The 57,671-nt window shown below is 45.7% G+C and carries 54 protein-coding genes, 2 pseudogenes and 1 riboswitch (1 of these 57 running past the window's edge); of the genes and pseudogenes, 18 read left to right on the forward strand and 38 right to left on the reverse strand.

Going from position 1 to position 57,671, the window contains the following annotated elements; all coding sequences use genetic code 11:
- A pseudogene (locus tag AACU59_RS01275) lies at window positions 1-506 on the reverse strand (hypothetical protein); the annotation flags it as partial.
- A gap of 351 nt (window positions 507-857) precedes the next feature.
- Here AACU59_RS01275 and AACU59_RS01280 point away from each other — a divergent pair.
- Window positions 858-980: pseudogene (locus AACU59_RS01280) on the forward strand (integrase); the annotation flags it as partial.
- A 16-nt stretch (window positions 981-996) separates the two neighbouring features.
- Here AACU59_RS01280 and AACU59_RS01285 read toward each other — a convergent pair.
- From AACU59_RS01285 to AACU59_RS01295, 3 genes are all read right to left on the reverse strand, one after another.
- Entirely contained in the window at window positions 997-1,554 is a 558-nt protein-coding gene (locus tag AACU59_RS01285) for a hypothetical protein (RefSeq protein ID WP_013857463.1), read from the reverse strand.
- Window positions 1,555-1,842: 288 nt separating this feature from the next.
- Window positions 1,843-1,995 (reverse strand): hypothetical protein, encoded by a 153-nt coding sequence (locus tag AACU59_RS01290; protein ID WP_013857464.1) that lies wholly within the window; start codon window positions 1,993-1,995, stop codon window positions 1,843-1,845.
- A 99-nt stretch (window positions 1,996-2,094) separates the two neighbouring features.
- Entirely contained in the window at window positions 2,095-2,490 is a 396-nt protein-coding gene (locus tag AACU59_RS01295; protein WP_170899430.1) for an ACT domain-containing protein, read from the reverse strand.
- 251 nt (window positions 2,491-2,741) lie between these two features.
- On the opposite strand from AACU59_RS01295, the gene AACU59_RS01300 reads away from it, so the two are divergent.
- The 11 genes from AACU59_RS01300 to AACU59_RS01350 all read left to right on the forward strand — a co-directional run bounded on the left by AACU59_RS01300 (window position 2,742) and on the right by AACU59_RS01350 (window position 14,086).
- Entirely contained in the window at window positions 2,742-3,329 is a 588-nt protein-coding gene (locus tag AACU59_RS01300) for a class I SAM-dependent methyltransferase (RefSeq protein WP_047688972.1), read from the forward strand.
- Entirely contained in the window at window positions 3,326-6,253 is a 2,928-nt protein-coding gene (locus AACU59_RS01305; protein WP_094144574.1) for a DEAD/DEAH box helicase family protein, read from the forward strand. The genes AACU59_RS01300 and AACU59_RS01305 overlap by 4 nt, the downstream gene beginning before the upstream one ends.
- A 294-nt stretch (window positions 6,254-6,547) precedes the next feature.
- On the forward strand, window positions 6,548-6,910 hold the full coding sequence (locus AACU59_RS01310; RefSeq protein ID WP_228209387.1) for a transcriptional regulator: 363 nt from the start codon (window positions 6,548-6,550) through the stop codon (window positions 6,908-6,910).
- Entirely contained in the window at window positions 6,901-7,269 is a 369-nt protein-coding gene (locus tag AACU59_RS01315) for an SFCGS family glycine-rich protein (protein WP_019281179.1), read from the forward strand. Before AACU59_RS01310 ends, AACU59_RS01315 begins: the two co-directional genes overlap by 10 nt.
- The gene (locus AACU59_RS01320; RefSeq protein ID WP_010320376.1) at window positions 7,266-7,559 is read left to right on the forward strand and encodes a DUF4312 family protein; all 294 of its coding nucleotides are present in this window, start codon (window positions 7,266-7,268) and stop codon (window positions 7,557-7,559) included. The genes AACU59_RS01315 and AACU59_RS01320 overlap by 4 nt, the downstream gene beginning before the upstream one ends.
- A gap of 24 nt (window positions 7,560-7,583) precedes the next feature.
- Window positions 7,584-8,360 (forward strand): DUF4311 domain-containing protein, encoded by a 777-nt coding sequence (locus tag AACU59_RS01325; RefSeq protein ID WP_017045612.1) that lies wholly within the window; start codon window positions 7,584-7,586, stop codon window positions 8,358-8,360.
- A gap of 10 nt (window positions 8,361-8,370) precedes the next feature.
- The gene (locus tag AACU59_RS01330; RefSeq protein WP_064624573.1) at window positions 8,371-9,018 is read left to right on the forward strand and encodes a DUF4310 family protein; all 648 of its coding nucleotides are present in this window, start codon (window positions 8,371-8,373) and stop codon (window positions 9,016-9,018) included.
- A 45-nt stretch (window positions 9,019-9,063) separates the two neighbouring features.
- A complete protein-coding gene (locus AACU59_RS01335; RefSeq protein ID WP_094144573.1) occupies window positions 9,064-10,227 on the forward strand; it encodes an amidohydrolase/deacetylase family metallohydrolase in 1,164 nt (387 codons plus the stop codon).
- Window positions 10,211-11,335, forward strand: coding sequence for a DgaE family pyridoxal phosphate-dependent ammonia lyase (locus AACU59_RS01340; RefSeq protein ID WP_017049433.1), 1,125 nt, complete (start codon window positions 10,211-10,213; stop codon window positions 11,333-11,335). Before AACU59_RS01335 ends, AACU59_RS01340 begins: the two co-directional genes overlap by 17 nt.
- The gene (gene dagF, locus AACU59_RS01345; protein ID WP_094144572.1) at window positions 11,326-12,072 is read left to right on the forward strand and encodes a 2-dehydro-3-deoxy-phosphogluconate aldolase; all 747 of its coding nucleotides are present in this window, start codon (window positions 11,326-11,328) and stop codon (window positions 12,070-12,072) included. The genes AACU59_RS01340 and dagF overlap by 10 nt, the downstream gene beginning before the upstream one ends.
- 88 nt (window positions 12,073-12,160) lie before the next feature.
- Window positions 12,161-14,086, forward strand: coding sequence for a BglG family transcription antiterminator (locus tag AACU59_RS01350; RefSeq protein WP_237666587.1), 1,926 nt, complete (start codon window positions 12,161-12,163; stop codon window positions 14,084-14,086).
- Between the two features lie 194 nt (window positions 14,087-14,280).
- On the opposite strand, the gene katG is transcribed toward AACU59_RS01350, so the two are convergent.
- Both katG and AACU59_RS01360 read right to left on the reverse strand, forming a co-directional pair.
- A complete protein-coding gene (katG, locus tag AACU59_RS01355; protein ID WP_094144570.1) occupies window positions 14,281-16,455 on the reverse strand; it encodes a catalase/peroxidase HPI in 2,175 nt (724 codons plus the stop codon).
- A 305-nt stretch (window positions 16,456-16,760) separates the two neighbouring features.
- Complete coding sequence (locus tag AACU59_RS01360) at window positions 16,761-17,081, reverse strand: DOPA 4,5-dioxygenase family protein (RefSeq protein WP_094144569.1); 321 nt, start codon at window positions 17,079-17,081, stop codon at window positions 16,761-16,763.
- 215 nt (window positions 17,082-17,296) lie between these two features.
- Between AACU59_RS01360 and AACU59_RS01365 the strand changes: the two genes are divergently transcribed.
- On the forward strand, window positions 17,297-17,902 hold the full coding sequence (locus AACU59_RS01365; protein ID WP_094144568.1) for a DedA family protein: 606 nt from the start codon (window positions 17,297-17,299) through the stop codon (window positions 17,900-17,902).
- Between the two features lie 20 nt (window positions 17,903-17,922).
- Here the strand turns inward: AACU59_RS01365 and AACU59_RS01370 are convergent, their stop codons facing one another.
- Window positions 17,923-18,900 carry an ion channel gene (locus AACU59_RS01370; protein ID WP_094128320.1) on the reverse strand — a complete coding sequence of 326 codons (978 nt, stop codon included), beginning with the start codon at window positions 18,898-18,900 and terminating at the stop codon, window positions 17,923-17,925.
- 155 nt (window positions 18,901-19,055) lie between these two features.
- On the opposite strand from AACU59_RS01370, the gene AACU59_RS01375 reads away from it, so the two are divergent.
- Both AACU59_RS01375 and AACU59_RS01380 read left to right on the forward strand, forming a co-directional pair.
- On the forward strand, window positions 19,056-20,315 hold the full coding sequence (locus AACU59_RS01375) for a D-amino acid dehydrogenase (RefSeq protein WP_094144567.1): 1,260 nt from the start codon (window positions 19,056-19,058) through the stop codon (window positions 20,313-20,315).
- Window positions 20,316-20,613: 298 nt separating this feature from the next.
- A complete protein-coding gene (locus AACU59_RS01380; RefSeq protein ID WP_017043180.1) occupies window positions 20,614-22,158 on the forward strand; it encodes an alanine/glycine:cation symporter family protein in 1,545 nt (514 codons plus the stop codon).
- A gap of 86 nt (window positions 22,159-22,244) precedes the next feature.
- On the opposite strand, the gene AACU59_RS01385 is transcribed toward AACU59_RS01380, so the two are convergent.
- The 5 genes from AACU59_RS01385 to guaB form a co-directional block, all read right to left on the reverse strand.
- Window positions 22,245-22,853 (reverse strand): acetate uptake transporter, encoded by a 609-nt coding sequence (locus AACU59_RS01385; protein WP_094144566.1) that lies wholly within the window; start codon window positions 22,851-22,853, stop codon window positions 22,245-22,247.
- A gap of 179 nt (window positions 22,854-23,032) precedes the next feature.
- Window positions 23,033-24,721, reverse strand: a complete 1,689-nt coding sequence (locus AACU59_RS01390; RefSeq protein ID WP_094144565.1) for a chitinase — start codon at window positions 24,719-24,721, stop codon at window positions 23,033-23,035.
- 280 nt (window positions 24,722-25,001) lie between these two features.
- Window positions 25,002-25,859, reverse strand: coding sequence for a bifunctional hydroxymethylpyrimidine kinase/phosphomethylpyrimidine kinase (gene thiD / locus AACU59_RS01395; protein ID WP_094125635.1), 858 nt, complete (start codon window positions 25,857-25,859; stop codon window positions 25,002-25,004).
- A gap of 100 nt (window positions 25,860-25,959) precedes the next feature.
- Window positions 25,960-26,070: riboswitch (TPP riboswitch) on the reverse strand.
- 49 nt (window positions 26,071-26,119) lie between these two features.
- The gene (guaA, locus tag AACU59_RS01400) at window positions 26,120-27,673 is read right to left on the reverse strand and encodes a glutamine-hydrolyzing GMP synthase (protein WP_094125634.1); all 1,554 of its coding nucleotides are present in this window, start codon (window positions 27,671-27,673) and stop codon (window positions 26,120-26,122) included.
- Window positions 27,674-27,754: 81 nt separating this feature from the next.
- The gene (guaB, locus tag AACU59_RS01405) at window positions 27,755-29,218 is read right to left on the reverse strand and encodes an IMP dehydrogenase (protein WP_026028100.1); all 1,464 of its coding nucleotides are present in this window, start codon (window positions 29,216-29,218) and stop codon (window positions 27,755-27,757) included.
- A 230-nt stretch (window positions 29,219-29,448) separates the two neighbouring features.
- On the opposite strand from guaB, the gene xseA reads away from it, so the two are divergent.
- Entirely contained in the window at window positions 29,449-30,780 is a 1,332-nt protein-coding gene (gene xseA, locus AACU59_RS01410; protein ID WP_094144564.1) for an exodeoxyribonuclease VII large subunit, read from the forward strand.
- 4 nt (window positions 30,781-30,784) lie between these two features.
- Here xseA and AACU59_RS01415 read toward each other — a convergent pair whose 3' ends face one another.
- The 19 genes from AACU59_RS01415 to trmJ form a co-directional block, all read right to left on the reverse strand.
- Complete coding sequence (locus tag AACU59_RS01415) at window positions 30,785-31,009, reverse strand: zinc ribbon domain-containing protein (RefSeq protein ID WP_199871416.1); 225 nt, start codon at window positions 31,007-31,009, stop codon at window positions 30,785-30,787.
- Window positions 31,010-31,630: 621 nt separating this feature from the next.
- Window positions 31,631-33,118, reverse strand: a complete 1,488-nt coding sequence (gene der / locus AACU59_RS01420) for a ribosome biogenesis GTPase Der (protein ID WP_029388206.1) — start codon at window positions 33,116-33,118, stop codon at window positions 31,631-31,633.
- Window positions 33,119-33,267: 149 nt separating this feature from the next.
- Window positions 33,268-34,428 carry an outer membrane protein assembly factor BamB gene (gene bamB / locus AACU59_RS01425; protein WP_094145056.1) on the reverse strand — a complete coding sequence of 387 codons (1,161 nt, stop codon included), beginning with the start codon at window positions 34,426-34,428 and terminating at the stop codon, window positions 33,268-33,270.
- Between the two features lie 12 nt (window positions 34,429-34,440).
- Complete coding sequence (locus AACU59_RS01430; protein WP_094128338.1) at window positions 34,441-35,055, reverse strand: YfgM family protein; 615 nt, start codon at window positions 35,053-35,055, stop codon at window positions 34,441-34,443.
- A gap of 38 nt (window positions 35,056-35,093) precedes the next feature.
- Window positions 35,094-36,362 carry a histidine--tRNA ligase gene (hisS, locus tag AACU59_RS01435; RefSeq protein WP_019282105.1) on the reverse strand — a complete coding sequence of 423 codons (1,269 nt, stop codon included), beginning with the start codon at window positions 36,360-36,362 and terminating at the stop codon, window positions 35,094-35,096.
- A gap of 25 nt (window positions 36,363-36,387) precedes the next feature.
- Window positions 36,388-37,512 (reverse strand): flavodoxin-dependent (E)-4-hydroxy-3-methylbut-2-enyl-diphosphate synthase, encoded by a 1,125-nt coding sequence (gene ispG / locus AACU59_RS01440; RefSeq protein WP_010320399.1) that lies wholly within the window; start codon window positions 37,510-37,512, stop codon window positions 36,388-36,390.
- An 8-nt stretch (window positions 37,513-37,520) separates the two neighbouring features.
- Entirely contained in the window at window positions 37,521-38,465 is a 945-nt protein-coding gene (rodZ, locus tag AACU59_RS01445; protein ID WP_094132401.1) for a cytoskeleton protein RodZ, read from the reverse strand.
- A gap of 301 nt (window positions 38,466-38,766) precedes the next feature.
- Window positions 38,767-39,888 (reverse strand): bifunctional tRNA (adenosine(37)-C2)-methyltransferase TrmG/ribosomal RNA large subunit methyltransferase RlmN, encoded by a 1,122-nt coding sequence (locus AACU59_RS01450; RefSeq protein ID WP_026028096.1) that lies wholly within the window; start codon window positions 39,886-39,888, stop codon window positions 38,767-38,769.
- A gap of 209 nt (window positions 39,889-40,097) precedes the next feature.
- The gene (gene ndk, locus AACU59_RS01455) at window positions 40,098-40,523 is read right to left on the reverse strand and encodes a nucleoside-diphosphate kinase (RefSeq protein WP_013857494.1); all 426 of its coding nucleotides are present in this window, start codon (window positions 40,521-40,523) and stop codon (window positions 40,098-40,100) included.
- Between the two features lie 72 nt (window positions 40,524-40,595).
- Window positions 40,596-41,891, reverse strand: a complete 1,296-nt coding sequence (pepB, locus tag AACU59_RS01460; protein WP_026028095.1) for an aminopeptidase PepB — start codon at window positions 41,889-41,891, stop codon at window positions 40,596-40,598.
- A gap of 184 nt (window positions 41,892-42,075) precedes the next feature.
- Entirely contained in the window at window positions 42,076-42,270 is a 195-nt protein-coding gene (iscX, locus tag AACU59_RS01465; RefSeq protein ID WP_010320404.1) for a Fe-S cluster assembly protein IscX, read from the reverse strand.
- A 50-nt stretch (window positions 42,271-42,320) separates the two neighbouring features.
- On the reverse strand, window positions 42,321-42,659 hold the full coding sequence (gene fdx, locus AACU59_RS01470; protein ID WP_010320405.1) for an ISC system 2Fe-2S type ferredoxin: 339 nt from the start codon (window positions 42,657-42,659) through the stop codon (window positions 42,321-42,323).
- An 11-nt stretch (window positions 42,660-42,670) separates the two neighbouring features.
- Window positions 42,671-44,524 (reverse strand): Fe-S protein assembly chaperone HscA, encoded by a 1,854-nt coding sequence (hscA, locus tag AACU59_RS01475; RefSeq protein ID WP_094145057.1) that lies wholly within the window; start codon window positions 44,522-44,524, stop codon window positions 42,671-42,673.
- A 21-nt stretch (window positions 44,525-44,545) separates the two neighbouring features.
- A complete protein-coding gene (hscB, locus tag AACU59_RS01480) occupies window positions 44,546-45,061 on the reverse strand; it encodes a co-chaperone HscB (RefSeq protein WP_026028094.1) in 516 nt (171 codons plus the stop codon).
- 66 nt (window positions 45,062-45,127) lie between these two features.
- Window positions 45,128-45,451: an iron-sulfur cluster assembly protein IscA gene (gene iscA, locus AACU59_RS01485; protein WP_010320408.1), complete on the reverse strand. Its 324-nt coding sequence runs from the start codon at window positions 45,449-45,451 to the stop codon at window positions 45,128-45,130.
- A 62-nt stretch (window positions 45,452-45,513) separates the two neighbouring features.
- The gene (iscU, locus tag AACU59_RS01490; RefSeq protein ID WP_010320409.1) at window positions 45,514-45,897 is read right to left on the reverse strand and encodes a Fe-S cluster assembly scaffold IscU; all 384 of its coding nucleotides are present in this window, start codon (window positions 45,895-45,897) and stop codon (window positions 45,514-45,516) included.
- A 56-nt stretch (window positions 45,898-45,953) separates the two neighbouring features.
- A complete protein-coding gene (locus AACU59_RS01495; protein ID WP_013857499.1) occupies window positions 45,954-47,168 on the reverse strand; it encodes an IscS subfamily cysteine desulfurase in 1,215 nt (404 codons plus the stop codon).
- 26 nt (window positions 47,169-47,194) lie between these two features.
- Window positions 47,195-47,716, reverse strand: coding sequence for a Fe-S cluster assembly transcriptional regulator IscR (iscR, locus tag AACU59_RS01500; RefSeq protein ID WP_026027698.1), 522 nt, complete (start codon window positions 47,714-47,716; stop codon window positions 47,195-47,197).
- Between the two features lie 115 nt (window positions 47,717-47,831).
- On the reverse strand, window positions 47,832-48,560 hold the full coding sequence (gene trmJ, locus AACU59_RS01505) for a tRNA (cytosine(32)/uridine(32)-2'-O)-methyltransferase TrmJ (RefSeq protein ID WP_094145058.1): 729 nt from the start codon (window positions 48,558-48,560) through the stop codon (window positions 47,832-47,834).
- Between the two features lie 177 nt (window positions 48,561-48,737).
- Between trmJ and suhB the strand changes: the two genes are divergently transcribed.
- Complete coding sequence (gene suhB, locus AACU59_RS01510) at window positions 48,738-49,541, forward strand: inositol-1-monophosphatase (RefSeq protein WP_013857502.1); 804 nt, start codon at window positions 48,738-48,740, stop codon at window positions 49,539-49,541.
- A gap of 177 nt (window positions 49,542-49,718) precedes the next feature.
- Here the strand turns inward: suhB and secF are convergent, their stop codons facing one another.
- From secF to queA, 5 genes are all read right to left on the reverse strand, one after another.
- Entirely contained in the window at window positions 49,719-50,666 is a 948-nt protein-coding gene (secF, locus tag AACU59_RS01515) for a protein translocase subunit SecF (RefSeq protein ID WP_013857503.1), read from the reverse strand.
- 14 nt (window positions 50,667-50,680) lie between these two features.
- On the reverse strand, window positions 50,681-52,537 hold the full coding sequence (gene secD, locus AACU59_RS01520) for a protein translocase subunit SecD (RefSeq protein ID WP_017044259.1): 1,857 nt from the start codon (window positions 52,535-52,537) through the stop codon (window positions 50,681-50,683).
- Between the two features lie 19 nt (window positions 52,538-52,556).
- Entirely contained in the window at window positions 52,557-52,889 is a 333-nt protein-coding gene (gene yajC, locus AACU59_RS01525) for a preprotein translocase subunit YajC (protein WP_013857505.1), read from the reverse strand.
- A gap of 107 nt (window positions 52,890-52,996) precedes the next feature.
- Window positions 52,997-54,127 (reverse strand): tRNA guanosine(34) transglycosylase Tgt, encoded by a 1,131-nt coding sequence (gene tgt / locus AACU59_RS01530; RefSeq protein WP_026027700.1) that lies wholly within the window; start codon window positions 54,125-54,127, stop codon window positions 52,997-52,999.
- A gap of 128 nt (window positions 54,128-54,255) precedes the next feature.
- Window positions 54,256-55,308, reverse strand: coding sequence for a tRNA preQ1(34) S-adenosylmethionine ribosyltransferase-isomerase QueA (gene queA, locus AACU59_RS01535; protein WP_026027701.1), 1,053 nt, complete (start codon window positions 55,306-55,308; stop codon window positions 54,256-54,258).
- 228 nt (window positions 55,309-55,536) lie between these two features.
- Between queA and AACU59_RS01540 the strand changes: the two genes are divergently transcribed.
- Window positions 55,537-55,983: a CBS domain-containing protein gene (locus AACU59_RS01540; protein WP_038171482.1), complete on the forward strand. Its 447-nt coding sequence runs from the start codon at window positions 55,537-55,539 to the stop codon at window positions 55,981-55,983.
- Window positions 55,984-56,076: 93 nt separating this feature from the next.
- Here AACU59_RS01540 and aceA read toward each other — a convergent pair whose 3' ends face one another.
- Both aceA and aceB read right to left on the reverse strand, forming a co-directional pair.
- Entirely contained in the window at window positions 56,077-57,387 is a 1,311-nt protein-coding gene (gene aceA, locus AACU59_RS01545; protein WP_013857509.1) for an isocitrate lyase, read from the reverse strand.
- Between the two features lie 149 nt (window positions 57,388-57,536).
- A protein-coding gene (gene aceB / locus AACU59_RS01550) for a malate synthase A (protein ID WP_094145059.1) crosses the window boundary here: on the reverse strand, window positions 57,537-57,671 show its 3' portion. It continues 1,500 nt past the right edge of the window; the window shows 135 of its 1,635 coding nt (coding positions 1,501-1,635); the start codon falls outside the window, past its right edge — the gene reads right to left on this strand; it ends in the stop codon at window positions 57,537-57,539.

Genomic DNA, 57,671 nt, shown 5'->3' on the forward strand with positions numbered 1-57,671 from the left:
GAGCAGATCAACTCACAAAACAATAACTTATTTAGACGATGCTTATGAGTAATTCTATTACCAGAATGAGTCTTGTAGTCTCTAACTTCAAAGCTTGCTAATTTATAGATATAGCTGAGTTGCTTATGTGGGTCGTTTAACTTTTGTTCCATAAATGGTCTAGCGCACCTGTTTTTCTTTATATTCTTAGGATGCAGCTTATGCATACAGCTTTTTAGCTTGCTGATAGCGTCTTCATTGCCTGTTTTACGAATTAGAAGATGGTAATGCGGCAACCACCTTTGAGGTTGTTCATGAAAATCGAGCTCAAAAGATCCAACTACAGGACCGGAAATTCCACACCTTGACAAAACTTGTCGAACACGGTCTTTATCCTTCGGTACATCATAGTTAACGAACTCATACGCGCTCACACAATGAGAATACTGCAATATGGTGTAGATACCATATTCAAATTCAAACCCATGTTCCTGTTCTAGCTTCATCGCAGAGACGATATCGTTCACTCTTTCGATCTTGAATTTGCGATTGCACTTCTTACATGCCAAGCTTTTGCACTCAATGATCTCCTCGTTACACGCTTCTAGTTTGTCCGCCAACTCATGTAAATCTCCGGTCGAATAACGTCTTCCTCTGTTTAGATACACTTCATCAGCCAACTCGCGTAACAATGCGATCCGATAATCATTCTCTTCATACGCGTCATGTTCACTGGATAATCGCTATTGATAGATGGTGAGTAAAATGTTCAGTATCAGCGCTCTTGCTTTAGATTGAATTGCTATAACAAGCTAGTATTTTTAAATGATTTAGGAATACATGGACGCGGGTTCAGTTCCTTTTGAAGCAGGAAATTGATGATTTTACCAAGTAGCTCTAAATAATGGCAGCTCAATGACTATCGCTTAATAAATAGAAGGCGCGCCAATCTCAACTTAGGACGCCACCCTGATGTTTCTCTTGTACAAATGCGGAGGTCAGTTTACACACCCGCAGTTATGCATTCGTTTGTTGCTGATGGGTAGCGACTGTCGTGAGTTTATCGGCGCGGAAAAGCTTGTAAGCCATAATGCCAATAACCAACGCTTTGATAATCATCATTTGTGGGTTACCGAAATAGGCAGCCATACCAACAAACCCCGATAAGAACATAAGCAAACGGAACCTTTTCAGGTCAGTCATATACAGTGCCAACAAAATTAACGCGAGATCGCCAAACTGCAAGGCTTCGGCAAGTGTGGGGTTATTGATAAAGCTGCTTACGGCCACATAAGCAATATAAAGAATACCGCTCGCCATCAAAGCCGCAGCAGAATTGATCACCATTTTGCTGGTGTTAGTAAAATCTTTCACATATCGATATGCGTTAATGGCACCAACCGACAGGTTAAGGATGACTTTAGGCCACCAGCCCATCAAAATTGACCAAGCAATGTCATTCGCAGCCGAAGCAAATGCAGCATAGCGAGTAAACTTCATCGAATTAAAAATAGTGAGTGATATATAGAATGCGACAGATGTCCATCCTAATACTTCGCGTAATATATCAAGCAAAATATGGTCTCTTTTTACATAGAATCATCATCCACAACAATGAAACTATCTGCTACTAATAAGGCCAGTAGTGGTTTATAAACCCACCACCTAGCCGTTGGGCGCAGGATAATATCACGGCATTCGGTATAAATCCTAGAAAAGACTCTTATCAATACACGCTTATTCTCGAAAATATGTTTCTCAATTTTGGAAACAAAACTGCAAACTCAACAAACGCATCACCACTCCCCTTTTGACACATTCAATCATCCCTGAATGAAAATTAACTGACGTACGCTAACTCATTCAGCGAGGAGAACGAACCGCAACCACTTTCGTCTCAATCAACTGGTAACGAATCCCAGCTTGGTCAAACGACTGGCGCAGCGCCGTTAAATTCCGGTGATAGGTCACTTGCCGACCAGATGCCGTCTTCACTTTCATTACCATATTACTCATACACTTATCCTCTACACTTAACCGATTGGTTGCATCAAACTATGCTATTTTGAATATTTATAACCAAACAACTTGGAGTTGCAGGTAGCAAGGAAATCATTATTGTGCGAACTCTTTGAGTGCTGCCATCGCCTTTTCTGCCTTCTCTTGTTGCACAAAAATATGGTCATGATAATAACCCGCCATCACATTAGCGCTGATGCCATACGAAGCTAGCTTAGTTGCAAAAGCGGCCGTTAAACCCACCGCCTCTAAACTTGAATGAACCGTCAGCGTAATTAAGCTGAATACCGATTCAAAATCGAGCTGCGCCGCAATGGCCTTTTGCTGCTCAACGACCAAGGTCAGCCCTTCACGCTCTTGAAATGTCGCCACGGGTTCTAAATGCAAATAATCGGCTAATGCCCCTTGCACAGTACAAAACACATAACTTCCGCCCACCAACTCGGGTGACATGGATTGCAGTAAAACCTCTAAATCAGTAATCGCTGTCATATTTTTCTTTCTCATTCAAATTGAAGCCGAAGTGCAGAGTAAAGCCCTCTGTGGAATAAGTGAAATTAATAACATTAATGGTTAATTAGTCATTCTTATTGAATAGAACATCACTTGAGTTCTATGGCGATTTTAGGCTAGCTGTCTGCGCACGAAAAACTTAAAACAACTCAGTTGATCACACTTGTACTGCAATCAATTGAGCCTTTGGTATTAGATAGTTAGAATAGCGTTCACTTTGAGGAGCGATTATGTCTATCGAGTTCTACAACCAAAATGCCCAACTGTTTTTTGCATCAACCAAAGAAGTAGATACCCATTCGCTGATGGAACACTTTACGCCCCATATTCCAAAAGGGGGCATCATCCTTGATGCTGGTTGTGGTTCTGGCAGAGATGCAAAAAGTTTCATTGAGCAGGGTTATAAAGTGGTGGCATTTGACGCCAGTGAAGAATTAGCAAGCTTAGCATCTCAACTGCTTCAAATTCCGGTCACCGTTTCAACCTTTGCTGATTTTCAAAGTGATCAATCTTTTGATGGTATTTGGGCTTGCGCATCGTTACTGCATGTTGGTGAGTTGGATCTTCCAGATACCTTTACTCATTTAGCTTCTCAGCTAAAACCATTAGCCCCTCTATATTGTTCTTTTAAATATGGGACAGGGGAAGTGGAACGTGATGGCCGTCGATTTACCAACGGTGATGAACAACGTTTAGCACAATGGATCGCTCATGCCCCATTGAATATGGCAAAAATCTGGATAACCAATGATTTAAGAGCGGATCGCCAAAACGAACAGTGGTTGAATGCTATTTTAATAAAAAGTGAAGAGCGATGAGCGCTCATAGAAACAAGGGTCTAGCCACTTTATATAGCGGTCCAAAATTAAGTGCGGGAGGGAAACAAGACCCGCTACTTCCTAAGTTAATCCAAGCCATTAACCACGCTAGTGAAATAGAGATCTCGGTTTCTTTCGTTCAACCTTCCGGATTGGATTTACTATTTGACCCTATTCTTGACGCTCTAAAAAGTGGAGCCTCACTCAAATTACTGACTTCGGACTATCTAGCAATAACCCACCCAGTCGCATTACGACGCCTTATGATATTGGCGGAACGTGGAGCGCAATGCCGTATTTTTACTTGTGAAAGTCAACATAGCTTTCATATGAAATCCTACATTTTTGTTAAAACAGAACAAGGGATCATCAGTGAAGGGTGTGCTTGGATCGGTTCAAATAACATCAGTAAAACAGCATTACTACAAAGCTATGAGTGGGCTTTACGCCACGATTTTGAGCAACCAGCCACTTCACCCGCAGCGCAAGAATTTGAATATATTCGTGAGCAGTTTTCAGCTATTTTTTCTCATGAACAGAGTATGGCTCTCTCCCATCACTGGATAGACGACTACTTACTGCGCTACAAAAAACTGTCAATGCAACGTTCATTAACACTGTTGGATGGAGCCGATGAAGCACCGGAGATACCTACCCCAAACTCAATGCAAGTGTTGGCTTTATCAGCGCTAAACCAGAGCCGTGAGCAAGGCTATGTACGTGGCTTGGTTGTCTTAGCGACTGGAATGGGAAAAACATGGTTAGCCGCTTTTGATGCTCAACAGATGCAAGCAAAACGCGTCTTGTTTGTGGCCCATCGAGAAGAGATTCTGACTCAAGCTGAAAGCACATTTAGTAAATTAATACCTAACGCTAAAACTGGCTTATACAACGGAGCTGAAAAAACAGAGGAAGCTGATTATCTTTTTGCTTCAGTCGCCACCTTAGGTAAAAAAGCGCAGTTAGCGCGCTTCAAAGCCGATGATTTTGACTATATTGTTGTCGATGAATTTCATCACGCGAGTGCGCGTAGTTACCGAGATTTACTCGCTTATTTCCAACCAGTGTTTCTTTTAGGCTTAACCGCAACACCCGAGCGCTCTGATCAAGCCGATATATTATCGCTTTGCGACAACAATTTAGTGTTTGAGCGTAACTTGGTGCATGGCATTGATGAAAAAATTTTAGTGCCATTTCATTACTACGGTATTTACGATCAATTCGTCGATTATCAAGAAATCCCTTGGCGCAATGGCAAATTTGACCCCACAGCTTTGGACAGTGCATTTGCAACCAAGCAGCGTGCCGAACATATTTATCAACATTGGTTTGACAGAAAACAACAGCGCACATTAGCTTTCTGTATTTCTAAACGTCATGCCGATTACATGGCGAAATACTTTTCCAAACAAGGCATTCGCGCTATCGCCGTCTATAGTGACTCTCAAATACGTCGAAACGACGCCTTAAAACAGTTGAATGAAGGAAGTATCGACATTCTTTTTTCTGTCGACCTGTTCAATGAAGGAACCGATCTACCAGCGATTGATACCATTTTGATGATTCGTCCCACCGAATCAAAAATACTCTTTTTACAGCAATTAGGCCGCGGTTTGCGCCAATCTCCGAGTACAGGTAAACAGCAATTAATGGTGTTAGATTTTATCGGTAATCACTCTTCATTTTTAAATCGGCCCGCAACCCTACTCAATGTGGGTTCACTGAAAGAAATAGTCAAAACGACCAACCAAACCACTTCGTTAGCGGCTGGTTGCTATGTCAACTTTGATCCACAACTGCTGCAATTTTGGCAAACCTTAGCAAAACAGATACGTTCAACTGCGGCTGAAGATTACCAAGATCTCAAGCATCAGCTCGCACACCGACCAAGTGCCGCCGAATTTTTCCACCATGGCTATGATCTCAGTAAAGTACGCCGCTCGATGAAAAGTTGGTTTAGGTTCGTGGCAGACCAAGAAAGTGACTTAGCACTGACTCAACGACTGACGAAATATGACGAGTTTTTGCTCAAAGCAGTCGAAATCACAGCGATGAGCAAATGCTTTAAAGCCGTTTTACTTGAAGTACTATTAGAGCTTGATGGTTTGCGAAAGCCCCCAACATTGAATGAGCTAGCGATTCAAAGTCATAAAGTGCTATCACGTAGACCTGATTTAATGCGACGAGATCTCACCGAACAAGCCAAGCAATTTAGCGCAACAGGATCCGAATGGCTAAATTACTGGAATCGAAACCCAGTCAAAGCATTTACAAGCCCAGACTCTTCTGGCCATGCATGGTTTAAGGTGGATAATCATCGCTTTTTACCCACTTTTGCTGTAGACAATGCCGATTTGCCACAGCTTCATGATCTTATTCAAGAACTTGTCGATTTGCGTTTTGCCGAATACATACAGCGAGTCAGTAAGCAAGAAGCACATTCAAACTCGAAGCCAATCCAAACTTCGGCCAAGATCCTTCCGTTACCAAGCCAAGCAAGCGAAAAAGGTACCTATTTGCCCCTCTACCCCGATCTAAAAATTGCTTGCGGTCATTTCAAGCAAGGTACTCATGATACTCAAGATCAATATTTAGTCGCCGATGGTTACGGTAAGCTTGACCCAACAAGACATTTCATTGCCCCCGCTTCAGGTAATTCAATGAATGGAGGTAAAAACCCGATTCAAGATGGTGATTTACTACTACTTGAATGGGTCACACCAAAGAGCGCAGGTTCAATTTCTAATCTGGTCATGGCGATTGAAACTCAAGATGAAACGGGTGATAACCACTACTTGCTACGCGTAGTACGCAAAATAGGACCAAACCATTATCAACTTGAGGCACAAAACGCTGACTACGCTCCCATGCTCGCAACCGACAGCATGCGTACTTTTGCTCGGCTCAAAGCTATCCTCCGTTAATATTGCGTGCTTCCTGACGCTCGATTGGGAAAATAAACATAAAACCAAAATAACCACCAGTTGTTTTGTGACATGCAGCAAATAAAGAGACGATAAATTTGCGCTTGAAATAGCGATTCAAATCACCTTTTCAGCGCATTTATTCCCATAAATCTTATTCACACATCACATAAAACCGCGCGAATGTTACTGGCCACGGTTTATTTCCATTTGGAAGTGGAAATAGGGCTTATCCACCCTTGCTCCCTTTTACGCTATTTTCTTCTCCAAGCTAAACATTTGGAGAATCCCACGGTGCAAAACTCTCAACCCATTAGCATGGATGATGCACAGATTATAGAGCTTGGCTTGTCGCTCACCGAACGAGCCATTGCCTTGCTTAATTCACACGCTATCTACCCCGATTCGCTACAGAAAAAAATGCTCGAAACACACATCAAAGCGATGGTTTGGCGCTCATTTAGCGGTGAATCGTTACCTGAACTCGATATGGAGATGTTTGATGAAATCTCTCCTATTTGTTTCACCTTGGCCGAGCAAGTGTGTCGTTGGATGGAGAACCTCGCTTATGAAGAAGCGCATCTGCTTTCGGTCCATTTTGAAGTAGCTAAAGAAAACGAATTAAACCCAACAGCAGGAGAAACAACATGTCAGTAATCAAAGTCGTTATTGGTGATCGCATGGGCAAAGGTCAGAAAGTAGGAGCCGGTGCTCAAGCGGCAGGCGCTGAAGTGACGGTTATTCCCGGCATGGCCGCAGACATGAAGTTAGGTGATGTCATGCAACAGCAGCAAGCCGATTTAGGGATCTCTTTTTGCGGCAGCGGCGGCGCAGGTGCTATCACAGCGCAAACAAAATATGGCTATCAATGCCGTTATGGAATGCGCTCTGTTGAGGAAGGGATAACCGCGATCAATGAAGGCTGTGTGGTTTTGGGTTTCGGCTTTATGGATAAAGAAGAGCTGGGCGAAAAACTGGTGAAGGCGTTTGTGGCTAAGCATGGCGTCAAAGCATGAAAGAGCAGTTAACCACTAAGGTAACCGTGAGTGGCAAGGGCGAAACAAAGCAGCAGGCTTTTGCTGCGGCTTTAAGCCAAGTACAACCCACGTTACTTAAGAATAACGCAAAAGTCCTCCTCCGGATTGAGCCGTTAGACGTCAACGTTTTGCAAGCAGAAGAGAAAGTAAAGCGAGAGAAATTCCTTTTCTTCTTTCTTGCAAGAGATCGACGCCAATACAGCGTCAAGCTAGAGGTTACGGTCAGCCTGACCCACATCGATGTGGAACAGGTCGATTTCAAACGTTAACAGGTCACTATAAGGATCCCTGACATGTTTCTTATCATTCTCTTTAAGTCCATCATCATTGGTGGCTTAGTCGGTATCGGCGTTGGAGTAGGCGCGGCAAGGATGTTCCATGCTCCAACTATCCAAGGTATGGGTGCATTTCGTACTCTGGGAGAGTTGAACTCGTGTGAAGGCGACCCTGCCTCTCACTTCTCTTTTGGGCTTGGATTCTTCTTTAATGCTTGGGCCTCAACGGTTGCGGCAGGGGCATTCACTCAAGATGTTGACCACCGCATCATCCCGAACTGGGGCGCGGCGGCGCTGATGATAAAAAACCGCGACCTTGCCACTACCTTGCATGATCCAAAACGAATGGGCATTGCTTGCGCCATTATCGGTGCGATTGTGGTTGCGTTTCTTAACTCAACGGCGGCGGCCGTTCCTGCGGCGCTGCAAGTCACGGCGGTAAAGGTATTAGTACCTGCGGCAAACTTACTGGTGAATACCGTCATGCCGGTTATTTTCTGGCTAGCGGCAATTGAAGCGGGTAAAAAATCGGGCTTTTGGGCCACTATCTTTGGTGGTTTAGCTCAGATGATTATGGGCAACGCCGTTCCTGGTTTGGTGCTGGGTATTTTGATTGGTAAAGGTGTTGAAGAGAGTGGTTGGAACAAAGTAACCCAGATCATGATGGCGGCGATTATTGCACTGTTTGCGTTAAGTGCTTTCTTCCGCGGGTTCGACATGAAATTTATCGAAGCTTTCCATATGCAAGTTCCTTTGTGGCTTGAAAATATCCATCTCATGATCAGTGGCAAATAAGGAGTTGACCATGGACGAAAAAATGAAAAACAACTTTTGGTATGCCGACTGGTCTTTCCCGATTTTCGTGGGCTTGCTTTCAGCCGGGGTTTTTGCCGGAACGCACATGTACTACTTATACGGTGTCGGTGCTTTTAACGAGGTGGCGTTTGTGTCCATGCTGCGAGCAGGGATGGATACAGGCGCGTACGGTGCGGTGGCCGCTTTTGGTGCAAGCTTTCTGTTTGCACGCATCATTGAAGGTTCGCTCGTGGGCATTTTGGATATCGGTGGCGCGGTGCAAACGGGTGTGGGTTTAGGGATTCCAGCTTTATTACTGGGTGCTGGCATTGTTTATCCTCTTGAAAATTTCACCGCTTCGTTAATCACAGGCATGCTCGCTGGTTTGGCGATTGGTGGCTTAATTGTGCTGGCACGTAAATTCACCATTAACCAAAGCGATTCAACCTACGGGGCTGATGTGATGATGGGAGCAGGTAATAGCTCCGGCCGTTTTCTTGGACCATTGATCATTTTATCTGCGATGGCCGCTTCTATCCCAATTGGAATCGGCTCTCTAGGTGGCGCATTGATTTTCTATGTGTGGGGTAAACCGATTACGGGTGGTGCCATTCTCGGAGCGATGGCGTTAGGAGCTCTTTTTCCTATCGCACTGTAAAACAAGCTGGGGTTTAAATTCTACTGAGAATCGCTCTTCGCGCCGATGAGCGAAGAGCGTGAGATGCAAATTATGTATGACATCCTGATCAAAAATGCCCAACAAGCGGGTGGGTGTAGTATCGATATCGCCCTTCAGGGCAACAAAATAGCGGCGGTGGGCGATCTTGCTGGTTCATTGGCAAAACAGACCATCGATTTAGATCATGACGTTTTTGTCAGTGCTGGTTGGATTGACGGCCACACTCACTGCTATCCGAACTCGCCGATTTATAACGACCACCCCGATAACGTTGGGGTGTCCGGTGGCGTGACGACTGTCATTGATGCGGGCAGCACAGGCGCAAACGATGTGGATGATTTTGCGCAGCTTGCAGCGCAATGCACAACCCATGTGCACGCACTACTTAACATCTCGAAAATTGGCTTGTTGCGCCAAAATGAACTGGCCGATGCTAACGACATTGATCTAGATAGCGCAAAGCAAGCACTGCTTCGTCATCCCGAATTTATTGTCGGCTTAAAAGCACGCATGAGCGGTAGTGTTGTCGGCCACAATGGCTTAATGCCACTTCATGCAGCCAAAGCATTACAGCAGCAATGCGGCTGCGTTCCATTGATGGTGCACGTCGGTAATGCGCCGCCAGATTTGGATGAGATTGTCGCTCTGCTGGGCAAAGGCGATATTCTCACTCACTGCTTTAATGGCAAGCCTAACCGCATTCTTGATTGTCATGGGGAAATAAAAAGCAGCGTTCAGCAGGCCAGAGCTCGAGGCATGAAACTTGATATCGGCCACGGCAGTGCCAGTTTCAGTTTTGAGGTGGCTGAGCAGGCCATCGCACAAGGGATTTTGCCCGATACGATCAGTTCTGACATTTACTGTAAGAACCGGCTCAATGGCCCGGTTTACGGTCTTGCCCACCTGATGTCGATGTTTTTTACGCTCGGATTATCCCATGAGCAGATCATTGAGCGCGTGACGAGTCAAGCAGCGCAAGCACTTCGCCTAGCGAAAAAGGGGCACTTAATTGCAGGCTATGATGCCGATTTAACGCTCTACACAATCAATAAAGCGTCGGTTAACTACACCGATACTCATCACCAACATCGAACTGGACAACAGAGATTTACGCCTCTTGCTGCCATTATTGACGGCAAGCTTGTATTGACTGAACAAGGACAACAGCATTATGTCTTCCATTCTTGAAAAATATCACTTGAAACAAGTGATCAACGCATCTGGCCGTATGACAGCTCTTGGTGTTTCTACTCCGCAACCCGAAGTGGAACAGACTGTCTGTTTTGGGATGAACAACTACTTTGAAATGAGCGACTTGGTGAACAAAACTGGCCAATATATTGCTCGTTTGCTGCAAGTTGAAAATGCAGTCGTGGTCTCATGCGCTTCAGCGGGAATTGCCCAGAGTGTCGCGGCAGTCATTGTGCGTGGTAACCCTTATCTGCTTGAGCATCTGCATGCAAAAACGCACCCGATCGCAACGGATATTGTGATCCCCAAAGGGCATAACGTCAATTATGGTGCCCCGGTTGGCAGCATGGTAAATCTTGGCGGCGGTAACCTGATTGAGGCCGGTTGGGCTAATGAATGCAGCGCAGAACAATTAGCCGCGGCAATCACCCCCAATACCGCCGCCATTCTCTACATTAAATCGCACCATTGCGTGCAAAAAAGCATGTTAACCGTGGCACAAGCGGCCAAAGTGGCTCAAGACCACCAGCTTCCGTTGATTGTTGATGCAGCAGCAGAAGAGGATCTACAACTCTATTATCAGCAAGGGGCTGATCTGGTGATCTACAGTGGTGCGAAAGCGATTGAAGGCCCAACCAGCGGTTTAGTGATTGGGAAACATCAATATGTGGAATGGGTTAAGCAGCAATCTGCAGGTATTGGCCGTGCCATGAAAGTCGGTAAAGAAGGCATTTTAGGCCTAACGCATGCCATTGAGTTGTACTTAAGCCGCCAACAAGAAACCGGCCAACAAATGGTGGATAAAATGACGCCATTTATCGAGGGGTTAAACCGTATTGAAGGGATAAGCGCGCGCGTGGTTTGGGACAGTGCAGGCCGAGATATCGCACGTGCAGAAGTGAGTTTTGATGCCAAACAATTTGGTATCAGCGCTAATGAAGCCGTCACACGCCTCCAAAATGGTAACCCAGCGATTTACTGCCGCGCTTACAAATCCAATGAAGGTTCTGTGGAATTTGATGTCCGCAGTGTTTCATCTCATCAACTTGAACTTATTCTTAGCGCCATGAACCAACTGAATCAGGAGTCATTAGAATGTCTTTAAGCCCTAATTTTTACGCTGACCGTGTATGTCTCAATGTGCTGGCGGGCTCTCATCATAATGCGATTGAAGTCTACCAAGCCGCAGAAGGCCATGTGTTGGTCGGTATGCTCTCGAAAGATTACCCAGATACCGCAAGCGCTGCGGCTGATATGAAAGCGTGCGCTGAAAAAATCGAGAATGCTTTATCGATTGGCCTTGGCGCAGGGGATCCAAAACAATCGGATATGGTGACGGCTTTAGCCGGAATACTACAACCTCAGCATGTCAATCAAGTCTTTACTGGTGTGGGGGCTACGCGTCAAGCTCTAGGTCAAAATCACACCATCGTGAATGGTTTGATTTCACCATCAGGCACTGTTGGCTTGGTTAAAATCTCAACTGGCCCGAAAAGTTCAGGTATGGAAGAAGCGGTTGTTCCCGTTGATACGGCGATTGCCATGTTGCAAGATATGGGCTGCAGCTCAGTCAAATTCTTCCCAATGCAGGGGCTAAAATGCAAAGCTGAGTACCAAGAAGTTGCCAACGCCTGTGCTCGTCACCACTTTTGGTTAGAGCCAACGGGTGGTATTGATCTAAACAACTTTGAAGAGATTTTACGCATCGCTCTCGATGCTGGAGTCGAAAAAGTCATTCCACACATTTATAGCTCAATCATCGATGAAGAGACCGGACAGACTCGCCCCGAGGATGTGAAAACCCTGCTGGCCATGACTCAAAAACAACTAGCACATTCATAACTCCGACGCCGGAGCATGTGCTCCGGCATAACAAAGCGTTGGCTATCTATTGCCTTTAGTGCATTTTACCTTTTAGATAGCGCTGTTCATGCTGGAATGGGAATCGATGATGTACAAGCTACCGCACCCTCGCCTAATTCATCTGTTGGATGCTGTATCCGCCTCGCCTTTGACTCAGGACGAACTTGCGCAACGGCTTAATGTTTCGACACGCACCATACGCACCGATGTCGCGCTGCTCAATAATGTGATGGTCAATCATGGCGCGCATCTTCTCCACCAGCGCGGTTCCGGTTACCAACTCAATATCTACAACCCATCAACTTTCGAGCATTTTTTGTCGAGGGTGCAAAATGCAGAAACGATTCCAAGGACCAGTAAAGAGCGCATCATCCAGATTCAAGTACTGCTATTAACGGCAGAACAAGGCGTAAAAATTGACGAATTGGCCGAGACATGGAATCTAAGCCGTACCGTTATTCAAAATGATATGGTTGATGTACGCAGCCAACTGGCCACGTTTGGTTTATCGATTGAAAGTAAACCTCGTTTGGGCATGCTGATCCAAGGCCCAGAAATGGCGATTCGCTCCCGTTTAACCCAACTTATCTACATCGAACAAAAAGAGACAAAACAAGCTCTGGGCTTTATTAGTACGATTTTCCCTGAAAAATCTCAGCAAATTTTTGCAGCGCGCTTTCGTGAAGTGTTGACCAACCATACACTCTATATCAATGATATTGGGCTGCGTTGGTTAACCCTTTATGCTGCCGTCACACTGCACAGGCTCGCGTGTGGCAAAGAGCTTACCGAATTTTCTAAAAACGATGTTCATGAAACGACGCTACCAATTGCCAAAGCGTTATTTTCTGCGCTACCGATGCTGTTACCCGCCAATAACCATGAAATTGCCGCCTTGGCGATTCACATTCAAGCGAGAATTGCGACGAATCAAGCACTCCTTAGCCAAGGTGTACGGCATGAAGCCGATGCTCTAGTCACTCACATCTTTGATTATATCTATCAAAATTACCCTTACGATGTGCGTGACGATGCGCTATTACGCCGCGATCTTCACAACCACGTCTGCCATATGATCATTCGTGTCAAACATCATGTCGCCACAATTAACCCATTGGCCGAGCATATCAAACAGCACTACCCACTCGCTTACAGTATTACCTTATCGGCCATCGCAGACTGGATCAGAGAGACGGGTCACTGCATGACACAGCACGAAATAGGCTATCTTGTGATTCACATTGGTGTGGGGCTTGAACGTAATTACCATTTAGGTCACCGTACACCCAAAGCGCTCCTGTATTGCGACGCCGGTAATGCCGCAACACTTGGGCTAGAAGCGATCATCCGCCGCCAGTATCCGCAATTGGATATGAAAACGGTTTATTCCCCTGAACAGTTGATCACCGCTGATGCCACGCAAGCGGACCTCATTATTACCACCATGCCCTTAGCCAATAGAGAGATTCAGAGCTTTGTGGTTGACCCCTTCCCTACCCAACATCAATTGGAAGAACTGGGCAAACAAGTGTTGGTTGATCGCACGCACTCTTATCTTTTGGATAAGTATTTTTCCAAGGCTCAATTTCTCTACCTTGATGACGTCATTGAGCAATCACACCTCTTTGAACAGGTTTGCTCGCATCTTGAATCAACAGAGTTGGTAGAGGAAGGATACCGAGCTTCACTGCAAGAGCGAGAGAGTTTGGTTTCAACCATGATGGGCGAATACATTGCTCTACCTCACTCGATTGAACTCTTTGCTAAACGTTCGATGGTTTACACCGTCGCTGCACCGCGTGGAATTGAATGGGGTAATGGTGAAAAGGCCTATCTGATCTTTTTCCTAGCCTTAAGTAAATGTGACTATGAAGAGGCGATGGGGCTGTATGATCTTTTCCAAGTGCTGATTAATAAAAAATTAGGTAAAAGTCTGTCGCAATGCGAAACCTTCAAGCACTTCAAAACACTGGCGCACTTGGAATTACAATAAAATATATCGCTGTGCGATGCTTCCTAGATGCCCTCTATTTTTTAGATACCATCTGTTTTTAGGTTCCGTCTGTTTTTAGAAACACTCGTTTTTTAGAGACCAGTCTTTTAGAAAAAGCCATTTAGAGAAAACCGAGGCACAACAAGGCCCTCGCTAAGAGGGCCTTAATATCAAGATTACTGAGTGGAGATAGCTTACAACACGTCGAAGCGATCGGCGTTCATGACTTTGGTCCAAGCAGCGACAAAGTCTTTGACGAACTTCTCTTTGTTATCGTCCTGCGCGTAAATTTCAGCGTATGAGCGCAAAATGGAGTTTGAGCCAAACACCAAATCAACACGAGTCGCTGTCCATTTTGTTTTACCGCTCTTACGCTCAACCATATCGTAAGAGTTACGGCCTGTTGGCTTCCAAGTGTAATTCATGTCGGTGAGGTTAACGAAGAAATCGTTAGTCAACGCCCCAACACGGTCTGTCAATACACCATGTTGACTGCCGCCATAGTTTGTACCGAGCACTCGCAATCCACCAATCAATACGGTCATTTCTGGGGCGGTCAGGCGCAATAGTTGCGCTTTATCTAGCAGCATCTCTTCTGGGTTAACCACGTAATGTTTCTTTTGCCAGTTACGGAAACCATCCGCCAGTGGCTCAAGCACATCAAACGATTCCACATCCGTTTGTTCAAGCGTTGCATCACCACGTCCCGCAGTAAAAGGCACAGTAATATTAACGCCTGCCGCTTTGGCCGCTTGTTCAACACCGACGTTACCCGCCAAAACAATGGTATCGGCGATGCTAATACCCGCATCAGCGGCAATTTTCTCCAGAACAGCCAACACTTTGCTGAGTCTTTCTGGCTCATTACCTTGCCAATCTTTTTGAGGAGCTAAGCGAATGCGTGCACCGTTAGCGCCACCACGTTTATCGGAACCACGGAAAGTTCGAGCACTATCCCATGCGGTGCTGACCATCTCACTGATGCTTAAGCCGCTGGCCACAATTTTCGCTTTCACCGCATCCACATCATAATCTTTACGACCTGCGGGGATGGGATCTTGCCAAATGAGATCTTCGGCCGGAACATCAGGGCCAAAGTAGCGCGCTTTAGGCCCCATATCGCGGTGAGTAAGCTTAAACCAAGCACGAGCAAATACTTCAGAGAAATACGCTGGGTCTTTGTAGAAACGCTCTGAGATCTTGCGATATTCAGGATCCATCTTCAGCGCCATATCGGCATCGGTCATCATCGGGTTATAGCGAATGCTTGGGTCTTCCACATCAACCGGTTTATCTTCCTCTTTGATGTTGATTGGCTCCCACTGCCACGCACCGGCTGGGCTCTTCGTTAGTTGCCATTCGTAAGTAAATAGCAGGTGGAAGAAACCGTTATCCCACTGGGTTGGGTGTGTAGTCCATGCACCTTCAATACCACTGGTGACCGTATTACGGCCAATGCCGCGGCTGGTATGGTTATTCCAACCCAAGCCTTGTTCGTGCAAGTCCGCCCCTTCAGGATCTGGCCCTAAGTTCGCAGCGCTACCATTACCATGCGCTTTACCCACCGTATGCCCGCCCGCTGTCAGCGCCACGGTTTCTTCATCATTCATTGCCATCCGCTCAAAAGTAACGCGCATGTCATGTGCGGTTTTAAGCGGGTCTGGATTACCGTCAACGCCTTCAGGGTTTACATAAATCAGGCCCATCATCACGGCAGCAAGCGGGTTTTCTAGATCGCGCTGACCGGAATAGCGGCTATTTTCTCCGCCACTTGGCGCTAGCCACTCTTTTTCTGAGCCCCAATAAGTGTCTTTTTCTGGGTGCCAAATATCTTCACGACCAAAAGCGAAACCAAAGGTTTTAAGCCCCATGGATTCATAAGCCATATTACCCGCCAAGATCATCAGATCCGCCCAACTGATTTTGTTGCCGTATTTTTGTTTGATTGGCCACAATAAGCGACGAGCTTTATCTAAATTGGCGTTATCAGGCCACGAGTTAAGCGGAGCAAAACGCTGGTTGCCAGAGCCCGCACCACCTCGACCATCTGCAATTCGGTAAGTACCTGCAGAATGCCATGCCATGCGGATCATCAAACCGCCGTAATGCCCCCAGTCGGCAGGCCACCACTCTTGGCTATTGGTCATCAGTGTTTTGAGATCTTTTTTCAAGGCATCAACATCCAATGTTTTTAGCGCATCGCGGTAATTAAAATCCGCACCCATTGGGTTGGTTTTCACGTCGTGCTGGTGAAGAATGTCAAGATTCAGTGATTTTGGCCACCAATCCATGTTCGATAGTTCAGCAGAAGTTACTCCGCCGTGCATGACAGGGCATTTACCGCCCGAATTCATACCTTTATTCTCCATTGCGTTCTCCTTGCTTCGCATTACTGCGGCTATTTAAGTGTGCTTGATTTATTCTAAAAATACTCAGCACAGTCGATATTGACTGAACATTCTCTGTATTAAATTCAAATGCAACAAAACTTAGAACAACATTATGTATATGCAATAACAACGGGAGGTAATGTGCCAGCAGTCACGACTTGGTCGAAAAACTTTTTTATTTAAAACCTTGCCATAATTATTGTGCTCTGTTGCTTCATGTAAAGACTAGACAAGATGAGCATTAAACACTAATTCACTGTGGCTATTAATTTGATAGGCATCCTCTAACGTAATACGGCCAAGTTCACTCCTAAAGTCTCTCCTAACCACAGAACTTGTCCCTCAGAATGGTCATACCTATCGTCTCCAGAAACCGGATGGATCAACACGCTAAGACCTTCCCGATGTTCATCTAGCCACTCAATAAATCCGTGGCTATTGTCAGCAAGGTGTACTTCAAACATCGGCTTTAAGTGCGGGCCAACAAGCCTTGGTACTAAGCCAAACATGGCTTGTACATCATGTCGTTGTTGGGCAATTTTTTGTTGTACGCGTTGTGCTTTCGCTTGCTCTGCGAGCTCAAAATAAACATGGGCATGAAACATAAAAAACTCCTCTTGATTTTTAAGCAGTGTACTACGCCAAAAGAACATAGAAACCACAACAAATTTGCTGATGATTTTCAGCTAATTTGAAGGTACTAACCACAACGTATTCGATTTTAAGGGCCAAGAAATGGGCATTATCACACGATGACGTTGATTCAAACCAAGAACCAGCGTATTAAATAACCTCAAACTTTCGATGGTGGATACTCGCTTTGCAACCTATCAATCAACTAATCCTCTCAATGCAGCCATTATTGGAACAGTACGGCTACCTAGCACTGATCATCAGCATCTTTTTCGAAGGGATTGGCATTCCGATGCCCGGCCAATCGCTCATGATTGCCGCGTCCATTTTGTCATCCAATGGCGTAATGAATTTCTCGCTGGTTATGATTATATCGTGGCTAAGCTGCTTTATTGGTAACAGTTGCGGCTATCTGCTCGGCTATTATTTTGAAGGTTGGTTGGATAAAAAAGGCTATATTTCAGGGGCTAAATTTCAAAAACTGCAAAGCGCTATTCAAAAATACGGCCCGATTTGCTTAATCATCAGTCGCTTTGTTGAGGGGATGAAACAATTCATGCCATTAGCCTGCGGAGTAGCGAAAATGCCCATCAGAGTATTTTTACTGGGTAACGTGCTTGCCACCACGGTTTGGGTCGCGGTCTTTGGTTTACTCACCCATTTTGCGTTTGTACATCTTCACCAAATCAGTGCTTTTTATTCCGCGCACCGTTACTGGATTTGGGTGGCCGCTGCGATTGCCTTTGCTTTAATGATTTATGCAGTTTTGAAGCACAAACATACTCAGCGCTGAGAGTTCACTTCGAGTGAGTTCTAACGCGTCATTTTTTTAACGAACACCACAACAAATAGTGCCATGGTAAAACTGCCTAAGAAGGCTTCCAATGCAGCAATAAATCGCGCAATACCTACTGGAGAGATATCGCCATAACCTAAAGTGGTAAAGGTGACGACACTAAAATAGATCGCGTTGAAAAACTCTAATAAGTAAAATGTCCACCCTGTTACATCATCATAGATCGGGTTTGCAGAGGTGGTACCTAAGAAAAAGTAAGCCGTTGCACTGGCCAGAATGACAAAAAGCGAAAATAACACCACTCTTAACGGCTCTTCCCCATAACCGCAAAACAAATCAACGGTTTTCGACAACATTCTCTGAAGACTAAACTTGGGCATTTGGTAACGTCTGAAACGCATCTCTTTTTTAAAAAACGTTCCGGCCATTTCGAACAAGCCTTGCTTTTCACACTGCTTACGAACTCCCCTGCTCACTTCCTCAGCTTCTTGCCATAGTGCACAAGCCTGCTTGTACTCTCCTTTTTTTAAGGCCACTTTAGCTTCTTGCTCTTGCTTCAACTCCTCTCCCCATTCAATATTTTCCAACCTAGCGCGAGAAAGATCAGCCCCCAGCAAATTGACTTTTTGCAATTTGGCGCAATGGAGGTTAGCACACACCAACTTGCTCTTCATCAAAGAAGAACCTCGTAAATCCAAACCAAAAAAGTGAGCATTGGTCAGATCTGCTCGATAAAAATCGGCGTTCCGACATTGATAGCCAGTTTTACGGCCCCGATTGACGAGGTTGAGATCGACTAAATTTGCTTTAGCCAACTGAAATCCATCTAAAGGTTTACCTGAGGCCGCCCATTGTTCAACCTGAGATTTGATGTCGTCATTACTTTTATCTATTTTGGGGTCATGCCAATAACAAAGGCCAGACTCACCACTAGGTTGATCACAACACCAACCATCAGGGTTTTGATAGCAGCATCGACCTGTCTCTGACTTCATTTACCGCCCCTTTTGTCATCACCACATAAAAATAAGTGTAGGGGCTAGTGATTGTGTTTCCACTCAATTTGATGTTTGATGTTGCCATTATGTGAACATTTACACCGACTCTGAATGTGCTCAGAGAACACACTAGGGTGATTTAAGGAGACAACATGGACGTGATCGTCTTAGGTAGCGGCGTCATCGGGCTAACCAGCGCATGGTATTTATCACAAGCGGGCCACCGAGTAACGGTGGTGGATCGCCAATCACAAGGTGCAAAAGAGACCAGTTTTGCTAACGCAGGGCAAATATCTTACGGCTACTCTTCCCCTTGGGCTGCACCCGGCATCCCACAAAAAGCATTAAAGTGGCTGTTTGAAGAGCATGCACCGTTGAAAATAAAACCGTCTATCGACCCACATCTGTTGGCGTGGATGGGTAAAATGTTATTGAACTGCCAACAGGATCGTTACAACATCAATAAAGCCAGAATGCTGGCGATTACCAATTACAGCCGCGTTTGTTTGGCTGACCTGAATCAGCAACATAACCTGCAATATCAAGGCCGTCGGCTTGGAACGTTGCAAGTATTTCGCAGCGAAAAACAGCTACAAGCGATACAAAAGGACATCAAACTACTCGAGCAAAGTGGGATTCGTTATCAGCTTCTTGATGTCGATGGGTGCATTAAGCAAGAGCCGGGGCTTGCTCTTGTACGCGATAAATTGCGAGGTGGTTTGTACCTCCCCGACGATGAAACTGGGGACTGCTATCTGTTTTGCCAACAATTAACAGAGCTCGCGAAAAGCCGTGGGGTGCAATTTCTGTTTGATACACAAATAAAAACATTAACCACTGAAGGCAAAAAGATCACCGCTGTCCAAACCGATAAAGGTGAGCTAAAAGCAGACAAATATGTCGTCGCACTCGGCAGTTACTCTACCGCTTTACTTGCGCCATTGGGTATCTCCATTCCTGTTTATCCAGTGAAAGGGTACTCACTAACGCTGCCGATTGTCGACGCCGAACTGTCCCCACGTTCAACGGTAATGGACGAAACATATAAAGTGGCCATCACTCGTTTTGAGGATCGAATTCGTGTCGCGGGCACGGCAGAGTTAGCCGGGTTTGATCCTGCCTTGCCTGATGCGCGCAAAGCAACCATTGCAAAAGTCGTGACCGATCTCTTTCCTCAAGGCGGTGATTTAGCACAAGCTGAATTCTGGACAGGCTTTAGACCAATGACGCCTGACGGGACCCCGATTATAGGCTCCACTCCATTTGAAAACCTCTACACCAATACCGGACATGGAACCTTAGGGTGGACGATGGCTTGCGGATCTGGACAGCTTCTTGCCGACATTGTCAATGAGCAAACTTGTGCTTTACCAATTCATGAGTTGAATCTCTCTCGCTACCTCATCAACTAGTCACAATAGAAAATGCTTATTATTAGCTAAACCTTAGTGGAAAGTTATTATGCATAATGATTCATCCGAGAGGATTTAATTTCCAACCTTTCGGGTGACCAACCCATATGCGCTGAAATTTTAGCCAATTCTAATTAACCCACCTATTATTTAACATTTCATTAGCATTTTGTGTTCCTCATCACGCTAACGATTATTCACAGACAAATAAATTAACATCTAAGTTACAAAAAGATTAATATGTTGCCCACAAAGCAAACACAACACTCACCAAAACTACTAAAACAGGGAAATGCATATGCAGTCATTTGTTGATTTTCTGAATGGAATAATCTGGAGCCCGGCGCTAATTTATTTATGCCTTGGTGCGGGTTTATTCTACTCAATTGTGACCCGATTCGTTCAGGTCCGTCACTTTTTTGAAATGTGGCGACTTCTTCTTTCCGGAAAAAGCTCAACCAAAGGGATATCCTCTTTCCAAGCTTTGGCCGTTTCACTTTCGGGACGCGTCGGTACGGGTAATATTGCAGGCGTAGCCGCAGCAATTGGTTTTGGTGGCCCTGGTGCTATTTTCTGGATGTGGGTAGTGGCCTTTTTTGGTGCCGCGACTGCTTATGCTGAATCAACTCTGGCACAGATTTATAAAGAAGAAGATGAAGGTGAATTCCGTGGTGGTCCCGCTTATTACATCGAAAAAGCGATGGGACAAAAATGGTATGCATGGATCTTCGCCATTTCCACCATCTTTGCCTGTGGTGTGCTTTTACCTGGCGTGCAATCCAACAGCATTGGTAATGCCGTAGAAGCGGCTTTTGGGGCTGGCCCAATCATTGAAACCACTATCGGTAGCTTCACTTTTGCTAAGATTTTTACTGGTACCGTAGTGTCAATTATTTTAGCTTTCATCATCTTTGGTGGTGTTAAGCGTATCGCTAACTTCACACAGGTCGTGGTGCCATTTATGGCTTTGGCCTATGTCATTACTGCGTTTGTTATCATCCTGCTTAACATCAGTGAAGTACCACGTATTTTTGCCATGATCATTGGTGATGCGTTCACACCAATGGCAGGTATTGGTGCTGCGATTGGTTGGGGGGTAAAACGAGGTGTTTACTCAAACGAAGCAGGCCAAGGTACTGGACCGCACGCTGCGGCTGCCGCGAGTGTTGATCACCCTGCGCAGCAAGGTTTAGTGCAAGCCTTTTCTATCTACATTGATACTTTGCTGGTCTGTTCCGCAACCGCGTTCATGATTCTGATCACTGGTGCTTATAACGTACACGGCGGCGCAGAAGGTGCATTTTTAGTACAGAACATCGCGGCGGATATTAGTGCCAATGGCCCAGTATTTACCCAAATGGCGATTGAGAGCGCACTACCGGGCGTGGGTAAACCTTTTGTTGCGTTTGCTCTGTTCTTCTTCGCCTTTACCACGATCTTGGCATACTACTATATTGCTGAAACGAACATTGCTTACATTCGCCGCACCTTTAAAGTCGATGGCCTGATGTTCCTTCTTAAAGTAGTGATCATCGCAACGGTATTCTACGGCACAGTGAGAACCGCGAACCTTGCTTGGGCAATGGGTGATGTGGGCGTGGGTTTGATGGCGTGGCTAAACATAGTCGGGATTTTGATCATCTTCTTTATGGCTAAACCAGCTATTGCAGCACTCAAAGATTATGAAGAGCAACAAAAACAAGGTGTCGATGAGTATCTTTTCAACCCAGTAAAACTCGGCATTAAGAATGCGACATATTGGGAAGGAAAATATAAACGCAAAACGGGGCAAGAGCCAACCGTAGAAGAAAGCTCCGTGGGTGTTGAACAACCATCATCCTAACGATTAGCTCATCAGCAAAAAGCATTCAAGGTAAACGCAAAAAGGGTTAGCAAACGCTAACCCTTTTTCTTTTTCATCAACCCGTATTAGGCTGCGATTTCTTGTGTCGTCAACTTTTCGACAACAGCGTTTTGCGCTTTCTTTTCACCAATCGGTAAAATAACACGGCCATATTCATTATTCAGAACTTGAGCCATTGCAAAATAAATCGCACTTGCGCCACAGAAGATGCCTTCAAAGCCAGCAATCGTGCCGATAAGTTCGCTACCAGTGAAATCACGCGCAGCTAGTAAAGCAAATAGAATGGTCAGTGAGCCGAATACCACTTGTTTAGCACGTGGGTAGCACAATGAACCGATAAACATGAAACCAGTGAAAATGCCCCACAACGTTAAGTACCAACCCATAAAGTGAGCAGGGCTTGCTGGTAGTCCCATATATGGCATGACAATCAGGCCAACCAATGTGAGCCAAAATAGGCCGTAAGAGGTAAACGCTGTGGTACCAAAAGTGTCACCACGTTTGAAACACATGATACCCACGATGACTTGACTTAAACCACCGTAGAAAATACCCATCGCCAAAATCATAGAGTCGATAGGAAAAAAGCCTGCATTATGGATATTAAGCAGGATAGTCGTCATGCCAAAACCCATTAGGCCTAGCGGCGCTGGATTGGCCAATTTAGTAGACATTCGCGAGTACCTTAAAAAATGTTGATAAAAATTACGCGCGGATTTTAGTGGAGTAGCACACAAAATGGAAAGAACGTTAACGAAAACTAAGATTGTAAATTTAACCACTTAATTGTTCAAAAAGAGAGCAGAGCAACCGAATTCGATCGTGCTGCTCTCCTTTTGCTAAATGTTACTCTCTATTGACAGTTTATTTCATCCCAAAACCAGTTACTTTGCGTGGGTGATTCCCATACTCCGGGGTTGTTTTTAGCCATAAAACACTTTCCATTATGCGTAATTTTATCGCCATTTTTTGCAACAGTAACCCCTGCAACCCAGTTTGAAAAATCACTGCTTGGTAGCGTAGGCTCTGGCGTGACGGGCGGTTCTGGCTCATTGACGACTGGCGGAGGCTCAACAGGGTCAGGCGTTGTGGGCGCTGTTGGTTCACCTGTAATAAGCTTCCAAGGATCACCTTGAGTGGGTTCATTACCTTGTGACCACCACTTAGCTTCATAAGTAGCGTCTTTATAGCTCACCTTATCGCCCGTGTTATATACCTTTGTCGATTCCCAGCCGACGATGCCATCCACTGGCGGCTCTGGTGGCGTACCGGGATCAATCGCATCCACAACACGCACTTGTGGCCAGCTTGAATGTGAGCCATAAAAGTTAGTCACACACTTTTCGTAATCACCAGCCACAAGGGCTGAATACGCGGTTTGGAAACCAACCAGTTCACATTCAAACGAGTAGCCACCTGGCCGATCAGAGTAATATTTCCAATTACCATCCCAGTTGGTATACAGCACATCTGTCGCACCGTTCAAATTTAAGCTGCCGTAAGGTGTTTGCTGCCAACAGGTGTTCTTTTCATCTGACTCAATCGGTATTTGATAATGATCCGCTAGCCCTTCCCAGTAGCGAATGCGATTAACCGGTTGACCTTTATCCTTATTCTGTTCACCACACTCAATGCCGCCATTGATAACGTTAATTGTGGTGCCAAAACCATAGCCAATACCAGCATCGCTTTCACGTTGCGAAGGTGTCCATGTACGGTCAATTACGTGCAACATTGCCGGCTTCGGTGCTTGAGGTGTTAAGAAGAACCAAATCGCTGAGGCTAAATTCAACCAAGAATCAGCGACTAATCCGGGGTTATTGAGCAGTACTTTGGCATCACCATCAAACATCACTTCAGAAAAAGCGCCATAGTTGAAATGGTAAGAGAGCTGCTTCGCGCCTCGACCAAAATACCCTTGCCCGGCGGCGCACGGCCAACGAGCATTTTGCCAATCATTTTGGCCACAACCGGTTGTATAGCCACTTTGCCCTTCAGACCACCCCATTTCACGTACATGAACCAGTGCTTGCTGCCACTCTTCAAGCCCATTAGGGTTATCAGATACGTTGTCTTTCGCAATGTGGCCACCCGTTTCTTGTGAGAAATGGGCAAAAGCCGTCACAATGGATTTTTTACAAATTGCGTCAGAATCTCGGCCATCCGTATATTCGCCACAAAACGCGGGGAATTTGCCAATTGCCCGTAAGAAGCGTGTGTAGGTGTATTCGGGAGCCGCCATTTGAGTTAAGAAATCCCACTCGTACTGTGGAAAAACTCGTTCAACACGCTTGACGTTTTCAGGGTTAGAACTTAAACCCGGTACTATTGCTTCAACAATCGCATTCGAACGCGTTTCTAGTGCTTTCGACCAGATGGCATACATAGGATCCGCTGTTTTGGCTTTTTCTGCCGCTTGTAGCTCTACTTTAGAGACAATATAACCCGCGGAATTTTCAGGGTCAGGTAAGATATTTAACGCGTAACTGTTTGCGGCTAAGACACTGCTAATCAGCACGGCTAAATGCTTTGTTTTCAACATATCAATCCCTTATTTTTTGCTTAGTGGGTACGGTGAAAATAGTATGGATAGCCGAGCCATTGTTGACAGTGAAACTTATTAATTAAATGTCAAAATGCGAGTGGTTTCATCATGATGTAAACCAATTATCGTACGGCGACATCGCCCTTTGAAGGCAAGTCGATAAATATGAAAAAGCCTCAAAAAAGCTTGAGGCTTTTAGAGTTCAATCTATTTTTCATCAGGTTAAGTGAACAACCAATGCCTCAAATTTCTCAAGCATCATCGCACCGGCAATGGCTTAGCGCACATGAGCGTGGCCAGTAAAAAAGTGATGAACTGGGCCGCGACCTTGGCCAACATCCAGCTCATCGGCATAGCCAATAGCTTGCGAGATATACTGTTTAGCCAAATACACGGATTTGTGCAGGTTATTACCTTGAGCAAGATAGGAAGCAATCGCGGAAGAGAGCGTGCAACCCGTCCCATGGGTATTTTGGGTTGGAAAGCGCTTCGCACTGAGTAATTCTGACGAAGATTGCATGATCAAAAGATCATTGCTGTTTGCATCTTGTTCTAAATGCCCACCTTTTAGCAGCACCGCCTTTGCACCCAACGCTCGTAAATCAGCCACCATACCGCTCATTTCGACTCCAGATTGAGGAACCGGCTTGCCAGTAAGTACTGCTCCCTCAAATAAATTGGGGGTAATAATGTCAGCCAAAGGAATCAATATTTCTTTTAATGTACTGATTGCCGATTGCTCAAGTAATAAATCACCACTGGTCGCCACCATCACGGGGTCAATCACAAGGCTCTTGGGTTGGTATTGCTGCATTTTTTTGGCAACGATCTTGATGATACTGGCATCGGCTAGCATGCCAATTTTAACGGCCACGATCTTCAAGTCGCTAAAGACGGCATCTAACTGGCTTTCGATATGATCAAGTGGAATGGGGAAAATGGCGGAGACGCCTTGAGTATTTTGTGAAGTAATGGCGGTAATAACGGAACACGCGAAACTGCCAGTTGCCGATATCGCTTTTATGTCGGCTTGAATGCCTGCCCCTCCACCGCTATCAGACCCTGCGATAGTGAGTACAACAGGTATGTTTAATAGCGTCGTTTCTTGTGTGTGTTTCTGTATTGGTTGTGCCATGGTCGCTCCTATGACAAGACATACAGGAACTGACTTTGACCGTGGCTTGGAAAGTTCGGTAATCGAATTTACAAAGGTTAGCCGTTGTTATTCGGCTCGTGACAAAGTGCTCATAGTTCCCTACGTCAGTATTAACTGAATCAGGTTCGACGGGTCTCGAATTTCGATCTCAGCCGATGCAGAATCTGCATCGGCTCCCCGACTATTTCGCAGCAATCATAACAGGGCACTCACAGAAGGAGTACGCTTTTCTGGAGGAATTATTCCCACTCAATGGTGGCTGGTGGCTTACCTGAAATATCGTAAACCACACGAGAAATACCATTAACTTCATTGATGATACGGTTAGAAACCTTACCCAAGAACTCATAAGGCAGGTGCGCCCAATGTGCTGTCATAAAGTCAATGGTTTCCACTGCGCGTAGCGATACAACCCAATCGTATTTACGTCCATCACCCATAACGCCTACCGAACGAACAGGTAAGAAAACCGTGAAAGCTTGTGACACTTTGTTATACAGATCAGCGGCATGCAGCTCTTCAATGAAAATAGCATCGGCGCGGCGCAGCAAATCACAGTACTCTTTCTTCACTTCGCCCAACACGCGTACGCCAAGGCCAGGGCCTGGGAATGGATGACGGTAAAGCATGTTGTAAGGCAGACCAAGCTCTAGGCCAATCTTGCGTACTTCATCTTTGAAAAGCTCACGCAGTGGTTCAACCAATCCCATTTCCATATCATCAGGCAAACCGCCAACGTTATGGTGAGATTTAATCACGTGCGCTTTACCTGTTTTAGAGGCGGCCGATTCAATCACATCTGGGTAAATCGTGCCTTGCGCAAGCCATTTCGCATTTTTCAATTTCTTTGATTCTTCATCAAAGATATCAACAAACACATGGCCGATGATTTTGCGTTTCGCTTCCGGATCAGACTCACCTTGCAGTGCGTTGAGGAAACGATCTTCTGCATTAACATAAATGATGTTTAAACCAAACTTGTTGCCAAACATATCCATTACTTGCTGAGCTTCATTCAGACGCAATAGGCCGTTATCAACGAATACACAGGTTAATTTATCGCCAATCGCTCGATGAGCCAGCATCGCCACAACTGACGAATCTACACCACCCGATAGGCCAAGGATCACTTCATCGTCGCCGACTTGCTCTTTAATACGAGCAACCGCATCTTCGATGATAGACTCAGCCGTCCATAGACGCTCGCAACCACAAACGTTGAGAACGAAATTCTCAAGCATTTTTAGACCGTTTTTGGTGTGCGTCACTTCTGGGTGAAACTGCACGCCATAATATTTTTTCTCTTCATTCGCCATTGCCGCATAAGGACAAGTTTCCGTTTGCGCTGTTTTGACAAAATCAGCCGGAATTTGCACCACTTTATCTCCGTGGCTCATCCAAACGTCTTGCGTTAGCTCAAGGTCGCTAAACAGGGCCGATTCACCCATTAGCTGTACAGCTGCATAACCAAATTCACGTTCCTCAGAACTGGCCACTTTTCCGCCCAACTGTTCAGCCATGGTTTGCATGCCATAGCAAACACCAAACACAGGGACGCCAGAATCAAACACATATTGTGGCGCACGCGGAGAGTTGGCTTCAGTCACGCTTTCAGGGCCACCAGAAAGAATAATGCCATCTGGGTTGAATTCACGGATGTCCGCTTCTTCAACATCCCAGCTCCACAGCTCACAATAAACACCGATTTCGCGAACACGGCGGGCAACCAGTTGTGTGTACTGAGAGCCGAAATCTAAGATCAGAATACGTTGGTCATGGATATCTTTAGTCATTTAAGGTCAATCTCAATCATTAATGTAGTGGATGGGGAGCATCGCGCTCCCCATAAGCTTCAAGCTATTCGTGGTTCGTCATTAACCCAAGCGGTAGTTTGGCGCTTCTTTGGTAATTTGAACGTCGTGCACGTGTGACTCTTTCATACCTGCACCAGAGATACGAACAAACTCGGCTTTAGTGCGCAAATCTTCGATAGTGGCCGAGCCAGTTAAGCCCATGCTTGAGCGTAAACCACCCATTTGTTGATGAACGATCTCTTTTAGACGGCCTCGATAAGCGATACGACCTTCGATCCCTTCAGGTACAAGCTTGTCAGCTGCATTGTCAGATTGGAAATAACGATCAGAAGAGCCTTGAGACATTGCACCCAGCGAACCCATACCGCGGTAAGCTTTATATGAACGGCCTTGGAACAAAATAACTTCACCCGGAGCTTCTTCAGTACCAGCAAACATGGAGCCGACCATCACGCAAGATGCACCAGCAGCAATCGCTTTACAAATATCGCCAGAAAAACGAATACCGCCATCAGCAATCACAGGAATACCGTATTGATCAGCCACTTCAGCTGCATCAGAAATCGCCGTAATTTGAGGTACACCAACACCCGTTACAATACGCGTTGTACAGATTGAACCCGGGCCAATACCGACTTTGACCGCGCTTACGCCCGCGTCAATTAGAGCTTTCGCACCGGCACCCGTTGCAACATTACCGCCGATAATATCGAGATCAGGATAAGCGGCGCGCGTTTCACGAATACGGTTAAGTACACCTTCTGAATGGCCATGAGAAGAGTCAATCAATAGAACATCCACTCCCGCTTCCACTAATGCTTTTACGCGCTCTTCATTGCCAGCACCGGCACCAACAGCCGCACCAACACGCAAACGCCCTTGTTCATCTTTACAAGCATTCGGTTTGCGTTCTGCTTTATGGAAATCTTTCGCGGTAATCATACCAGTCAGTTTGAATTCATCATTCACTACCAAGACTTTTTCAACACGCGCTTTGTGCATGCGCTCTTGTACATCCTGACGAGATGCGCCCTCTTTAACTGTGGCTAAGCGATCTTTTGGTGTCATGACTGCTTCAACTTTTTTTGTTAAATCAGTAACAAAGCGAATATCGCGGCCGGTGATGATACCGACAAGCTCATTGTGATCGCTCACCACAGGGAAACCGGCAAAACCATGTTTCTCTGTCAAAGCAATCACATCTTGAATGGTTGCATCAGGGCGAACTGTTACTGGCGCAGTGACTACACCCGCTTCAAAAATTTTGACAAGACGGACTTGTTCAGCCTGCTCTTCAATGGGCATATTTTTGTGGATAAAACCAATACCACCCTCTTGGGCAAGAGCGATCGCAAGGCGAGCCTCTGTCACTGTATCCATAGAAGCTGAGATCATCGGAATGTTCAGTGCGATATTTTTGGTCAGCTGAGTATGGAGATCGGCTGTGTTTGGGAGAACGGTGGAGTGTGCTGGTACGAGAAGAACATCATCGAATGTCAGCGCTTCTTTGGCAATTCTTAGCATTTGCAATATCTCACAATTAAGAGGAGTGAATAAAAGGTAAATCCAAGTTGTCTCAATTTGCCCTAATACACAATGAACAGGATAAATCGATTTGGATTTGATATTGCGGTCGGATTATACGCCCGAGGTAATCGCTTGACCACTCATTTTTTCATTTTTAATTTGCATTCCGACCCTTGATATGTATTATATTGCGGCTAATTTCCATACCCTCGTCTAGGGGATTAGCCTTGCCTTCTTTGACCAACGAAAACATCTACACTGTCTCCCGTCTCAATGCTGAAGTACGCCTGTTACTTGAAAATGAAATGGGTATTGTGTGGCTCGTTGGTGAAATATCGAACTTCTCCGCTCCGGTTTCTGGCCATTGGTACCTCTCACTCAAAGATTCTCGCGCGCAGGTAAAATGTGCGATGTTCAAAGGCAATAATCGCTTTGTGACATTCAAACCTAAAAATGGCCAGCAGGTACTTGTTAAAGCGCGTCTTTCTCTTTATGAACCCAGAGGTGACTACCAAGTCATTATCGAGAGCATGCAACCCGAAGGGGATGGTCGTCTCCAGCAAGATTTTGAAAAGCTGAAGATGCAGTTGGCCGCAGAAGGGCTGTTTGCACAATCCAATAAGTGCCCCTTGCCGGAAAATCCTCAATGCGTCGGAGTTATTACTTCAAAAACTGGCGCAGCCCTGTTTGATATTCTTGATGTGCTCAAGCGGCGCGATCCAAGCTTGCCCGTCATCATTTATCCTACACTGGTTCAAGGCGAACAAGCGGCCATTCAAATTGCTCAAGCAATTGGTAGAGCAAATGCGAGGCAAGAGTGTGACGTATTGATTGTGGGTCGCGGTGGCGGTTCTTTAGAGGACTTATGGTGTTTTAACCACGAGATCGTAGCGCGCACAATTGCCGCTAGTCAGATCCCAATTATCAGTGCCGTCGGGCATGAAATCGATGTGACGATTGCTGATTTTGTGGCTGACGTACGTGCCCCAACCCCCTCCGCTGCTGCAGAATTAGTCAGCCGAGACAACAGTAATAAGCGACAAGCTTTCGCCTCATACCAACACAAGCTACAAAGTGCGATGCGCTATTACACTAGTCAACAAGCGCATCATTTACGCGCTTTGGTTCACGCGCTAGAGAAACAGCACCCCACTTATCGCTTGCAGCGTCAAAGCCAGCAACTTGATGACACAGAAATGCGCCTACAGCGGGCGATACAGCGCTATATTTCGACTCAGCGCGAGCACATTGGCCAGCAATACCATCAACTGCAGTTGCATTCTCCCGTACAAACCTTAGCGAAGCAGCAGCATCGACTAGCCAAAAGCGAGCAACGATTGCTGGACGTAATGGAGAAAAAACTCCTGCGCACAGCACACCGTTTAACGCTAGCTGCAGAGAAGCTTGACGCAGTAAGCCCATTAGCGACACTAAAACGAGGCTATTCGATCACGCGAGATAGCTCAGGCAAAGTGATTCACCGCGCTTGCGATCTAAAAACTGGCGATCAATTGATTACGCGAGTGGCGGATGGCGAAGTTTTCTCTACCGTTAATTAATCACTTAATCTTGTGCTTGAAACTCAAATCGAATCTTAGATTTTGATTTGAGCTCATTGCATGAATTACAGAAAAAGTTTGCTGCGCCACACGCCTGCAATTTCTCCAGCTCAGAATCACACTCAGGGCAAAAACCAATTTTGTTAAAGTGATGTTTGCACTGAGCACAATGGTAACGCCCATCCCACGCCAGTGGATTTTGGCAACAAGGGCAAAGATTTTCCTGCATATTGATCCCATCTCTCTTTGTGTCTTTCACATAACATCTTTCACATAGTGTGATTTTGGTAGATGTTTTATATCGTTCGTTTTAATAGATAGCTCGTTTGCGTAGATAGATCATGCATGTGATAGCCGACACTTCATCAAACGGCACGTATGGTCTCGGATTATCGAGAGTTCAGCTTTGATCTCTATCACAATACCTTTAGGCTCACCAACCACCTCATACACATTAGGCTATGATCGATAAAAGATCTCTGCCTGATCATTTGCTTTATCTGCTCCGTTCAGCGATCTACTCTCAAAAGAACATTTATATAACCACACACCGAAAGCATAAGTTACATATTCTGCATATGGATTTATAACGATACAAAATTCCATTTAATAGCTAATAAATCAAAAAAACAAGAATATATTAAAATGATCTTTTGGCGAAATGTTCTACTCATTTTGTTTGATACTTATACAAAGCAGCAACGTTGCCGTGCTCTGTTTTTCACTCAATCATTTTGGTACTGCACTTCATTTCCAGACCGCCACGTTAAGTGAGGTTCTATCGCCAATGATAAATTTTAGGCAAAAAAATACCCAAGTCTAAACTTGGGTATTTCAGTTATGAGGAAGGCTACTTGCTGCGTCCTTTCATCATCGTCATTAAGCGTTTACGTTTACGCTCTTGAGATAAGGTCAGCTTATTCACTTTTCCTTCAAATGGGTTATCACTGCTTTGGAACTGGATACGAATAGGCGTACCCATGATTTCTAAAGACTTACGGTAATAGTTCATCAAATAACGTTTGTAAGAATCTGGCAGCTCATTCACCAAGTTACCGTGTACAACGATAATCGGCGGGTTATAACCACCTGCGTGAGCGTATTTAAGTTTTACGCGGCGGCTACGAACCATAGGCGGTTGGTGATCATCGGTTGCCATTTTAAGAATGCGAGTCAATACCGATGTACCAACACGTGTTGTCGCCGATTTATACGCTTCTTGAACCGATTCAAATAGATGACCAACACCCGTACCATGCAATGCAGAGATAAAGTGGATACGAGCAAAATCGACAAAGCCTAAACGGCGATCGAGCTCTTTCTTGACACGTTCTTTGACGTCGTTATCGAGCCCATCCCACTTATTGACTGCAAGCACTATCGAACGTCCGGCGTTTAGTGCAAAACCTAGCAGGCTAAGATCTTGATCTGAGATATTCTCACGAGCGTCAATGACTAACAGAACAACGTTTGCATCTTCAACTGCTTTTAAGGTTTTGACGACCGAGAATTTTTCAACCGTTTCGTTAATGCGAGTACGACGACGCACGCCAGCAGTATCAATCAATACATACTCGCGCTCATCACGCATCATCGGGATGTAGATGGAGTCTCGCGTCGTTCCGGGCATGTCGTAAACCACAACACGCTCTTCACCGAGAATGCGGTTGGTGAGTGTCGATTTACCGACATTCGGACGGCCAATGATCGCCAGTTTTATCGGCTGATCTTGCAGACGTTTGTATTCAGCTTCGGCTTCTTCTTCGGTGTAATCTAACTTTTCTTCTTCGGCATCTTCAAAGTCGGTTAGATCTTCGATTTCGCCTTCAGCCTGCTCGATCATTTCTTCAGCAAGTGGATTCAAAGCTCGGTCGATAAGGATCCCAACACCACGGCCATGAGCTGCAGCAATTTGGTACATTTGATCGACGCCCAATTGCCAAAACTCAGCACTTGCAGCATCAGCGTCAATGCCATCCACTTTATTCACGACTAAAATAGCGCGCTTTTCAATCTTACGCAGATGTTGGGCTATCACTTCATCAGCCGCCGTTAAACCAGCGCGACCATCAACCATAAATAGCACAACATCAGCTTCATCAATCGCGGCCAATGACTGTTGAGCCATTTTCGTTTCTACACCCTCTTCACTACCATCAATACCGCCGGTATCGATAACAATGAAGTCGTGCTCACCCAATTTAGCTTGGCCATATTTACGGTCACGCGTTAAACCGGGGAAATCCGCCACCAACGCATCGCGAGTGCGAGTTAATCGGTTAAACAACGTAGATTTACCGACATTGGGACGCCCAACAAGAGCAACAACAGGAACCATACTAACCTCTACAATATTTTCTCTTATGTAGTTATAGGTAAACACTTGCTAGCAAGCATTAAATTTTTACCTATAACCACATCTATTTATTCAATAAAACGGCCCCTAACTGTTACCAGCCAGGAGCCGAATGTGAATTATATCACGATTTATTTTTTAATCGTCAGTTTCTTTACATTGCCATTACGGGTCATGCTGACATAACCATCATCGACAGCGAGAGGACTCACCGCAAAACCGCTCTTATCAACCAATTGTTGGGCAACGAATTCGCCACTGCTGCGATCAATCCAATGTAGATACCCTTCACTGTCACCTAGCACAAGGTAGCCATTGATAATCGCTGGCGCAGTTAGCAAACGGTGTTCAAGCTGTTTGTTGCTCCAAAGTTCGGTACCGCTTCTTGCATCCACAGCCACCACATGATCTTTGTCGGTCACCACAAATAATCGGCCACCATCGCTAGCCATGTCTGTTGCTGAAGAGTAATTCCGCTTCCAAGCTGGTTTGCCCGAACGCAGATCAATGGCGATCAACTGGCCATTAAAACCAACCGCATACAGCATGCCGCCAATCACGATAGGTGAGGCATCAACATCGACTAGGCGGTCAATTTCAGTGGCACCTTTAGGCATGCCAATCGGTTGTTGCCAAATCAACTGACCACGCTCAACGATAGCGGCAGCAAGACGGCCACCTGAGGTTCCCCAAAAAACACCGCCCGATACCGCAACAGGTTTGCTGTCGCCTCTCAACGTTAAATTAGGAACTTCAGTACTGATGGTCCATTTTTGCTCACCCGTCGCTTGGTCTAAACTCACCAAAGTGCCACGACTGGTATTAACAATGATAATATTCGCATCTGCAGCCGGAGCTGCTAGCACTTCACCGTCGACTTTAACTTGCCATACAAGCTCACCCGTAGCTTCATTAAGCGCAGTAACTAAACCGTTTTCACTACCAATGTAAATTTGGCTATAGGCCGCCGCTATACCGCCGGATAAACGCATGGTGCCATCTTGTTCAAGATCGGTTTTCCACAGCTCTTTACCCGTTTTAGGGTTTAAGGCTTTCACCAAACCATCACGGCTAGCAATAAATACTTTGTCGTAAGCGTATTCTGGAGATAACTTTGAGAAGTAATGCCCTACGCCATCACCAATCGATGCGCTCCACTGAGTTGTGGGCGTAAATTCACTGGTTACCATTGGCACAGGAGCCATGATAATGGTGTCTTCTTCACTAGCACACCCTGCAAGTGCTCCAAGCACAACGGCAGAAACGAGCACTTTGTTGAACAACTTTTTCATCAACTTGTGCCCTTATTTGGCAAGATCGTCCAGTTTCATCTGTAGCGTTTGGCTTGCATCGTCAGCTTGTTGTGCTTCCGTGTATGCCGCATAAGCCGCGTCCGTATCGCCTTTACGCAATGAGATATCACCACGTAGTTCCGCAATGCGTCCCGCCCACCCTTTCTCTGTGATGGTCGTAAGATCAGCTAAGGCGGCATCAAACTGGCCTTGTTCCGCTTTAATACGGGCCACGCGATAGGTTGCTAACGGTAGAATAGCATCATCTTTAGTGTTTGCTTTTGCCCATTCAAGCTGCGCTAAAGCTTCATCAATTTGACCCGCTTCTACTTGAACTTTTGCAAGTTGTAGTGCGGCTAAGACGGCATATTCTGTACCTTTATTACTATCAACAAAGCTCTCAACAACCATCTCAGCTTCTGCGCCTTTTGCCGCTAACTGAGTTACCGCTTTGCTATAACTTTCAGAAGCGGCTTCTTGCGCAGCAATAACGCTATCTTGGTAGTAACGCCAACCAAACAAGCCACCAAGGCCAATTACAGCACCAAAGATCACGGCTTTACCGTTCTCTTTCCACCAATCTTTTATCGCTTCAACTTGTTGTTCTTCAGTATCGTAGAGTTCCACTTCCTGTCCTCTTTAATAGATGTCTCAAATGCGCTTGCTTACACAAGATGCGTCAGTTTGCTCGCGACTTCAGTTTGAGAAATCGTAATTTGTTCACCACCGATAAGATCTTTGAGAACTACTGTGCTTTCTGCGACTTCATCTTCGCCTAATACCAAAGCCACCGCAGCGCCCACTTTATCAGCACGTTTAAATTGTTTTTTGAAGTTACCACCACCAAAATGGTTCATAACACGCAGCCCCGGAACCTGTTCACGCAACTGCTCAGCAAGTTTCATTGCTGCCATCATAGTGCCTTCACCCGCACTGACCATGTACACATCGACACTGCGACGCACGTCGGTCAGTTCCAGTGTTTCCATCATCAGCACTAAGCGCTCTAACCCCATGGCAAAACCCACTGCCGGTGTCGCTTTGCCACCCAGTTGTTCTACCAAGCCATCATAACGTCCACCGCCACAAACCGTACCCTGAGCACCTAAGCTTTCAGTGATCCACTCAAATACGGTGCGGTTGTAGTAGTCTAGGCCGCGCACCAAGCGCTCGTTAACTTGATATTCGATACCCGCAGCAGTAAGAAGTTCACATAAGCCTGCAAAATGTTGCTTGGATTCTTCATCTAGATACTCAGACAATTTGGGTGCGTCACCTAAAATCGCTTGAATATCTGGATTTTTAGTATCGAGTACTCGCAGTGGGTTGGTGTACATGCGACGTTTGGCATCGTCATCCAACACCTCTTGATGCTGCTCTAAATAGTCAATCAAAGCGGTGCGGTAATTGGCACGCGCTTCAAGAGAACCAATTGAGTTCAGTTCCAAACGAACATGTTTGTCGATGCCTAATTCACGCCACAAACGCGCGGTCATCATAATCAGCTCGGCATCAACATCAGGGCCATCCAGGCCAAACACTTCAACCCCACATTGGTGGAATTGACGGTAGCGCCCTTTTTGCGGACGTTCATGACGGAACATCGGCCCCATGTACCATAAACGTTGCTCTTGGTTGTAGAGCAAACCATTTTCGATACCAGAACGGACACAACCTGCGGTACCCTCTGGGCGAAGCGATAAACTGTCACCATTGCGATCTTCAAAAGAATACATCTCTTTTTCAACCACATCGGTCACTTCACCGATCGCACGGCTAAATAGATGTGTCATCTCAACGATAGGCATACGTACTTCATTGTAGCCATATGCACTAATCACGTTTTTCACTGTGCCTTCCACTTTTTGCCAAAGTGGAGACTGAGTTGGGAGGCAGTCGTTCATGCCTCGAATTGCTTGAATTGTTTTTGCCACAATACTTACCGTAAGGTCGTTGAGATTAATTTTGTTCGATTTGAGTCACGTTGATTCGGTTCTTCTCATCGAGAATAGAAGCCTTCGCGCGAATTTTCGCTTCGAGTTGGCTGACCAGATCATCGTTATCAAAACGCTCTTTCTGGCGGACGCCGTCTTCGTAGAATGCACTTTTCTTGTTGCTGCCAGCCAAACCAAGATGAGAAGCTTCAGCTTCACCTGGGCCATTAACCACGCAACCGATGATCGAGACATCCATAGGTGTCAAAATATCTTCCAAACGTTGCTCTAACGCATTGACTGTGGCGATCACATCAAACTCTTGACGTGAACAGCTTGGACAAGCGATGAAGTTAATGCCTCGCGAGCGAATACGCAGCGATTTAAGAATATCAAAGCCGACTTTGATCTCTTCGATCGGATCCGCAGCCAGTGAAATACGCAGCGTGTCGCCGATGCCTTCGGCAAGCAGCATACCTAAGCCCACTGCCGATTTAACTGCACCGGCTCTTGCGCCTCCTGCTTCCGTAATACCAAGATGCAGAGGTTGGGCAATCTGTTTAGCCAGTAGACGGTAGGAATCAACGGCGAGAAAAACATCCGATGCTTTAACGCTGACTTTAAATTGATCAAAGTTGAGTCTTTCAAGAATATCGACATGACGCATCGCTGACTCGACTAAAGCGGCCGGTGTTGGCTCACCATATTTCATTTGGATCTCTTTTTCGAGCGACCCACCATTCACGCCAATCCGAATGGGTATGTTCTTGTCACGTGCGCAATCGACCACGGCGCGAATACGTTCTTCGTTGCCAATGTTACCAGGGTTGATACGCAAGCAATCAACGCCATATTCGGCGACTTTCAACGCAATGCGGTAATCAAAATGGATGTCAGCCACCAGCGGGATGGATACTTGCTGCTTGATCAACTTGAACGCTTCTGCCGCGTCCATTGTCGGTACTGAAACCCGTACGATATCAGCCCCGACTTTTTCTAACGCTTTAATTTGGGCGACCGTTGCCGCAACATCGGTAGTGCGCGTGTTGGTCATAGATTGAACAGCAATAGGAGCACCATCACCGATGGGCACATTACCGACATAAATACGCGTCGATGAACGACGCTTAATTGGAGATTCGTGTTGCATAGTATTTTCTAAGGTAAGGTGAATCGAGCGACTTTACCGGAAGTATACCCAGAAAGGTCTACAGGTTCACTTGCAAATGTCATTGAAACGCTTTCAGGCGCGCCAAGAATGATTTGAAACGGAGCTTCACCTTGCAAGGTTACGGTTTGCCCTGATTTTTTAATCCCAGTGGAAAGGGTTTTGCCTGCTGCATCTTTCACCTGAATCCAACAATCTGCGCTGAATGTGAGCGTTAGAGGAGCGTATGGATTCGTTGCATCCTGCGGTGGCGTCTTATCCAATACAGGATCGTCGCTCGCACTCAGGTCGGCTTCGGCTGTATCATCTTCAGGTGAAGGGATAAGTTCTGCAGCCTGAGTGTTGATTTCTACAGGGGCATCCACCGCTTCTGCTTCTACTTGAGATTCGTCAACCGTAGGTACTAATTCAGGAACGGTCGTGAAATCCTCATCTCGCAAACGCTCAACCGATGTCGAAGTGATTGATGGTGAACTCTCAACCACAACATTCTCTTGTTCTTGGTTTTGCCACCACCATAATGAGGAAATACCAATAATGATGGCAAAAATACCCCATGTCAGCGTCATAATACGGCTATCGTGTTTCTCTCGCTTGGTTTTCTTCGAAAAACTTTGCATCGGTTGTTCAGCGACAACCGTAGGATAGCAATCATCAAAGGAAGCTAAAATAACTGACTCTTTGATCCCGACGGCCTTCGCATAGGAACGTAAATAACCGCGAGTAAACGTCGCCACTTGGTCCGAGGCGAAGTTATTCTCTTCTAAACTCTGAATGATAGAGAGACGTAACCGCAACCTATCGGCAACTTGCTTTTGCGTTAATCCCAACGCTTCACGCTTTGCCTTTAATAAAGTACCGGGTTGCACCGTGTCTGTTTTTACATCTGCAATAATCTGTTCTTGTTCAGTAGTCATCCGTTTTGTACATCTCATTATGTTATGGCTCGAATGGCACCGTCATCACTTTTATTGTTATTAGTTCGTAGTAATAAAATGGTGCATTCCAACACGGTGAAAAATTTGCATTCATTGATGCAGGCGACAGTTCAAATTTAACATTACGTCAGTTAGCAATTCTAATGGATATTTGACGTTAAACAACATGGCTTTAGGAAAGAAATTACAGCTAGGTCAATATTTTTCATAAAATTGACGTCAAAATCGCGGAAAATTATTTCAAATGGTAAAAATGCACAAAGCCAGAGGAATCTCTGGCTTTGCTTTATCATCCGATTTAGACCGATTTGACAGGAATGACATCGCCACCCATTTGTTTCATTTTGGTCCGTTTGGTTCTATCAATCACATCACCCACTAGCTGCCCACAAGCGGCATCAATATCATCACCACGAGTTTTACGCACCGTCACTGTGTGTTCATACTGCATCAGTGTTTTTTGAAAACGGTCAATACGTGAATTACTCGGTTTTTTATAAGGTGAACCGGGATAAGGGTTAAATGGGATCAGGTTAATTTTGCACGGCGTGCCTTTCATCAACTTAGCCAATTCGTGCGCGTGGTCCATATCGTCATTGACGTGATCCAGCAGCACATATTCCACCGTAACCTTGCCACGGTTTGCATTTGAAGTGGCGATATAACGACGCACTGAGGCTAAGAAATCTTGAATATCCCAGCGATCATTGATCGGCATAATTTCGCTGCGTAATTTGTCATTGGGTGCATGCAATGAAATCGCTAATGCAACATCGATTTGCCCTGTCATTTGATCAAGACCAGAAACCACGCCCGAAGTCGACACGGTGACACGACGTTTTGACAAGCCAAAACCTAAATCATCCAGCATGATCTCTAACGCTGGGATCAAGTTTTTCATGTTGAGCAAAGGCTCACCCATCCCCATCATTACTACGTTAGTAATCGGACGACGACCCGTCTCTTTCTCAAGGCCAATTTCTCTCGCTGCGCGCCAAACTTGCCCGATAATTTCAGACACTTTGAGGTTACGGTTAAAACCTTGCTGAGCCGTTGAACAGAATTTGCATTCCAGAGCACAGCCAACTTGGGAAGAGACGCACAAAGTCGCTCGGTCTTCCTCTGGGATGTAAACCGTTTCAACATCTTGATCGCCAACACGCATCGCCCATTTAATCGTACCATCAGACGAGTGTTGTGCTTGTGAAACGATCGGCGCGCGAATTTCACAGCGTTGTTGCAGTTGCTCACGCAGTTTCTTGTTGATATTGGTCATTTGTTCGAAGTCATCACAACCAAAATGGTAGATCCACTTCATGACCTGATCAGCGCGGAACGCTTTTTCACTGAGCTCTTCAGCAAAAAATTTACGCAGACCTTGGCGATCAAAATCAAGCAGATTGACTTTTTCAATAGTCATGTGGCCTCTCAACGACGGAAACAATAAATAAGGGCGCGAATTGTACAGCCTTTATGCAGTAACAACAAGGGTTGTACAACCCTTCAATTACTAAGTCATTCAATGCTTGGCGGATTGTTTTTACTCTGCAGCTCCCAATCATACGAGTATAAAAAAGCCTCACAACGTGAGGCCTTAATCGAAATAATTTGGGATAAAAAACGCCAAGATTAACGAGAGAAAATCTCTGATTCTGGGAAGAAAAAAGCGATTTCACGTGCCGCCGATTCAGGACTATCACTGCCATGAACTGAGTTATGGCGCATGCTTAATGCGTAATCAGCACGAATGGTTCCACATGCCGCTTCTTCTGGGTTAGTTTTACCCATTAATTCGCGGTAACGAGCAATAGCATCTTCACCTTCAAGCACTTGAGCCATGATCGGCCCTGAGGTCATAAATTCTTTTAGTGCTGGAAAAAACGCTTTGCCTTCATGCTCAGCATAAAAGCCGCTCGCTTGCTCTTCGTTCAAATGTACCATTTTCGCAGCGATAATACGCAAACCTGATTTTTCGATACGGTGATAGATTTCACCAATCAAGTTACGTTCTACCGCATCGGGTTTAATGATAGAAAATGTTCTTTCTAGAGCCATAAGGTTATCCTTTTTCTTTTGTTTTTTTAGTTATAGTGAACCGCCCAAAACAGAGAGTTGAGCGGTTTTTCATTATTGAGCTTGGTCGGTCAAAATGCGTGCTAATGTACGCACCCCCATTGCCGTTGCACCTGCGGCCCATTTATCGCTTGCTGATTTGCGGTAAGTACCAGCGCAATCAAAGTGCAGCCACCCTTTTTTGTAATCTTCAACAAAGTAAGAGAGGAAGGCCGCTGCGGTACTTGCTCCCGGTGAATAATCACCTGAGCTGATGTTAGAGAGATCCGCAAAGCTTGAAGGTAACATAGAGCGATGAAACTCAGCCAAAGGCAGAGGCCATAAGCCTTCTTTCTCTTGGTGAGCTGCCACCAATGCCTGCTGTGATAAGCTCTCATCAAAGCTCAGCAGTGCATGGTAATCATTGCCGAGTGCATTTTTGGCGGCACCCGTTAATGTCGCGCAATCAATAATAAGCTGTGGTTTTTGCTCGTTGGCATAAATCAAGCCATCGGCCAACACTAGGCGGCCTTCTGCATCGGTGTTCATTATTTCAACTGTTGTGCCGTTTTTATAAGTGATGATATCACCCAGTTTCAAGGCGCGTCCGGAAACCATATTTTCTGCACAACACAAAATGAGTTTCACACGTTTATTAAAACCACGCATGATAGCCAAACCAAGGCCACCGGTGATCGTTGCAGCGCCCCCCATATCTGCTTTCATCGCCGACATAAAGTTGGACGTTTTTAAACTGTAACCACCAGAATCAAAAGTAATGCCTTTGCCAATTAAGCAAGCAAAAACAGGAGCACTTTCTTTTCCTGTCGGATTGTAATCGAGTTGCAGCATGGCTGACGTACGCTCGGAGCCGCGACCAACCGCATAAATACCTTCCCAACCTTCGGTGAGTAGATCTTTATCTTTGACAATACGGTAGCTGACATGCTCAGGGGCTAGCGATTTGATGAACTCAGCCGCCATGGTCGCTAACTGACGCGGAGCGACTTCTTCGGCGCTTTTATTGATGATATCGCGCGTCCATTCCGTCGCTTTAATACGATATTCTAACTCGGCTTGATCTGACTCACTCAGTGGTTGCCATTCTAGTGTGTTGAGTTTTTTCGCTTCACGATAACCTTGGTAGAAAGCCCAAATATTTTCTAAGTGCCAACCGTCACCTTGTAGGCTGATAGCTCTGATAGCTTGCCCATCAAGCTTACGTGCCGCGCGCTGAACCGCGCTGAGTTCATGCTCACTCTCAATAGCATGAATTGTGGCACCATTTTCTGAAAACGAAACAATCGCCTTTTCTCCCCACTGAGGCTGGGCAGCTTGTTGGCTGATAAATACGGACATCTTTGTAGACATGGTTTCTCCTTGCCTGAATATGGCCTCACCTGTGCCATTACGATTAAATAACCAAGGGATGTTAGCATTTTGTAGGGTCAAAATGTCAACTTGATAAAAAAACGGACCATTCGGTCCGCTCTTTTTAGTTAAAATTGTTAACTCTGTGATGTTTTACTGAATAACCATCATGTTAGCAATAGTCTTAGTCGATCTCTTCCATCCAACATAGAATAATCGCTTCGAGAATTTTTTCGTTGGAACGGTTTGGCTCATCATCAAACTCTTCCAGTTCCATCACCCACTGGTGTAGATCCGTAAAACGTACATTTTTAGGATCTACGTCTGGGTATTGCTCACAAAGCTCGATCGCAATGTCACGAGAATCGGTCCATTTCATTTTGCTTTCCTTTTACAAACAGTGAACGGGCGTTAATACACTCAATAGGATTAATGATCTTCAGAAGCCAGATTGAGTGTGTACTTTGGAATTTCAACCACTAAATCTTCGTTAGCGACTCTAGCTTGGCAGCCAAGGCGAGATTCAGGTTCAAGACCCCACGCTTTATCAAGCATGTCATCTTCCAACTCATCACTCTCATCAAGTGAGTCAAACCCTTCGCGAACGATAATATGGCAAGTCGTGCATGCGCAGGATTTTTCACACGCATGTTCAATAGCGATACCATTTTTCAGCGCCACATCCAGTACGGTTTCTCCTGCTTGCGCTTCCAGAACGGCACCTTCAGGACAAAGCTCTTGGTGAGGTAACACAATAATCTTAGGCATAATTTTTCTCTTTAAATATCATCTACCGATTGACCAGCAAGTGCACTGCGAATGGATTTATCCATACGGCGTGAAGCAAAATCTTGGCTGGCTTTGTCTGTCTCTTTAATTCCTTGCTCGATGGCATCGGCGCTATCACCATTACGCAGCACAATTAAATCTTCTATTGCATTCAGAAGGATCTGCTTTTCTGACTCAGATAACAATTCATCACCATCGGCCTGTAAGGCAGAGATCAAACCTTCGATTACACGATCGGCTTCTACACGTTGCTCTGCCAGAGCGCGAGTCTGCATATCTTGTTTGGCAAACGTCATCGAATCTCGCAGCATATTTGCTACTTCATTATCACTCAGTCCATACGAGGGCTTAACTTGAATTTCCGCCTGAACTCCCGTACTTTTTTCCATCGCTGTCACAGAGAGTAAGCCATCTGCATCAACTTGATAAGTTACGCGGATATGCGCGGCACCCGCCGTCATTGGTGGAATACCTTTTAGTGAAAAACGAGCCAATGAGCGGCAATCGTCTACCATCTCACGTTCGCCCTGCACCGTATGGATGCTCATGGCTGTTTGACCATCTTTGAAGGTGGTGAATTCTTGAGCTTTCGCAACAGGAATGGTGGTGTTACGTGGGATGATTTTTTCCACTAAGCCACCCATGGTTTCAATACCCAGCGACAGAGGAATGACATCCAGCAGTAGCATTTCTGAATCGGGTTTATTACCCACCAAAATGTCGGCTTGAATTGCTGCACCAATCGCGACAACTTCATCAGGGTTGATGCTAGTTAGTGGTGTGCGACCAAAAAATTCACCGACTAAATCTCGAACCAGTGGCGTACGAGTTGAACCGCCGACCATCACCACTTCAAACACTTCATCTGCAGTAATCTCGGCATCTTTGAGTGCTCGACGACACGATAGTAAGGTTTTTTTTACTAGTGGCGTGATGAGTTGGTTAAACTCATCGCGAGTTAAACGCCCTTGCCAACCCAGCACAGAAACCTCGACACTATCGGTATCAGATAAGGCAATTTTCGCTTCGGTGGCCGCATCAAGCAATGCTCGTTGCTGCTCAGCAGTGAGCGGTTCAGCTAAGCCGATTTGGCTCAAAAAATGGTCAGCAATCAAATGGTCAAAATCATCACCACCGAGCGCAGAATCGCCACCAGTCGCGAGTACCTCAAACACGCCTTTCGACAGGCGTAAGATAGAGATATCAAACGTACCGCCACCTAAATCATAAACCGCAATCACACCTTCTTGCGCTGAGTCTAAGCCATAGGCAATCGCTGCAGCGGTAGGTTCATTGAGTAAACGCAGTACGTGCAAGCCAGCAAGTTGAGCGGCATCTTTGGTGCCCACGCGTTGCGCATCATCAAAATAAGCAGGTACGGTAATCACCACGCCCGCTAATTCACCACCTAACGACGCTTCGGCACGCTGAGCAAGAGATTGAAGAATATCGGCGGAAACTTGAATCGGGTTCTTATCACCTTGCGCCGTTTGCAAAATAGGCAAACCGTTGTCACTGGCTTTGAAGCGATAAGGCAATGTGGGATAACGCGCCTGAATGTCAGCCAGTGAACGGCCGATCAAACGCTTCACAGAAATGATGGTATTGGCAGGATCAACTTGCGCGTGTGCTCTGGCATCAAAGCCTACGCAACGCTCTTGAGCCGAATAGTGGACCACCGAAGGGAGGATCGAGCGTTCTTGTTCATCAGCAAGCGTCGTCGCATTACCGCTTCGAACCGATGCGACTAATGAGTTGGTTGTCCCCAAGTCGATACCCGCTGCGAGTTTATGCTGATGCGGCGCAGAGCTTTGACCGGGTTCTGCAATTTGAAGTAATGCCATGGGTTGGTCCTTATTATCGAACTAGCCGAGTAACTGTTCTTCGACTCTTTCTATTTCATTTTTGAGCTTGGCAATAAATTTAAGCTTGCGAACCGTATCAGCCGCAAGGTTCCATTGAGCCTGATTAAGTTGTTGCTCAACCAAGGTAAGATGCTGTTTATACATCTTGCTAACTCTGTTTTCAAAATCGAATAACGCACTTTCAACATCAGACTGTGAGGCGATGGCTTCAAGCTCTTCTCGCAGCTCCATTTGCTCCATTAAAAACAGCGGATCTTGCATGGTTTGGTGTTCTGCGCGTAACTCTATGCCTTGTTCAAGCAACAAGTATTCTGCGCGACTGATCGGCGATTTTAATGTTTGATAAGCATCATTGATTTGTGAGGCGTTTTGCACAGCAAGCAGGCGATCTCGCTCAGACGCAGTGGCAAAATTGTCGGGATGAAACCGTTTTTGCAGCGCACGAAACTGAGAAGAAAGAAGGCTACCATCCAGTGCAAACTGACTTGGTAGCCCAAATAATTCAAAATAGTTCATTAACACATTGCTCCTAGTGCTCGACACTAGGCTCAAGCGAGCCTAGTCACGCCGAAAGCCAATCCGTTACACGTTGAAGCTTTCACCACAACCACATTCGCTTTTTGCATTCGGGTTGTTGAACTCAAAACCTTCGTTTAGCCCTTCTTTGACATAGTCAAGCTGTGTGCCATCAAGGTAGACGAGGCTTTTCGAATCGATAATCACTTTGACACCATGATCTTCAAACACTTCGTCTTCTTCGTTAACGTCATCAACGAATTCAAGCACGTAAGCCATACCCGAGCAGCCTGTTGTTTTCACTCCAAGACGTAAACCTACGCCTTTGCCTCGGTTATCTAGGAATGCTCGAACGCGATGCGCTGCTGTTTCAGTTAAGGTAATGGCCATACTACAACCTTAGATTCTTAGTTTGAACTTATGGGAGTGAACCATCATTCACTCCCTTAATATTATTGTTGGTGTTTCTTTTTATAATCGGCAACGGCAGCTTTGATCGCATCTTCCGCCAAAATCGAACAGTGAACTTTCACTGGTGGAAGCTCTAGCTCTTCCGCGATTTCAGAGTTCTTAATCGCTGCCGCTTCGTCAATGCTCTTGCCTTTCACCCATTCAGTAACCAGTGAGCTCGAAGCAATCGCGCTACCACAACCGTAGGTTTTAAATTTTGCATCTTCAATGATGCCTTCTGGCGTCACTTTAATTTGTAGCTTCATTACGTCGCCACAAGCTGGAGCGCCAACCATACCACTACCAATGGTTGGATCTTCTTTATCAAAAGAGCCAACATTACGTGGGTTTTCATAGTGATCAATTACTTTTTCGCTGTATGCCATGATAGTTACCTCTAATCCTCTATTTCCTTGGGAATAAACCAGTACCTTTTAAAGGACTAGTGATGTGCCCATTCAACGGTGTTTAAATCCACACCCTCTTGATACATATCCCATAGAGGAGACATGTCACGTAATTTGCTTACGGCTACGCGGATTTGTTCAACGGCGTAGTCCACTTCTTCTTCGGTCGTAAAACGGCCAAATGAGAAACGAATCGAGCTGTGCGCCATTTCATCGTTCAAACCAAGCGCACGCAGTACATATGACGGCTCTAAGCTGGCCGACGTACAAGCACTACCTGATGATACTGCTAAGTCTTTCAAAGACATCAGCAGCGATTCGCCTTCAACAAAGGCAAAACTAATATTCAGGTTGTGCGGAACACGCTGATCTAAATCGCCATTCACACTCACGGCTTCCATGTCTTGTACACCAGCGAGTAGACGATCACGCAATGCTTTTGCGTGGTCAAAATCTTTTTGCATGTCTTGCTTAGCAATGCGGAATGCTTCACCCATACCTACGATTTGGTGCGTTGGTAATGTGCCTGAACGGAAACCACGTTCATGGCCGCCACCGTGCATTTGTGCTTCAAGACGGATACGAGGTTTACGGCGAACATATAATGCGCCAATCCCTTTAGGTCCATACGCTTTATGCGCAGAAAGGGAGATAAGATCCACTTTCATTTCTTGCACATCAAGGGGAATTTTACCGGCAGATTGCGCTGCATCTACGTGGAAAATTATCTTGCGTTCACGGCAAAGCTCACCGATCGCCATGATGTCCTGAATTACGCCAATTTCGTTGTTCACGTGCATGATCGACACCAAAATTGTGTCATCACGCATTGCCGCTTCTAATTTTTTTAGATCAATCAAGCCATTCGATTCTGGCTCAAGATAGGTCACTTCATAACCTTCACGCTCAAGCTGACGACATGGATCAAGCACCGCTTTATGCTCGGTTTTACAGGTAATGATATGCTTACCTTGCTTGGCATAGAAATGCGCCACACCTTTGATCGCGAGGTTGTCTGACTCTGTCGCACCGGATGTGAATACGATTTCGCGAGGATCAGCATTAAGCAGTTCAGCAATTTGCTCACGCGCAGTGTCTACGGCTTCTTCTGCCTGCCAGCCATAACGGTGCGATCGCGATGCTGGATTACCAAAAACACCATCCATCGTCATGTACTGAACCATCTTTTCAGCCACGCGAGGGTCAACTGGACAGGTAGCTGAATAGTCAAAATAAATAGGCAGTTTCATTTTCTACTCCAATGTAAACATTGCCGCTATGAGCGGGCATTAAGACCTACGGGCACCGAGCCGATAATCACGGTATTGGTATTTTTATTGGTTAACCCGTGGTTCACCGTCAGGCCCAAGCCTTGGCGGTCAGAAATTTCTAGTACTTCATTATCAATCATTAACTCGCCAAGAGTAATGTTGTTCAGAAAGTCACTAATGCGAGAGCTAAGATCTCGCCATAACGTATGTGTTAAGCAGCGAGTACCACCTTGGCAGTCGGCTCTTCCATTACATTTTGTTGCATCAACTGATTCATCAACAGCGGCAATCACAGTACCAATCGAAATTGAGCAGGCATCTGCACCTAAGCGGTATCCACCACCTGGACCACGCACACTAGCAACTAGCCCCGCTTTACGCAGTTTAGAAAACAGCTGCTCAAGGTAAGAGAGCGAAATGCCTTGCCGTTCGGAAATATCCGCCAGTGGCACTGGGGTTTGTTGCGAATGCAGAGCCACATCTAACATGGCTGTAACCGCATATCTTCCTTTAGATGTAAGTCTCATATCACCGTATCCACATTGATTATGTGGTTGGAATTTTTCCATACCTGACTAAATAGGTCAAGTATTTATTTGACTAATTTAGTCAGGTATTTAACCCTATTATTAATCTGGATAATTATTGATTGCTGCGATGCTTCTCAATTGAGGTCAACACACCACGTAATATATTGATTTCTTGAGACTCTGGACGCGAACGAGAAAATAGCCGACGGAGTTTATTCATGATCTGTCCCGGCTGTTCTTTTGAAATAAACTGTGTCTGTATCATTACTTTTTCAAGATGCTGATAGAACATTTCCAATTCGTGATGCAGAGGATACGCTTCTTCTGGCTGGGCTGGATAACCTTTTTTTTCATTATTTAGATAGGCAACACGCACCTCATAACTCAATGTTTGTACGGCCATAGCAAGGTTTAACGAACTGTATTCAGGATTAGCCGGAATGCACACATGAAAATGGCATTTTTGCAGTTCATCGTTGGTCAGCCCGGTTTTTTCTCGGCCAAACACTAAAGCAACCGGGTATTGCTGCCCTTCTTGTGCCAATTTTTCCCCACATTCACGTGGTTCAAGCATTGGCCATTCTAAAGTTCGTGAGCGTGCACTTGACCCAACCACCAGGCCACAATCTGCGACAGCCTGCTCTAGCGTATCCACGACCTCCGCATTTAAAGCAATGTCGCTTGCTCCAGCCGCTAGAGCGATCGCTTGAGCGTCTACCTCGCATTGAGGCGAAACCAAAATCATTTTACTTAGTCCCATGACCTTCATCGCTCGGGCAGCAGAACCAATATTTCCTGAATGAGATGTCCCTACTAAAATGATTTTTACATTGTCTAGCATTACGTTGTACGCCACTCTATTTTAAACGACAGAATACTAACATAAAGCTGACTAAAATGGTCAGGTCCTTTAGCTACACATGAACAACCGAGCAAAAAATAGCCACTTCCTTTTTAATAAAACTTTGTTATACTGCTGCCCGCTTTTTCGTTCTTTAACATCCGTTGGGAAAACTGTATGCATCCAATGCTAAACATTGCTATTCGCGCTGCGCGAAAAGCTGGTAACCATATTGCTAAATCACTAGAAAATACTGAGAAAATCGAAACAACTCAGAAAGGGACTAATGACTTTGTTACTAACGTAGACAAAGAAGCAGAAACTATGATCATCGATACAATCAAAAGTTCTTACCCAGAACACAGTATCGTTGCTGAAGAAAACGGGCTTATCGACGGTAAAGATAAGGACGTTCAATGGATCATCGACCCACTGGATGGCACAACAAACTTCGTCAAAGGTTTACCCCACTTCGCCGTTTCCATCGCGGTTCGCATTAAAGGCAAAACAGAAGTTGCTTGTGTTTATGACCCAATGCGCAATGAGCTGTTTACCGCTCAACGTGGTGCTGGTGCGCAATTAAACAACTCACGCCTTCGTGTTAAACAGTTAAAAGATCTTCAAGGCACTATTCTCGCTACTGGTTTCCCATACAAACAAAAGCAACATGCCGAATCTTTCATGAAAATCATGTCTGCACTGTTTGTTGAATGTGCTGATTTCCGTCGTACTGGTTCTCCTGCGCTTGATTTATGTTACCTAGCTTCAAACCGTGTCGATGGTTACTTTGAACTGGGTTTAAGACCTTGGAATTTAGCCGCTGGCGAGCTGATCGCTCGTGAAGCAGGCGTTATTCTTACCGATTTCTCTGGTGGTACTGAATACATGAAATCGGGCAACATTGTAGGTTCAAGTGCACGTGGTGTTAAAGCGATTCTGAAACACATTCGTGATAACGGTAACAGCGCTATTCTTAAATAGGTTGCACTAAATACCACCAACACCGTCAAAATTGATTCAAGCCTCGTATAGCAATATACGAGGCTTTTTTAGTTTCGCTTTATACTTTGCTACTTAGAGTGACCGCGGTGTGGGATGGGGTAGAAAAAAGCCGCAGAATATTCTGCGGCTTTGGATATTTAAGAAACTTTCAGGCTGCTAAGGAAGTTCGTCGAACTCCGCACCCTCTTTTTCCACTTGAGGTGGAAGTAGGTGCTCACGGGTAATTCCTAATTTCAGTGCCAACGCTGACGCAACATAGATAGATGAATAAGTACCCACGGTGATACCGAGCAGTAAAGCGGTGGCAAAACCATGTATGTTCGCCCCACCTTGCACAAAGAGTGCGATCACCACCAGCAAGGTGGTTCCCGATGTAATCAAAGTCCGGCTCAAGGTTTGGGTAATTGAGCTGTTCATGATCTCGGCTGAATCACCTTTACGCAATTTACGGAAGTTTTCACGGATGCGGTCAAATACCACAATCGTATCGTTGAGCGAGTAACCGACAACGGTCAGCAAAGCGGCAACAATCGTTAAATCAACCTCAATTTGCATGATAGAGAAGATGCCAAGCGTGATGATCACATCGTGTGCCAGTGACATCACCGCGCCCGCAGCGAGCCGCCATTCAAAACGAACGGAGACATAAAGCAAAATACAGATGAGCGAAGCCAAAATAGCTAAGCCTCCGGCTTCAGCTAATTCATCGCCCACATTCGGGCCAACGAACTCAATGCGGCGCATCTCGACACTTTTTCCTGTCCCCTCTTTAATAGCAGAAAGAATTTGGTTGCCTAACGTCTCGCCAACCATGTCAGCTCGTGGACGAAGACGGACCATCACTTCGCGCGCGGAACCGAAATTCTGCACCGTCGCATCGCCAAACCCTTTCGCTTCCAAAGCACTGCGGATATCTTCAAGATTAGCTGGGTGTTCAAACCCAACTTCAATCAAAGTACCGCCGGTGAAGTCCAGTCCCCAGTTCAACCACTTGGTTGATAAAGTGAAAATAGACGCACCAATCATTAAAAGAGAGAATAAAAACGCAAATTTAGACCAACGCATAAAGTCGATCGTTTTATCTGCTTTTAGAATCTGAAACATAGTAATTCCTAGCCTTAGATCGACAATTTTTTAATGCGTTTACCACCATATAGCAGGTTCACAATACAGCGAGTCCCGATAATAGCGGTAAACATTGAGGTTAAAATACCGATAGAAAGTGTGACGGCAAACCCTTTGATGGCTCCAGTGCCCACAGCAAATAGAATGATTGCCGTGATCAACGTAGTGATGTTGGCATCAGCAATGGTACTGAACGCGTTAGCATAGCCTTGGTGGATAGCTTGTTGTGGGTTTCGTCCATCACGGAGCTCTTCACGAATACGCTCGAAGATCAGAACGTTAGCATCCACGGCCATACCGACCGTCAATACGATGCCCGCAATACCCGGCAAGGTCATTGTCGCCCCTGGGATCATCGACATCACACCAATAATGAGCACAAGGTTCGCCATCAATGCAATATTGGCAATCAAGCCAAAACCACGGTAGTAAAGCAGCGTAAAGAGCATCACCGCAACCATACCCCAGATGCAGGCTTGAATGCCCATATCGATATTTTGCTGCCCCATTGATGGACCAATGGTACGCTCTTCAACAATAGAGATTGGCGCAATTAACGCACCTGCACGCAGTAAAAGTGCAAGGTTTTGAGCTTCTGCAGCAGAGTCAATTCCCGTGATACGGAAGTTACGCCCAAGAGCCGACTGAATCGTTGCTTGGTTGATCACTTCTTCATGCTTATCCAGAATCACTTTGCCATCAGGTGTCCGACGGCCGCTGTCTTTGTACTCTGCAAATACCGTTGCCATAAGCTTGCCAATGTTCTTTTTAGAGAACGCCGACATCTTATTTCCGCCTTCGCTATCTAACGAAATGTTCACTTGCGGGCGACCATATTCATCCATGCTAGAGCTGGCATCCGTGATACTTTGACCACCTAGAATCACGCGTTTTTTCAAGACAACCGGGCGACCATTACGATCAGATTTGATTTCACTCCCAGCAGGAGCACGACCAGAAGCCGCGGCGGCTAAATCAGCCTTGTCATCAACTTCACGAAACTCAAGAGTCGCGGTTGCGCCAAGAATTTCTTTAGCACGAGCGGTATCTTGAACCCCCGGTAATTCAACCACAATGCGGCTGGCACCTTGGCGCTGCACTAAGGGTTCAGCGACCCCTAATTCGTTAACACGGTTACGTAAAATCGTGATGTTCTGCTCAACGGCGTAATTTCGAACTTCCTGCAAACGCTGCTCAGTAAATTGAGCAATCAGCGCAAAGCGACCGTCAGCCTTAGACGTAGTAAAAGTCATATCAGGATGTTTCGACGTTAATGCTTGCTGTGCTTGCTCTAATTGCTCATCGTCACGCAAAGTGACTTCCACTCGGTCGTTGCCCACTGAGCGAATGGCGCGATAGCGAATTTTGTCATCACGCAGTTCGCTGCGAAACGCTTCTTCTTGCTGGCCAATCAATTTTTCCATCGCAGCGTCCATATCCACTTCCATTAAGAAGTGAACACCACCACGCAGATCAAGGCCAAGCTTCATCGGTGCCGCGCCAATCGATTCCAACCAAGAAGGCGTTGAAGGAGCAAGGTTAAGTGCAACAATTGTATCTTTGCCTAACGCTTCACTCACCACATCACGCGCACTGATTTGAGTATCGGTATCGTTAAATCGAACAAGAATTGATCCATTCTCTAGAGCAATGGATTTATGAGAAAGGCTCTCTTTATCAAGAGCTTTGGTGACAGCATCCAGCGTTGACATATCAACAGAGGCGCCACGCGCCCCTGTAATTTGAATTGCCGGATCTTCACCGTAAATATTTGGAAGTGCATATAAAGCAGAGAGGGTGATGGCGAACACCACTAACAAATACTTCCATAACGGATAACGGTTTAGCACAGCAAGGATCCTTTAGCTGTTATAAAGACTTAAGCGTACCTTTTGGTAGCACCGCTGTAATGAAATCTTTTTTGATCACAATTTCATTGTTCACATTCAGTTCGATAGAGATGTAATCGCTGTCTTCTGCGATTTTAGTGATTTTACCCACTAAACCGCCACTGGTTAACACTTCATCACCTTTAGTCATGGCGGCCATCAAACTTTTATGCTCTTTAACACGTTTGGCTTGTGGGCGGTAAATCATGAAGTAGAAAATAACCGCAAACATACCAAGCATGATCAGCATTTCATAACCGCCACCTTGTGATGCACCTTCACCTGCTGCGTGTGCTACAGAAATTAAACTCATTGAAAACGTCCTCTAAAATATTGTTGTGTAATGTAATTCTAATTGGGCTGCGTTGGCTTAATTTCAAGCTTATCACTTCACAAATTAAGCAAAACGCAGCAAAACCGTTATTGGCCCATTGGTGGAACTTCACGATTGCGACGAGCATAAAACTCCTCAACAAACGCGTCGAAGCGATCTTCTTCAATCGCTAAACGAATGCTTGCCATCAGGCGTTGGTAATAACGTAAGTTATGAATAGTATTTAAACGCGCACCCAGAATTTCGTTACAACGATCCAGATGGTGTAAATACGACTTCGAATAATTTTTGCAAGTGTAACAGTCACAATGCGGATCCAGCGCAGTTGTATCGGTTTTATGTACTGCATTACGGATCTTGATCACACCACCCGTCACAAATAGATGGCCATTACGTGCATTTCGCGTTGGCATCACACAGTCAAACATATCGATACCGCGACGTACCCCTTCCACTAAGTCTTCAGGTTTACCGACACCCATCAGGTAGCGTGGTTTGTCTTCTGGCAATTGAGGACAAGTGTGCTCAAGTACACGGTGCATGTCTTCTTTAGGTTCACCCACCGCTAAGCCACCAACCGCGTAGCCATCAAATCCGATCTCAGTTAAACCTTTCACGGAAACATCACGCAAATCTTCGTAAACACTGCCTTGCACGATACCAAATAGCGAGTTGGTGTTCTCTAATTTGTCGAAATGGTCACGTGAACGCTGCGCCCAACGTAAAGACATCTCCATTGATTTTTTCGCTTCGTCGTGCGTGGCAGGGTACGGCGTACACTCATCGAAAATCATTACAATGTCAGAGCCCAGATCTTTTTGAATTTCCATCGACTTTTCTGCGTCCATGAAAATCTTGTCACCATTGACTGGGTTACGAAAATGCACCCCTTCTTCTGTGATTTTGCGAATATCACCCAAGCTAAACACTTGGAAACCACCTGAATCGGTGAGGATCGGGCCTTGCCAATTCATAAAATCATGCAAGTCGCCGTGCATTTTCATCACCTCTTGGCCAGGGCGCAGCCACAGGTGAAAAGTATTACCGAGCAAAATTTCTGCGCCCGTCTCTTTTACTTCTTCCGGTGTCATGCCCTTTACTGTGCCGTAAGTACCTACAGGCATGAATGCCGGTGTTTGCACAGTGCCACGTTCAAAGGTTAATTGCCCACGGCGAGCATTTCCGTTTTTCTTTTTAAGTTCGTATGTTAACTTCACGAAGCCTCCAATGTCAGAGAAACAGTCTGACGTATCATGATTAGGTGCAAGCACCCCTCTAGAGCGGTCGCCAATTCCTAGCGAAAAACGAAGCGGAGCTTCTTCTCCTAGCGTAATGCTAGCACTCGTTAATTGGTGTTCTTGGTGATAAACATCGCATCACCATAACTAAAGAAACGATATTGATGTTTCACGGCATGCGCGTACGCGGCCATAGTATGCTCATAACCTGCAAAAGCGCTGACGAGCATAATCAGTGTCGACTCTGGTAAGTGGAAGTTAGTGATTAAGCAATCCACCAACTGGTACTCATAACCAGGGAAGATAAAAATTTCAGTATCGCCAAAAAAAGGAACCAGCTCAGTGCCCTTTTTAAGCGCATCTTGCGCGGCACTTTCCAGTGAGCGCACCGACGTAGTTCCAACAGCGATCACTCGACCACCACGCGCTTTCGTCGCGTTGACGGCATCGACTACCTCTTGTGGCACTTCAACATATTCTGCATGCATATGGTGATCGTGAATATTGTCGACTCGTACTGGCTGGAAGGTTCCAGCGCCAACATGCAAGGTTACATAAGCAAATTCGACACCTTTCGCTTTGATTTGCTCAAGCAGAGCCTCATCGAAATGCAAACCGGCGGTCGGTGCAGCGACAGCTCCCGGTTTTTGGTTGTATACGGTTTGATAACGCTCTTTATCAGCATCTTCATCAGGGCGGTCAATGTAAGGCGGCAACGGCATATGGCCAATCTCGTTTAAGATCTCCAGTACCGTCTTTGACGCTGTAAAACGAATCTCGAACAGCGCGTCATGGCGAGCCACCATGTGTGCATGATATTCGTCATGCTCTCCTAAATACAACTCACTGCCCGGTTTTGGCGGCTTAGATGAACGAACATGAGCTAAAATCGTCTGTTCATCCAACATTCGTTCGACCAATACTTCCAGTTTGCCGCCTGAAGCTTTGCGCCCAAACATGCGAGCCGGGATGACACGTGTATTGTTAAAAACCAATAAATCGCCGGGCTGAACTCGGTCAAGAACGTCTTTAAATGAGCCATCCGCCAGTTCACCGCTGTTACCGTCTAATTGCAGTAAGCGACTCGCCGTACGTTCAGCCGTTGGGTAACGAGCAATCAGCTCATCGGGAAGTTCAAAGTGAAAGTCTGAAACTTGCATAGTTCTTATCTTGTTCGTTTTGAGTGGATGACGTAATTTTTTTAAGCGCCGTAGTATATACGTAAACACCTTCGCTCGTCAGACCCAGATCTAAATTTAATGTAATTAAACATGAAAATGGCACCCAATCTTTACGCATCAATCAAAGTAAAAATAGCGGGAGCTCTCAGATATTTTGCGCAGAAAAAACTATAGTTGAATCAGGTCAATAATAAAAAGGAGCTCGTTATGATCAAAATAGAAGACATGATGACTCGCAACCCCCATACCCTGTTGCGTACACACACGTTAGCCGATGCTAAGCACACTATGGAAGCGTTGGATATTCGCCACATCCCTATCGTCGATCCACACAAAAAACTACTCGGTATCATTACTCATCGAGATATTCTTGCCGCGCAAGAGTCGAGCTTAAAAAACATCCCTGAAGATCAATCATATACACTGACAACACCGTTATATGAGGTGATGCATACTGAAATTATGACGGTTGACCCGCGAGCTGGGTTAAAAGAGAGTGCTATCTACATGCAAAAACATAAAGTAGGCTGCTTACCCGTTGTAGATAAAGGCCAACTAGTGGGCATTATTACTGACACGGACTTTATTGGGGTAGCTGTTACCTTACTTGAGCTACAAGAAGAGAGTGAACCGGACGAAGTCGATATTGAATAACGCTCACTCCCTAATATAAGTGCCTCACATAAAAAAGAGCGGCTTACGCCGCTCAAAGGTGTTACACAGATAATGATTGGGAAGTATCGCTAATTAAAATTGGTCTTCTTCAGTAGAGCCCGTTAACGCGGTCACGGAAGAGCTGCCACCTTGGATGGTATTGGTCATCCGGTCAAAGTAACCCGTTCCCACCTCTTGTTGGTGTGCAACAAAGGTATAACCTCTTGATGCTGCTTCAAACTCTGGACGCTGAACTTTCTCAACGTAATGACGCATACCTTCGCCTTGCGCGTAAGCATGTGCTAACTCAAACATGTTGTACCACATGTTATGAATGCCCGCTAAGGTGATGAATTGATATTTGTACCCCATGTCCGACAACTCTTGCTGGAAACGAGCAATGGTGTCTGCATCCAAGTTTTTCTCCCAGTTGAAAGAGGGAGAACAGTTATAAGCCAGCAGTTGATCTGGGTATTGCGCTAGAATTGCTTCGGCAAATTGGCGGGCTTCATCCAAATCAGGCTTAGCGGTTTCACACCACACGAGATCAGCATACGGCGCGTAAGCGAGACCGCGTGAAATCGCTTGCTCAATCCCAGCATTCACGCGATAGAAACCTTCTTGAGTACGCTCACCTTGGATAAAATCACGATCGTATGCGTCGCAATCCGAGGTCAGTAGATCCGCCGCGTTTGCATCAGTACGAGCAATGACCAAAGTGGTTGTCCCTGATACGTCAGCGGCCAAACGTGCCGCAATCAATTTTTGAACCGCTTCTTGAGTCGGAACCAGAACCTTGCCGCCCATGTGTCCGCATTTTTTTACTGACGCCAACTGATCTTCAAAGTGCACACCGGCCGCCCCTGCTTCAATCATCGACTTCATCAACTCGTAAGCATTGAGCACGCCACCAAAACCGGCTTCAGCATCAGCAACAATCGGTAAGAAGTAATCAATACCACCTTCATCTTCCGGTGATTTTCCGGCCGCCCACTGAATTTGATCGGCACGACGAAACGAGTTGTTGATGCGCTTGACCACCGATGGAACAGAATCGACTGGATAGAGCGATTGGTCTGGGTACATGGTGGAAGCGGTGTTGTTGTCTGCCGCTACTTGCCAGCCGGAGAGATAAATCGCCTCAATTCCCGCTTTGGCTTGTTGTACCGCTTGACCACCTGTCAATGCACCCAAACAGTTCACATAACCTTTTTTGGCACTGCCGTTAACCAGTGACCACAATTTATCAGCGCCACGTTGGGCCAAGGTGTTGGCTGGAGTGATTGAACCGCGCAGGTCAACCACTTCAGCAGCAGTATAAGTACGCTTTACATTTTTCCAGCGTGGGTTGGTTGCCCAATCTTTTTCTAGAGCTTCGATTTGTTGGCGGCGAGTTAATGTCATGGTCTATCCCTCTTATTTTGATGCGCAAGCGCACTGTCATCCTTTTCTCAGCAGTACGACCTATTCTGCTTTTGAAAACAGCTTCACGTTATTGGTTGTCAGTAATTGGTTATTGGTTATTGGTTATTAGATATTGGTTTTAAATCTCATCAATCTATGTAGTCATAACCCGGAACGGTGAGAAAATGTGTCAGCTCATCGCTGGTAGTTAAGCGAGCCATCAATTGTGCCGCTTCGCTAAATCGTCCTTGTGCAAATCGCTGCGTGCCGATTTCCTGTTTCAC

The sequence above is a fragment of the Vibrio sp. V23_P3S9T160 genome, from assembly GCF_963886625.1.
In the GTDB taxonomy this organism is placed as follows: domain Bacteria; phylum Pseudomonadota; class Gammaproteobacteria; order Enterobacterales; family Vibrionaceae; genus Vibrio; species Vibrio anguillarum.

What these genes read in the sequence shown, in the direction of transcription:
- iscX (WP_010320404.1), bottom strand. Translation starts at nt 42,270, where the DNA reads ATGAAATGGACCGATTCTCGTGACATTGCGATCGAGCTTTGTGAGCAA.
- AACU59_RS01350 (WP_237666587.1), top strand. Translation starts at nt 12,161, where the DNA reads ATGCTGGAATGGGAATCGATGATGTACAAGCTACCGCACCCTCGCCTA.
- trmJ (WP_094145058.1), bottom strand. Translation starts at nt 48,560, where the DNA reads ATGCTAGACAATGTAAAAATCATTTTAGTAGGGACATCTCATTCAGGA.
- AACU59_RS01305 (WP_094144574.1), top strand. Translation starts at nt 3,326, where the DNA reads ATGAGCGCTCATAGAAACAAGGGTCTAGCCACTTTATATAGCGGTCCA.
- AACU59_RS01325 (WP_017045612.1), top strand. Translation starts at nt 7,584, where the DNA reads ATGTTTCTTATCATTCTCTTTAAGTCCATCATCATTGGTGGCTTAGTC.
- AACU59_RS01495 (WP_013857499.1), bottom strand. Translation starts at nt 47,168, where the DNA reads ATGAAACTGCCTATTTATTTTGACTATTCAGCTACCTGTCCAGTTGAC.
- AACU59_RS01450 (WP_026028096.1), bottom strand. Translation starts at nt 39,888, where the DNA reads ATGACTATTGAAAAAGTCAATCTGCTTGATTTTGATCGCCAAGGTCTG.
- iscU (WP_010320409.1), bottom strand. Translation starts at nt 45,897, where the DNA reads ATGGCATACAGCGAAAAAGTAATTGATCACTATGAAAACCCACGTAAT.
- queA (WP_026027701.1), bottom strand. Translation starts at nt 55,308, where the DNA reads ATGCAAGTTTCAGACTTTCACTTTGAACTTCCCGATGAGCTGATTGCT.
- bamB (WP_094145056.1), bottom strand. Translation starts at nt 34,428, where the DNA reads ATGAAAAAGTTGTTCAACAAAGTGCTCGTTTCTGCCGTTGTGCTTGGA.
- yajC (WP_013857505.1), bottom strand. Translation starts at nt 52,889, where the DNA reads ATGAGTTTAATTTCTGTAGCACACGCAGCAGGTGAAGGTGCATCACAA.
- AACU59_RS01375 (WP_094144567.1), top strand. Translation starts at nt 19,056, where the DNA reads ATGGACGTGATCGTCTTAGGTAGCGGCGTCATCGGGCTAACCAGCGCA.
- AACU59_RS01335 (WP_094144573.1), top strand. Translation starts at nt 9,064, where the DNA reads ATGAGCGAAGAGCGTGAGATGCAAATTATGTATGACATCCTGATCAAA.
- pepB (WP_026028095.1), bottom strand. Translation starts at nt 41,891, where the DNA reads ATGTCTACAAAGATGTCCGTATTTATCAGCCAACAAGCTGCCCAGCCT.
- hscA (WP_094145057.1), bottom strand. Translation starts at nt 44,524, where the DNA reads ATGGCATTACTTCAAATTGCAGAACCCGGTCAAAGCTCTGCGCCGCAT.
- iscA (WP_010320408.1), bottom strand. Translation starts at nt 45,451, where the DNA reads ATGGCCATTACCTTAACTGAAACAGCAGCGCATCGCGTTCGAGCATTC.
- AACU59_RS01370 (WP_094128320.1), bottom strand. Translation starts at nt 18,900, where the DNA reads ATGAAGTCAGAGACAGGTCGATGCTGCTATCAAAACCCTGATGGTTGG.
- der (WP_029388206.1), bottom strand. Translation starts at nt 33,118, where the DNA reads ATGGTTCCTGTTGTTGCTCTTGTTGGGCGTCCCAATGTCGGTAAATCT.
- dagF (WP_094144572.1), top strand. Translation starts at nt 11,326, where the DNA reads ATGTCTTTAAGCCCTAATTTTTACGCTGACCGTGTATGTCTCAATGTG.
- AACU59_RS01390 (WP_094144565.1), bottom strand. Translation starts at nt 24,721, where the DNA reads ATGTTGAAAACAAAGCATTTAGCCGTGCTGATTAGCAGTGTCTTAGCC.
- AACU59_RS01290 (WP_013857464.1), bottom strand. Translation starts at nt 1,995, where the DNA reads ATGAGTAATATGGTAATGAAAGTGAAGACGGCATCTGGTCGGCAAGTG.
- ispG (WP_010320399.1), bottom strand. Translation starts at nt 37,512, where the DNA reads ATGCAACACGAATCTCCAATTAAGCGTCGTTCATCGACGCGTATTTAT.
- thiD (WP_094125635.1), bottom strand. Translation starts at nt 25,859, where the DNA reads ATGGCACAACCAATACAGAAACACACACAAGAAACGACGCTATTAAAC.
- fdx (WP_010320405.1), bottom strand. Translation starts at nt 42,659, where the DNA reads ATGCCTAAGATTATTGTGTTACCTCACCAAGAGCTTTGTCCTGAAGGT.
- suhB (WP_013857502.1), top strand. Translation starts at nt 48,738, where the DNA reads ATGCATCCAATGCTAAACATTGCTATTCGCGCTGCGCGAAAAGCTGGT.
- AACU59_RS01300 (WP_047688972.1), top strand. Translation starts at nt 2,742, where the DNA reads ATGTCTATCGAGTTCTACAACCAAAATGCCCAACTGTTTTTTGCATCA.
- AACU59_RS01330 (WP_064624573.1), top strand. Translation starts at nt 8,371, where the DNA reads ATGGACGAAAAAATGAAAAACAACTTTTGGTATGCCGACTGGTCTTTC.
- guaA (WP_094125634.1), bottom strand. Translation starts at nt 27,673, where the DNA reads ATGACTAAAGATATCCATGACCAACGTATTCTGATCTTAGATTTCGGC.
- katG (WP_094144570.1), bottom strand. Translation starts at nt 16,455, where the DNA reads ATGGAGAATAAAGGTATGAATTCGGGCGGTAAATGCCCTGTCATGCAC.
- AACU59_RS01360 (WP_094144569.1), bottom strand. Translation starts at nt 17,081, where the DNA reads ATGTTTCATGCCCATGTTTATTTTGAGCTCGCAGAGCAAGCGAAAGCA.
- ndk (WP_013857494.1), bottom strand. Translation starts at nt 40,523, where the DNA reads ATGGCTCTAGAAAGAACATTTTCTATCATTAAACCCGATGCGGTAGAA.
- hscB (WP_026028094.1), bottom strand. Translation starts at nt 45,061, where the DNA reads ATGAACTATTTTGAATTATTTGGGCTACCAAGTCAGTTTGCACTGGAT.
- rodZ (WP_094132401.1), bottom strand. Translation starts at nt 38,465, where the DNA reads ATGAGATGTACAAAACGGATGACTACTGAACAAGAACAGATTATTGCA.
- AACU59_RS01320 (WP_010320376.1), top strand. Translation starts at nt 7,266, where the DNA reads ATGAAAGAGCAGTTAACCACTAAGGTAACCGTGAGTGGCAAGGGCGAA.
- guaB (WP_026028100.1), bottom strand. Translation starts at nt 29,218, where the DNA reads ATGCTAAGAATTGCCAAAGAAGCGCTGACATTCGATGATGTTCTTCTC.
- AACU59_RS01295 (WP_170899430.1), bottom strand. Translation starts at nt 2,490, where the DNA reads ATGACAGCGATTACTGATTTAGAGGTTTTACTGCAATCCATGTCACCC.
- AACU59_RS01385 (WP_094144566.1), bottom strand. Translation starts at nt 22,853, where the DNA reads ATGTCTACTAAATTGGCCAATCCAGCGCCGCTAGGCCTAATGGGTTTT.
- AACU59_RS01340 (WP_017049433.1), top strand. Translation starts at nt 10,211, where the DNA reads ATGTCTTCCATTCTTGAAAAATATCACTTGAAACAAGTGATCAACGCA.
- AACU59_RS01415 (WP_199871416.1), bottom strand. Translation starts at nt 31,009, where the DNA reads ATGCAGGAAAATCTTTGCCCTTGTTGCCAAAATCCACTGGCGTGGGAT.
- iscR (WP_026027698.1), bottom strand. Translation starts at nt 47,716, where the DNA reads ATGAGACTTACATCTAAAGGAAGATATGCGGTTACAGCCATGTTAGAT.
- aceA (WP_013857509.1), bottom strand. Translation starts at nt 57,387, where the DNA reads ATGACATTAACTCGCCGCCAACAAATCGAAGCTCTAGAAAAAGATTGG.
- AACU59_RS01380 (WP_017043180.1), top strand. Translation starts at nt 20,614, where the DNA reads ATGCAGTCATTTGTTGATTTTCTGAATGGAATAATCTGGAGCCCGGCG.
- AACU59_RS01315 (WP_019281179.1), top strand. Translation starts at nt 6,901, where the DNA reads ATGTCAGTAATCAAAGTCGTTATTGGTGATCGCATGGGCAAAGGTCAG.
- secF (WP_013857503.1), bottom strand. Translation starts at nt 50,666, where the DNA reads ATGTTTCAGATTCTAAAAGCAGATAAAACGATCGACTTTATGCGTTGG.
- AACU59_RS01540 (WP_038171482.1), top strand. Translation starts at nt 55,537, where the DNA reads ATGATCAAAATAGAAGACATGATGACTCGCAACCCCCATACCCTGTTG.